At 70.7% G+C, this 56898-nt stretch carries 52 protein-coding genes and 1 riboswitch (2 of these 53 running past the window's edge); of the genes, 22 read left to right on the plus strand and 30 right to left on the minus strand.

The annotated features are described in order from the left end of the window. The 3 genes from ABD329_RS05715 to ABD329_RS05725 form a co-directional block, all read right to left on the minus strand. On the minus strand, positions 1 to 781 hold the beginning of the coding sequence (locus ABD329_RS05715; protein ID WP_246619006.1) for a glycine/sarcosine N-methyltransferase. It extends 974 nt beyond the left edge of the window; the window shows 781 of its 1755 coding nt (coding positions 1-781); the start codon lies at positions 779 to 781; its stop codon lies beyond the left edge, outside the window. 128 nt (positions 782 to 909) lie between these two features. Beyond that, positions 910 to 2061: a tRNA 2-thiouridine(34) synthase MnmA gene (mnmA, locus tag ABD329_RS05720; protein WP_198280857.1), complete on the minus strand. Its 1152-nt coding sequence runs from the start codon at positions 2059 to 2061 to the stop codon at positions 910 to 912. Positions 2062 to 2131: 70 nt separating this feature from the next. After that, positions 2132 to 3043: a TIGR03619 family F420-dependent LLM class oxidoreductase gene (locus ABD329_RS05725; RefSeq protein ID WP_344316039.1), complete on the minus strand. Its 912-nt coding sequence runs from the start codon at positions 3041 to 3043 to the stop codon at positions 2132 to 2134. Positions 3044 to 3224: 181 nt separating this feature from the next. On the opposite strand from ABD329_RS05725, the gene ABD329_RS05730 reads away from it, so the two are divergent. Continuing rightward, a complete protein-coding gene (locus tag ABD329_RS05730) occupies positions 3225 to 3899 on the plus strand; it encodes an N-acetylmuramoyl-L-alanine amidase (protein WP_198281313.1) in 675 nt (224 codons plus the stop codon). A gap of 40 nt (positions 3900 to 3939) precedes the next feature. Here the strand turns inward: ABD329_RS05730 and ABD329_RS05735 are convergent, their stop codons facing one another. Then, positions 3940 to 5373 carry a hypothetical protein gene (locus tag ABD329_RS05735; RefSeq protein ID WP_246619065.1) on the minus strand — a complete coding sequence of 478 codons (1434 nt, stop codon included), beginning with the start codon at positions 5371 to 5373 and terminating at the stop codon, positions 3940 to 3942. Positions 5374 to 5579: 206 nt separating this feature from the next. Beyond that, a complete protein-coding gene (locus ABD329_RS05740; protein WP_198281312.1) occupies positions 5580 to 6749 on the minus strand; it encodes a cysteine desulfurase family protein in 1170 nt (389 codons plus the stop codon). A 132-nt stretch (positions 6750 to 6881) separates the two neighbouring features. Here ABD329_RS05740 and ABD329_RS05745 point away from each other — a divergent pair, with 132 nt between their 5' ends. Beyond that, positions 6882 to 7748: an alpha/beta fold hydrolase gene (locus tag ABD329_RS05745; RefSeq protein ID WP_344316040.1), complete on the plus strand. Its 867-nt coding sequence runs from the start codon at positions 6882 to 6884 to the stop codon at positions 7746 to 7748. Positions 7749 to 7951: 203 nt separating this feature from the next. Here ABD329_RS05745 and ABD329_RS05750 read toward each other — a convergent pair whose 3' ends face one another. The 11 genes from ABD329_RS05750 to ABD329_RS05800 form a co-directional block, all read right to left on the minus strand. After that, a complete protein-coding gene (locus ABD329_RS05750) occupies positions 7952 to 8833 on the minus strand; it encodes an SRPBCC family protein (RefSeq protein WP_198278387.1) in 882 nt (293 codons plus the stop codon). Further along, complete coding sequence (locus ABD329_RS05755; protein ID WP_198278388.1) at positions 8830 to 9195, minus strand: ArsR/SmtB family transcription factor; 366 nt, start codon at positions 9193 to 9195, stop codon at positions 8830 to 8832. The genes ABD329_RS05750 and ABD329_RS05755 overlap by 4 nt, the downstream gene beginning before the upstream one ends. Before the next feature lie 61 nt (positions 9196 to 9256). Beyond that, the gene (locus ABD329_RS05760) at positions 9257 to 9916 is read right to left on the minus strand and encodes a trimeric intracellular cation channel family protein (protein ID WP_198278389.1); all 660 of its coding nucleotides are present in this window, start codon (positions 9914 to 9916) and stop codon (positions 9257 to 9259) included. A gap of 52 nt (positions 9917 to 9968) precedes the next feature. Next, positions 9969 to 11045 carry an ABC transporter ATP-binding protein gene (locus ABD329_RS05765; protein WP_198278397.1) on the minus strand — a complete coding sequence of 359 codons (1077 nt, stop codon included), beginning with the start codon at positions 11043 to 11045 and terminating at the stop codon, positions 9969 to 9971. Positions 11046 to 11065: 20 nt separating this feature from the next. Next, on the minus strand, positions 11066 to 12208 hold the full coding sequence (locus ABD329_RS05770; RefSeq protein ID WP_246618623.1) for an ABC transporter ATP-binding protein: 1143 nt from the start codon (positions 12206 to 12208) through the stop codon (positions 11066 to 11068). Then, a complete protein-coding gene (locus ABD329_RS05775; RefSeq protein WP_198278390.1) occupies positions 12205 to 13203 on the minus strand; it encodes an ABC transporter permease in 999 nt (332 codons plus the stop codon). Before ABD329_RS05775 ends, ABD329_RS05770 begins: the two co-directional genes overlap by 4 nt. Before the next feature lie 136 nt (positions 13204 to 13339). Then, the gene (locus ABD329_RS05780; RefSeq protein ID WP_198278391.1) at positions 13340 to 15100 is read right to left on the minus strand and encodes an ABC transporter substrate-binding protein; all 1761 of its coding nucleotides are present in this window, start codon (positions 15098 to 15100) and stop codon (positions 13340 to 13342) included. A 131-nt stretch (positions 15101 to 15231) separates the two neighbouring features. Next, on the minus strand, positions 15232 to 16236 hold the full coding sequence (locus tag ABD329_RS05785; RefSeq protein ID WP_198278392.1) for an ABC transporter permease: 1005 nt from the start codon (positions 16234 to 16236) through the stop codon (positions 15232 to 15234). Positions 16237 to 16667: 431 nt separating this feature from the next. After that, positions 16668 to 17465, minus strand: a complete 798-nt coding sequence (locus ABD329_RS05790) for an enhanced serine sensitivity protein SseB C-terminal domain-containing protein (RefSeq protein ID WP_198278393.1) — start codon at positions 17463 to 17465, stop codon at positions 16668 to 16670. A 111-nt stretch (positions 17466 to 17576) separates the two neighbouring features. Next, entirely contained in the window at positions 17577 to 18383 is an 807-nt protein-coding gene (locus tag ABD329_RS05795; RefSeq protein ID WP_214665088.1) for an enhanced serine sensitivity protein SseB, read from the minus strand. Positions 18384 to 18561: 178 nt separating this feature from the next. After that, the gene (locus ABD329_RS05800) at positions 18562 to 19260 is read right to left on the minus strand and encodes an AAA family ATPase (RefSeq protein ID WP_198278394.1); all 699 of its coding nucleotides are present in this window, start codon (positions 19258 to 19260) and stop codon (positions 18562 to 18564) included. Between the two features lie 169 nt (positions 19261 to 19429). Beyond that, positions 19430 to 19540: riboswitch (glycine riboswitch) on the plus strand. A gap of 170 nt (positions 19541 to 19710) precedes the next feature. Between ABD329_RS05800 and gcvT the strand changes: the two genes are divergently transcribed. The 5 genes from gcvT to ABD329_RS05825 all read left to right on the plus strand — a co-directional run bounded on the left by gcvT (position 19711) and on the right by ABD329_RS05825 (position 26095). Beyond that, a complete protein-coding gene (gene gcvT, locus ABD329_RS05805; protein WP_198278395.1) occupies positions 19711 to 20838 on the plus strand; it encodes a glycine cleavage system aminomethyltransferase GcvT in 1128 nt (375 codons plus the stop codon). 190 nt (positions 20839 to 21028) lie between these two features. Then, positions 21029 to 21409: a glycine cleavage system protein GcvH gene (gcvH, locus tag ABD329_RS05810; RefSeq protein WP_020868267.1), complete on the plus strand. Its 381-nt coding sequence runs from the start codon at positions 21029 to 21031 to the stop codon at positions 21407 to 21409. A 26-nt stretch (positions 21410 to 21435) separates the two neighbouring features. Further along, a complete protein-coding gene (gene glyA / locus ABD329_RS05815; RefSeq protein ID WP_198278396.1) occupies positions 21436 to 22701 on the plus strand; it encodes a serine hydroxymethyltransferase in 1266 nt (421 codons plus the stop codon). A gap of 193 nt (positions 22702 to 22894) precedes the next feature. Next, complete coding sequence (locus tag ABD329_RS05820; protein WP_198279225.1) at positions 22895 to 24277, plus strand: L-serine ammonia-lyase; 1383 nt, start codon at positions 22895 to 22897, stop codon at positions 24275 to 24277. Positions 24278 to 24385: 108 nt separating this feature from the next. Next, positions 24386 to 26095: a hypothetical protein gene (locus tag ABD329_RS05825; RefSeq protein ID WP_309142816.1), complete on the plus strand. Its 1710-nt coding sequence runs from the start codon at positions 24386 to 24388 to the stop codon at positions 26093 to 26095. Here the strand turns inward: ABD329_RS05825 and ABD329_RS05830 are convergent. After that, positions 26013 to 28172 (minus strand): ATP-binding protein, encoded by a 2160-nt coding sequence (locus tag ABD329_RS05830; protein WP_214665247.1) that lies wholly within the window; start codon positions 28170 to 28172, stop codon positions 26013 to 26015. The two genes, ABD329_RS05825 and ABD329_RS05830, sit on opposite strands and share 83 nt — an antisense overlap. Before the next feature lie 118 nt (positions 28173 to 28290). On the opposite strand from ABD329_RS05830, the gene ABD329_RS05835 reads away from it, so the two are divergent. Further along, positions 28291 to 28866 (plus strand): M48 family metallopeptidase, encoded by a 576-nt coding sequence (locus tag ABD329_RS05835; RefSeq protein WP_309142817.1) that lies wholly within the window; start codon positions 28291 to 28293, stop codon positions 28864 to 28866. A gap of 172 nt (positions 28867 to 29038) precedes the next feature. Here ABD329_RS05835 and ABD329_RS05840 read toward each other — a convergent pair whose 3' ends face one another. Beyond that, entirely contained in the window at positions 29039 to 29167 is a 129-nt protein-coding gene (locus tag ABD329_RS05840) for an LPFR motif small protein (RefSeq protein WP_309142818.1), read from the minus strand. A 411-nt stretch (positions 29168 to 29578) separates the two neighbouring features. Here ABD329_RS05840 and ABD329_RS05845 point away from each other — a divergent pair, with 411 nt between their 5' ends. The 3 genes from ABD329_RS05845 to ABD329_RS05855 all read left to right on the plus strand — a co-directional run bounded on the left by ABD329_RS05845 (position 29579) and on the right by ABD329_RS05855 (position 32439). After that, positions 29579 to 30790, plus strand: a complete 1212-nt coding sequence (locus ABD329_RS05845) for an FUSC family protein (protein ID WP_309142819.1) — start codon at positions 29579 to 29581, stop codon at positions 30788 to 30790. Between the two features lie 237 nt (positions 30791 to 31027). Next, on the plus strand, positions 31028 to 31585 hold the full coding sequence (locus ABD329_RS05850) for a carboxymuconolactone decarboxylase family protein (RefSeq protein ID WP_198279228.1): 558 nt from the start codon (positions 31028 to 31030) through the stop codon (positions 31583 to 31585). Beyond that, positions 31582 to 32439 (plus strand): RNA polymerase sigma-70 factor, encoded by an 858-nt coding sequence (locus tag ABD329_RS05855; RefSeq protein ID WP_198279229.1) that lies wholly within the window; start codon positions 31582 to 31584, stop codon positions 32437 to 32439. The genes ABD329_RS05850 and ABD329_RS05855 overlap by 4 nt, the downstream gene beginning before the upstream one ends. Here ABD329_RS05855 and mca read toward each other — a convergent pair. Beyond that, a complete protein-coding gene (gene mca / locus ABD329_RS05860) occupies positions 32396 to 33310 on the minus strand; it encodes a mycothiol conjugate amidase Mca (RefSeq protein WP_214665250.1) in 915 nt (304 codons plus the stop codon). The two genes, ABD329_RS05855 and mca, sit on opposite strands and share 44 nt — an antisense overlap. Before the next feature lie 126 nt (positions 33311 to 33436). Between mca and ABD329_RS05865 the strand changes: the two genes are divergently transcribed. Further along, positions 33437 to 34063 carry a TetR/AcrR family transcriptional regulator gene (locus ABD329_RS05865; RefSeq protein ID WP_344316045.1) on the plus strand — a complete coding sequence of 209 codons (627 nt, stop codon included), beginning with the start codon at positions 33437 to 33439 and terminating at the stop codon, positions 34061 to 34063. Between the two features lie 60 nt (positions 34064 to 34123). Here ABD329_RS05865 and ABD329_RS05870 read toward each other — a convergent pair whose 3' ends face one another. Both ABD329_RS05870 and ABD329_RS05875 read right to left on the minus strand, forming a co-directional pair. Further along, positions 34124 to 34690, minus strand: coding sequence for a Uma2 family endonuclease (locus tag ABD329_RS05870; protein WP_198282048.1), 567 nt, complete (start codon positions 34688 to 34690; stop codon positions 34124 to 34126). 124 nt (positions 34691 to 34814) lie between these two features. Continuing rightward, complete coding sequence (locus ABD329_RS05875) at positions 34815 to 35387, minus strand: MarR family winged helix-turn-helix transcriptional regulator (RefSeq protein ID WP_246619174.1); 573 nt, start codon at positions 35385 to 35387, stop codon at positions 34815 to 34817. An 89-nt stretch (positions 35388 to 35476) separates the two neighbouring features. Here ABD329_RS05875 and ABD329_RS05880 point away from each other — a divergent pair, with 89 nt between their 5' ends. From ABD329_RS05880 to ABD329_RS05890, 3 genes are all read left to right on the plus strand, one after another. Beyond that, the gene (locus tag ABD329_RS05880; RefSeq protein ID WP_198282047.1) at positions 35477 to 36199 is read left to right on the plus strand and encodes a DUF4386 domain-containing protein; all 723 of its coding nucleotides are present in this window, start codon (positions 35477 to 35479) and stop codon (positions 36197 to 36199) included. A gap of 183 nt (positions 36200 to 36382) precedes the next feature. Then, positions 36383 to 41641: a DUF6531 domain-containing protein gene (locus tag ABD329_RS05885; protein WP_344316047.1), complete on the plus strand. Its 5259-nt coding sequence runs from the start codon at positions 36383 to 36385 to the stop codon at positions 41639 to 41641. Beyond that, positions 41634 to 42146, plus strand: a complete 513-nt coding sequence (locus ABD329_RS05890; RefSeq protein WP_198281057.1) for a hypothetical protein — start codon at positions 41634 to 41636, stop codon at positions 42144 to 42146. Before ABD329_RS05885 ends, ABD329_RS05890 begins: the two co-directional genes overlap by 8 nt. A gap of 28 nt (positions 42147 to 42174) precedes the next feature. On the opposite strand, the gene ABD329_RS05895 is transcribed toward ABD329_RS05890, so the two are convergent. Together ABD329_RS05895 and ABD329_RS05900 are read right to left on the minus strand one after the other, a co-directional pair. Continuing rightward, a complete protein-coding gene (locus tag ABD329_RS05895) occupies positions 42175 to 42399 on the minus strand; it encodes a DUF397 domain-containing protein (RefSeq protein ID WP_198281058.1) in 225 nt (74 codons plus the stop codon). Next, positions 42396 to 43220: a Scr1 family TA system antitoxin-like transcriptional regulator gene (locus ABD329_RS05900; RefSeq protein ID WP_198281059.1), complete on the minus strand. Its 825-nt coding sequence runs from the start codon at positions 43218 to 43220 to the stop codon at positions 42396 to 42398. Before ABD329_RS05900 ends, ABD329_RS05895 begins: the two co-directional genes overlap by 4 nt. Positions 43221 to 43580: 360 nt before the next feature. On the opposite strand from ABD329_RS05900, the gene ABD329_RS05905 reads away from it, so the two are divergent. After that, on the plus strand, positions 43581 to 43742 hold the full coding sequence (locus ABD329_RS05905; protein ID WP_191065516.1) for a hypothetical protein: 162 nt from the start codon (positions 43581 to 43583) through the stop codon (positions 43740 to 43742). Beyond that, entirely contained in the window at positions 43739 to 43963 is a 225-nt protein-coding gene (locus ABD329_RS05910; RefSeq protein ID WP_198281060.1) for a hypothetical protein, read from the plus strand. The genes ABD329_RS05905 and ABD329_RS05910 overlap by 4 nt, the downstream gene beginning before the upstream one ends. Before the next feature lie 46 nt (positions 43964 to 44009). Here ABD329_RS05910 and ABD329_RS05915 read toward each other — a convergent pair whose 3' ends face one another. Continuing rightward, entirely contained in the window at positions 44010 to 44522 is a 513-nt protein-coding gene (locus ABD329_RS05915) for a hypothetical protein (RefSeq protein ID WP_198281061.1), read from the minus strand. 237 nt (positions 44523 to 44759) lie between these two features. Here ABD329_RS05915 and ABD329_RS05920 point away from each other — a divergent pair, with 237 nt between their 5' ends. Beyond that, positions 44760 to 45410, plus strand: a complete 651-nt coding sequence (locus ABD329_RS05920; RefSeq protein WP_198281062.1) for a glycoside hydrolase family 25 protein — start codon at positions 44760 to 44762, stop codon at positions 45408 to 45410. Between the two features lie 63 nt (positions 45411 to 45473). Beyond that, positions 45474 to 45782, plus strand: a complete 309-nt coding sequence (locus ABD329_RS05925) for a hypothetical protein (RefSeq protein WP_020868286.1) — start codon at positions 45474 to 45476, stop codon at positions 45780 to 45782. A gap of 79 nt (positions 45783 to 45861) precedes the next feature. On the opposite strand, the gene ABD329_RS05930 is transcribed toward ABD329_RS05925, so the two are convergent. The 5 genes from ABD329_RS05930 to ABD329_RS05950 all read right to left on the minus strand — a co-directional run bounded on the left by ABD329_RS05930 (position 45862) and on the right by ABD329_RS05950 (position 50201). Further along, positions 45862 to 46092, minus strand: a complete 231-nt coding sequence (locus ABD329_RS05930) for an EF-hand domain-containing protein (protein ID WP_037960901.1) — start codon at positions 46090 to 46092, stop codon at positions 45862 to 45864. Positions 46093 to 46198: 106 nt separating this feature from the next. Then, entirely contained in the window at positions 46199 to 46849 is a 651-nt protein-coding gene (locus ABD329_RS05935; protein ID WP_344316048.1) for an N-acetylmuramoyl-L-alanine amidase, read from the minus strand. Between the two features lie 471 nt (positions 46850 to 47320). After that, complete coding sequence (locus tag ABD329_RS05940) at positions 47321 to 47824, minus strand: ATP-binding protein (RefSeq protein WP_138917413.1); 504 nt, start codon at positions 47822 to 47824, stop codon at positions 47321 to 47323. 301 nt (positions 47825 to 48125) lie between these two features. Beyond that, on the minus strand, positions 48126 to 48893 hold the full coding sequence (locus ABD329_RS05945) for an enoyl-CoA hydratase/isomerase family protein (RefSeq protein WP_198281909.1): 768 nt from the start codon (positions 48891 to 48893) through the stop codon (positions 48126 to 48128). Between the two features lie 90 nt (positions 48894 to 48983). Further along, positions 48984 to 50201, minus strand: a complete 1218-nt coding sequence (locus ABD329_RS05950) for a L,D-transpeptidase (RefSeq protein ID WP_425574287.1) — start codon at positions 50199 to 50201, stop codon at positions 48984 to 48986. Positions 50202 to 50528: 327 nt separating this feature from the next. On the opposite strand from ABD329_RS05950, the gene glgX reads away from it, so the two are divergent. The 3 genes from glgX to ABD329_RS05965 are packed head-to-tail and all read left to right on the plus strand — an operon-like array spanning position 50529 to position 56660. Next, positions 50529 to 52877 (plus strand): glycogen debranching protein GlgX, encoded by a 2349-nt coding sequence (gene glgX / locus ABD329_RS05955; RefSeq protein WP_344316049.1) that lies wholly within the window; start codon positions 50529 to 50531, stop codon positions 52875 to 52877. Positions 52878 to 52911: 34 nt separating this feature from the next. Continuing rightward, on the plus strand, positions 52912 to 54786 hold the full coding sequence (locus ABD329_RS05960) for an ABC transporter ATP-binding protein (protein ID WP_198280747.1): 1875 nt from the start codon (positions 52912 to 52914) through the stop codon (positions 54784 to 54786). Further along, on the plus strand, positions 54783 to 56660 hold the full coding sequence (locus ABD329_RS05965) for an ABC transporter ATP-binding protein (RefSeq protein ID WP_198280748.1): 1878 nt from the start codon (positions 54783 to 54785) through the stop codon (positions 56658 to 56660). The genes ABD329_RS05960 and ABD329_RS05965 overlap by 4 nt, the downstream gene beginning before the upstream one ends. A 142-nt stretch (positions 56661 to 56802) precedes the next feature. On the opposite strand, the gene ABD329_RS05970 is transcribed toward ABD329_RS05965, so the two are convergent. Beyond that, on the minus strand, positions 56803 to 56898 hold the 3' portion of the coding sequence (locus ABD329_RS05970) for an aspartate/glutamate racemase family protein (protein ID WP_344316050.1). 573 nt of this gene lie beyond the right edge of the window; the window shows 96 of its 669 coding nt (coding positions 574-669); its start codon lies beyond the right edge, outside the window; the stop codon is at positions 56803 to 56805.

A 56898-nucleotide genomic window follows, 5' to 3' on the forward strand; every position in this document is an offset into this window, starting at 1 on the left:
CGACCTCCTCCATCAGCCGGCGCGTGTAGTCCTTGCGCAGCGGAAACATGTTGAGGTGGTAGACGGATTCGTCGGGGAAGCTGTAGCGCATGCGCACCAGCCCCTCGTCCACGTACTCCGGTTCGACGGCGACGTCTTCTCCGCAGTAGTAGTACACATGCTTGCTGCTGTAGCCGCGATCGAGGATCGCGTCGTAGTTGCGGTGATCCAGGATCAGGATTCCGTCGTGCTTGAGCATGGCGTAGAACTCCGCCAGCGCCTTGCGCCGGTCACGCTCGGAGAACAGATGCGTGAAGGAGTTCCCGAGACAGACGATGGCGTCGTACTCGCCGTGGGCGTCGCGGTTGAGCCAGCGCCAGTCGGCCTGGACGACGCGGAGGATGTGGTCACCGTGCTTGAGCCCGTTGGAGAATGCCTGGGCGAGCATCTCGGCGCTGCCGTCGGCGCTCACGGCCTCGAATCCGGCCTCGAGCAGCCGGACCGAATGGAAGCCGGTCCCGGTGGCCACGTCCAGGACCTTCTTGACGCCGCGCTCGCGCAGCAGGTCGATGAAGAACGTGCCCTCGCTCTCCGCCCTCCGATCCCAGTCGATCAGCGAGTCCCACTTTTCGACGAAGCTGGGTACGTACTCCTCTGTGTAGTGATCAGTGTCCCTGACATCAACTGGATTGTCGCCAAATTTCTGTACAGGTTGCGCAGAAATAACGGAACCTCCGGTGCTGAGACAGCGGACCACGGCACCCGTGTCCGCGGGGCGCATTCCCAGATTCACGTGACGCATGCCACCGGAATGGCCGGACGCACGTTAATTTCAGAGAAACTGATCGCGCCAAACGGAGATCAACCACCCAATCCTGACTTTCGGCTTCTTTCTCACCAAAAGCGGATATCCGCCAGGGAACCCGGGGTCTACGAGGCGACCGCCCGGGCCCGCTCGGTCGCGGCGATGGTCGCGGAGCCGACCACCCGGGTGTCGTCGTAGAGCACGATCGCCTGCCCGGGTGCCACACCCCGCACCGGCTCGGCGAAGGTCACCCGAAGCTCGGTTTCCCCGATCCGCTCGGCCATCACCTCGGTTTCGCCACCATGTGCGCGCAACTGGGCGGTGTACGTGCCCGGGCCCACCGGAGGGGCCCCGCACCAGCGCGGCTTGATGGCGGTGAGGGCGGCCACGTCCAGGGCCTCGGCGGGGCCGACCGTGACCGTGTTGTTCACCGGGGAGATGTCCAGGACGTAGCGCGGCTTGCCGTCGGGCGCCGGATGGCCGATGCGCAGCCCCTTGCGCTGGCCGATGGTGAAGCCGTACGCGCCCTCGTGGGTGCCCAGCCTGCGCCCGTCCTCGTCGACGATGTCGCCCTCGGCCGTGCCGAGGTGCCGGGCCAGGAAGCCCTGGGTGTCGCCGTCGGCGATGAAGCAGATGTCATGGCTGTCGGGCTTCTTCGCCACGGCCAGGCCCCGCCGCTCCGCCTCCGCGCGGATCTCGTCCTTGGTGGTCAGGGTGTCGCCGAGGGGGAACATCGCGTGGGCGAGCTGGCGCTCGTCGAGCACGCCGAGGACATAGGACTGGTCCTTGGCCATGTCGCTGGCGCGGTGCAGCTCGCGCGAGCCGTCCGCGCGCTCCACGATCGTGGCGTAGTGCCCGGTGCAGACGGCGTCGAAGCCGAGGGCGATGGCCTTGTCCAGCAGCGCGGCGAACTTGATCTTCTCGTTGCAGCGCAGACACGGATTGGGGGTGCGGCCCGCCTCGTACTCGGCGATGAAGTCCTCGACCACGTCCTCGCGGAAGCGCTCGGCGAGGTCCCACACGTAGAAGGGGATCCCGATCACATCGGCGGCCCGCCGGGCGTCCCGCGAGTCCTCGATGGTGCAACAGCCACGGGCGCCGGTGCGGAACGACTGCGGGTTGGCGGAGAGCGCGAGATGGACGCCGGTCACGTCGTGGCCCGCCTCGGCCGCCCGCGCGGCGGCGACCGCGGAGTCCACACCGCCGGACATGGCGGCGAGGACGCGCAGTCGACGGCCGTCGCGGGGACCTGTGGGCGCACCGGGGAAGTCAGTCATAACCCGGCCAGCATAAGTCGGTACGTACGCAACGACTAAATGGGTATGGAGCGGCCGGCCACCGCCCGGCTCAGCTCGCCCGCGCCCGCTCCAGCACCCGCTGGACGAGGTCCAGGGCCTGGTCGGCGTCCTTGCCGAGGTAGATCAGGTCGACGAAGGCGTGCTGGATGCCCGCCTCCCGCTCGGCCCGGACCAGGGTCGTCGCGATGTCGTCCACGGAGGCGTCGGCGCTCGGGTTGACCCGCAGGATCGCGTCGAACGCCGCCGGGTCCCGGCCCTCCCGCTCGACCGCTTCCCGCACCCCGGGCAGCCGCTCGGCGAGGGCGGCGACGGGGTCGGGCGCTCCGGACGCGGCGGGGACGACCGCGATGGGCAGCCAGCCGTCGGCGCGCCGGGCCACCCGGCGCATGGCCGCGGGCGCGAAGGCGGCGAGGTAGACGGGCGGGCGGGGGCGCGAGGCCGGTTTGAGGTCCACGTGGGAGGCGGGCACGGTCCAGTGGTCCCCGCGGTACTCCACCGGGTTCCGGGTCCACCAGGCGTCCAGGGCGTCGAGGCATTCGTCCAGGCGCCGGCCGCGCTCGGCCATGGGGACGTCCACCGCCTCGTACTCCTCGGGCGACCAGCCGGTGCCGAGCCCGACCAGGAGTCGGCCCGCGCTCAGCAGATCGATGGTGGTGAGGGTGCGGGCGAGCAGCGCGGGCGGGTACCAGGGGGCGTTGATGACATCGGTGCCGAGCTCGGCCCGCTCGGTGGCCGCGGCGGCGGTGGCCAGCACGGCGAAGGGGTCGAGCGCGGCACGGAATTCGGACGGGATCACATCGGTGCCCGCGTAGCCGACGATCGGGTCGACCGGGGCCAGCAGGCGGTCCCCGACCCACAGGCTGTCCGCGCCGAGCTCCTCGGCCTGGCGCGCGAACCGCGCGATGTCCTCGGGGTGGTGGGCGAGCGGGCCGAACTGGGGAAGGGCGAATCCGATGCGCATACCGTCAGCTCCTCGTCGAGCGGATGGACACATTCCAAGGTACGGAAGCCTGGAATCGACTCAGAGCAGTTCAACGTTCATCTACCCGGGACGGCCAGAGGGCCATCGCCCGGAACGAAGGGTTCCCGCCATGATCCCGGCGGCCGGAACCCGACGCCCTCCCCCGCGCGTTGAGCGTTCCGTGAGCGAGACCACGACCGGCGGTGGACGCCGCGTCAGCAGGCGCACCCTCCTGATCGGCGGCTCGGCGGCCGGTCTCGGCGCGGGTGTCGCGGCCTATGCCGCGCGGGACGAGCTGGCCCGGATGTGGTGGCGGCTGCCCGGCATCGACAAGCCCCGCAAGGCGGGGGCGGTCGATCAGCCGGGCGTGGAGTGGATCGCCGCCTCGGGCGCGAACTGGCGGTGGGCGGACCGCCCGGACGACTACGCCATCGACCGGGTGGTGATCCATGTGGTCCAGGGCAGCTTCGACGACGCGGTGCGGGTCTTCAAGGACCCCGGGCACCGCGCCGCGGCGCACTATGTGGTGCGCCGCGACGGGCATATCGCACAGATGGTCCGGGAGCTGGACGTGGCGTTCCACGCGGGCAACCGCTCGTACAACGAGCGCAGCATCGGCATCGAGCACGAGGGGTTCGTGAGCGAGCCGAGCTCCTTCACGGACGCGATGTACCGCGCCTCGGCGCGGCTCACCGCCTCGATCTGCGAGCGGTACGACATCCCCCGGGACCGTGAGCACATCGTCGGCCACGTGGAGGTGCCGGGCACCGATCACACCGACCCCGGCCGCCACTGGGACTGGGACCGCTATATACCGCTGGTGCGAGCGGTGCGCGTGGCACGGACGGCGAAGTGACCGACCTGGCTCAGGCGGACCCGGCTCAGGCGGACCTGGCTCAGGCCCCGAAGACGACGGCGAGCGGACGGGCCTTGCTGTCGGCGGTGGGCCTCTCGGCCTTGCTGTCGCCGATGTAGAGCTTCTTGCCGGTGTAGATCATGACGCAGTCCCCGTAGGTGTCCATGTCGGACTCCACGTCCTTCATGTCGTCCGGGTGGGTCTGGAGCGTGTCCATCGCGAAGGACTTGGGATCGACGCGCACGACCCCGCCGGCCTCGCTGTACATGGAGCCCAGATAGGCGATCAGCGAGCCGTCGTCATCGGTCTGGATGGGGATCAGCGACCGACTCTCGGCCATCTTCGTCTTCCCGGTCTCCTTGCCGGTCTTCAGATCCAGGCCGCTGATCCGCTCCCCCGGGCCGCCGTGGTCCACGTCCACCTCGGAGGAGAGGTAGAGGGTGCTGCTCGCCTTGTCGAGAGCGAGTTGGGTGCAGCCCTCCACGTTCGTGGCCCGGCAGTCGGGCTGGTACCCCTTGGCCAGGACGTCGATCGTGCTGAGCAGCTTGCCCTGCTTGCCGCTGTCGTCGATGGTCAGGATGTCCGTGACGCCCGACCCGCCGTCCGAGTCGCCGGTGTCGACGGCCACGACGAGCGGCGCGGTGGAGATCACATGCGCGTACTCCACCTTCTCGTCCAGCTTGTAGGACGACTTCACATCGCGGGTCCTGGGGTCGACCGTCTGGACCTCCAGCCGCTCGGTGCTGGAGTCCTCGCTGTCACAGCCCCGGATCGCGACGAGCTTGTCATCGCCGCCCGCGTAGCCGTTGTCGTCGCAGTCCGCGAGGTACGCGGGCTTCCACAGCGGCTTGCCGTCGAGCGACCAGGCTCCCCCGCCGTCGGTGCCGCCCGCGGCCACGGTGCCACCGCCGATGGTGACCTCGTCGAACTCCACCCCGGCGTTGCCCTCGCTGTCCGACCCCTCCTTCTGCCAGACCAGCTTGCCCTTCTTCAGGTCGACAAGTCCGACCTTGGTGCAGGACGCGTCCTCGCCGGCGCCGTCCCGGAACACGATCGCGGTCAGCCCGTCCTTGGTCATATGCGGCGAGGCCCAGCAGAGCTGTCCGCCGAGCGGAATCCGCCACTTGGACTTGGCGCCGTCGAGCGAGTAGCCGACGAGCTTGTTGACGTCGCCCTTCACAAAGGTCGAGTCCGTCACCCAGGTGCCCATGGTGTTGGCCTCCTTGCCGACCTTCGGCATGGCGACCTTGCCCAGCGTCTTCGCCTGGGCGCCCTTGGACGAGCCCCCGTTCTCGCCGCCGTCGTCATCCCCGGACCCGCAGCCGCTCACCAGGGCGGCCGCGAGGACCCCGCCCGCGATCAGCTTCAGGGCGGGCTTGGAGCGCCGCCCCCGCGACGGCGGCCGCCGCACCCCCTGCGGCTGCGGGGGCTGGTGCGACGGCTGGTGGTGCGGCGGCAGCGAAGGCTGCGACATCGATGAACTCCTGAATTTCCCCGTGAAGAAAACCTGTGCGCTTATCCCGCATGACAGGTCTCGTTGACGGGTAAATCCTTTCCCACGGCTCTCCGCCATTTCAAGCGGAGAGTAATGTTCCGTAGGTTATGTGAAATGACCGCCGGAACAATTCGAATTCCGTGGTTATAATGTGGCGGTCCGGACGGGGGCCACCGGCGGGGCCGTCAGCTGAGCCCCGCCCCGCGCGCGCGTTCCACCGCCGGGCCGATCGCCTCCGCGACGGCCTCCACATCGGCCTTGGTCGAGGTGTGGCCGAACGAGAAGCGCAGGGTCCCCCGGGCCAGCTCGGGGTCGCTGCCGGTGGCCAGGACCACATGGCTGGGCTGCGCGACACCGGCCGTGCAGGCCGAACCCGTCGAGCATTCGATGCCCTGCGCGTCCAGCAGCAGAAGCAGCGAATCGCCCTCGCAGCCGGGAAAGGAGAAGTGGACATTGGCCGGGAGCCGGCCCGCCGGGTCGGGGTCGCCGCCGAGGACCGCGTCGGGCACGGCCGTACGGACGGCGGTGATCAGCGCGTCGCGCAGGGCGCCGATCTCGCGGGCGAACTCCTCGCGGTGCCCGGCGGCGTGCGCACCGGCCACGGCGAAGGCGGCGATGGCCGGGGTGTCGAGCGTCCCGGAGCGCACCTGGCGCTCCTGGCCGCCGCCGTGCAGTACGGGCACGGGGGTGTGCTCACGGCCGAGCAGCAGCGCGCCGATGCCGTAGGGGCCGCCTATCTTGTGGCCGCTCACGGTCATCGCGGCCAGTCCCGAGGCGGCGAAGTCGACCTCGACCTGGCCGAACGCCTGTACCGCGTCGGCATGCAGCGGAACGCCGAATTCGGCGGCGGTGGCGGCGAGTTCACGGACCGGCTGGATGGTGCCGATCTCGTTGTTGGCCCACATGACGGTGGCGAGGGCGACGTCCGAGGGGTCGCGGGCGATCGCCTCGCGCAGCGCCTCGGGGTGGACCCGGCCGAGGGAGTCGACCGGCAGCCATTCGACCCGCGCGCCCTCGTGCTCGGCGAGCCAGTCGACCGCGTCGAGCACGGCGTGGTGCTCCACGGGGCTGGCGAGCAGCCGGACGCGGGCCGGGTCGGCGTCCCTGCGGGACCAGTAGAGCCCCTTGACCGCGAGATTGTCGGCCTCGGTCCCCCCGGCGGTGAAGACGACCTCGCTCGGGCGGGCGCCCAGCGAGGCGGCCAGGGATTCGCGCGACTCCTCGACGGTACGGCGGGCACGCCGGCCGGCGGCGTGCAGCGAGGAGGCGTTGCCCGTGACGGCGAGCTGGGCGGTCATCGCCTGCACCGCCTCCGGGAGCATCGGGGTGGTGGCGGCGTGGTCGAGGTAAACCATGGTGGCCTCGATTCTACGAGGCGTTGCGGGGGCGCGTACCGGGTGCGTACCGGGCACGCGGGGGCGCGGCCTTCTCATGGGTTCGCGAGGCCCCCTCGACAGGAGCGGTAAGGAGTGTCTACGGTTTTACTCATGACAGGCACTGAGTGGAAGACCGAGAAGACCGAATGGAACCTGGACCGCACCTACCCCAGCTCCTCCGGCGAGGTCCGCTGGGCCGAGTTCGGCGCGCCGGACGCGCCGCCGGTGGTGCTGCTGCACGGCACGCCGTTCTCGTCGTACGTGTGGCGGGGTGTCGCCCCTGCGCTGGCCGACCGGCACCGGGTGTTCGTTTGGGACATGCCGGGCTATGGAGCCTCCGAGAAGCGGGCCGACCAGGACGTCTCGCTGGCCGCCCAGGGCCAGGTCTTCGGTGAGCTGCTCGAGGAGTGGGGGCTGACCGGGGAGGGGACGGAACCGGCCGTCGTCGCGCATGACTTCGGCGGCTGCGTCGCCCTGCGCGCGCATCTGCTGCACGGTGCGAGGTATCGCCGGCTGGCCCTGGTCAACGCTCTCGCGATATCCCCGTGGGGCTCCCCCACGTACCGCCTGATCGGCGCCCATCACGACGTCTTCGGGCAGCTGTCGCCCGAGGTGCATCGGGGTCTGGTGCGCGAGTACGTCCGCTCGGGGAGTGCCTCAGGGCTGCATCCGCGGGTGCTGGAGCGGATCGTGGACGGGTGGTGCGGCGATGCCGAGGACCAGGCCGCGTTCTACCGGCAGATCGCGCAGAACGATCGGCGCTTCACGGATGAGATCGAGGGGCGGTACGGGGAGATCTCGCTGCCGGTGCTGGTCTGCTGGGGTGCGGACGATGCGTGGATTCCGGTGGAGCGGGGGCGGGAGCTTGCGTCTCGGATTCCGGGGGCGGGGTTTCGGTTGATCGAGGGGGCGGGGCATCTGGTGCAGGAGGATGCGCCTGCGGAGCTCACGGCTGTGCTCGGTGGGTTCCTTGGGTGAGGTTTCGTCGGCGGGGTGCGGGCCGGTGGCCGGTTGTTCCCCACCCCGCCCCTTCCCGTAACTGGGGCTCCGCCCCAGACCCCGCCGGGGCTCCGCCCCGGACCCCGGTCCTCAAACGCCGGACGGGCTGGAAGTCAGCCCTGGACAGGTTGGAAGTTCGCGCCCTGGACGGGCTGGAAGTCAGCCCCGGACGGGCTTGAGGGTCAGGCGGTCATCCGGAGGAGTTCTGCGGCCAGTAGGCCGATGTGGTGGCGCCAGGATTTTTGGGCCTCGGCGCGTTCCGCGTCGGTGTCCGACGGGCCCGTTTGGGTGAGGAGGAGGCGGGCGCCGTGGCCGGTGCCCCGGGTCAGCTCCCAGCGGACCGTACCCGCCGGGCGGCCGTCGCGCTCCCATTCGTACGCCAGCACCCGGGGCGGGCGCGCCTCGGTGATCGGGCCCGCCGGGACCGCGTCCGTGCGGAAGCCCGGGGGGACCGGCGCCCCGGCCGCCGGTTCGGCGGCGGTCTCGGCGGCCGGGCCGGCCAGCGCCCGCCAGGCCGTCTCGGCGGGGCGGACCAGCTGGCGCTCGAAGCGCAGCCGCCAGCCGCCGTCCTCGGTGGTCTCCACCGTGCCCTCGGCGAGCCCGAACGCCTCGACGTACTGTTCGTGCAGCTCGGCCATATCGCCGTGGGCCGCCTCCTCGCCGCCGAGCAGGGCCGCGAGACCCGTGATGCAGGCGTGCCAGCCGGAGGCGAAGCTGGCCGCGCCGAAGCGGTCGCCGAAGGTGTGGGTGAGGATCAGCACGGAGCCGTCGCCCTCGGGGCGCAGCTCCCAGCGGAGCTCGTCCTCGCCCCAGGTGAAGGCGAAGACATGGGGCGGGTCGAGCTCGGTGACGACGCCGTCCATGTCCGGGCCCTCGCGCCCGGGGAAGACGAAGCCCATCCGGCCCCCGACCTCGAGCTCGACCTGGACCTCGGAGGGGAACCAGTGGGCGAGCTGGCCGGGCTCGGTGAGCGCCCGCCAGACCTTCTCCGGGGGGTGGGCGAGCCGGCGCTCGAGGCGCAGGGCCGAGCGGCCGCCGTCGGACTGGGCGAGGGTGTCTTTCATGGCGCTTCTCCGTCGGATGCGTCGGGTGGCTCGGGTTCGCCGGGCGTCTCGGGGAGCTCCGGCATCGTGTCCAGGTGTCGTTCGAGCGCGTCGAGACGGTCGGTCCACAGCCGACGGTACGGCGCCAGCCAGGCGTCCACCTCGGCGAGCGGCTCCGGGCAGAGCTCGTACCAGCGGCGCTGGGCGTCCCGGCGGACCCGCACCAGACCGGCCTCGCGCAGCACCCGCAGATGCTTGGAGGTGCCCGGCTGGGTGAGCCCCAGGTGCTCGGTCAGCTCGCCGACCAGGCGGGGCCGCTCCAGCAGGAGGTCCAGGATCTGCCGTCGGCTCGGCTCCGCGAGCACATCGAACGGTATGGCCATGGCCTCAACATAACCCATCGGCTATATAGCCGCAAGGGAATGAACTGCGGCAAGAGCCCGCTCAGGGCTCCTCCGTCGCCGTACTGCGCCGGTTCCACGCCCTCGGCGCCCGCCAGCCGAACCGCATCGCCGCCAGCCGCACCGCGAACGCGACGGCGGCCGCGAGCGCACTCGTGGCCGCCGTAAGGGCGTCGAAATGGAGCAGCAGGGCCGCTGTCGAGGAGCCGACGATGGCCGGGACGGCGTACAGGTCCCGGTCCCAGCGCAGCAGTGAGGGCACCTCATGGGCGAGCAGGTCGCGCAGCACACCGCCGCCGACCGCCGTGGCCATGCCGAGGGTGACGGACGAGGTGAGGCCCAGCCCGAAGTCATGCGCCTTCATCGTGCCCTCGACGCAGAACAGCCCCAGCCCGGCCGCGTCGAAGACCCCCACCGCCGCCGTGATCCGCTCGACCTCGGGGTGGAGGAAGAAGACGAGGGCGGTGGCGACGAGCGGGGTGAGGAAGTAGCCGAGGTCGGTGAAGGCGATGGGCGGCACCGCGCCGATCACCAGGTCACGGAAGACACCGCCGCCCAGCGCGGTGACCTCGGCGAGCACCGCCATGCCGAAGACATCGAAGTTCTTCCGCACGGCGAGCAGCGCGCCGGATATCGCGAAGACGAAGATCCCGGCGACTTCCAGGGCGTGCTGGACGGACGGGGTGAACAGTTCGATGGGCACGCGACATTGTTATCCGCGAAGGCCCACGGTCCCGCCCGGACCCCGTCCCGTCTCAGCTGTCGGTCTTCTTCGTCACCTTCTGTGCCGACGCAGGCCCGGGCTTCTCCTCCGGTGCCTGGTCAGCCGCGTTCTCGGGGTGGTGGCAGGCCACCTGGTGGCCGGTGGCCAGCGACACCAGCGGCGGCTCCTGCCGCTTGCACACCTCGGTCGCCTTCCAGCACCGGGTGTGGAAGCGGCAGCCGGACGGCGGGGCGATCGGCGAGGGCACATCGCCCTTGAGCAGGATCCGCTCCCGCTTGGCGCGCCGCCTGGGGTCCGGCACCGGCACCGCGGACAGCAGCGCCTTGGTGTACGGGTGCATGGGGCGCTCGTAGAGGTCCTTGCGGTCCGCCAGCTCGACGATCTTCCCCAGGTACATCACCGCGATCCGGTCCGAGACATGGCGGATGACCGACAGGTCGTGCGCGATGATCACGTACGTCAGGCCCAGCTCGTCCTGGAGGTCGTCCAGCAGGTTGACCACCTGCGCCTGGATCGACACATCCAGCGCCGAGACCGGTTCGTCGGCCACGACCAGCTTGGGCTTGAGCGCCAGCGCCCGGGCGATGCCGATGCGCTGCCGCTGACCGCCGGAGAACTCGTGCGGATAGCGGTTGTAGTGCTCGGGGTTGAGCCCGACCAGCGCCAGCAGCCGCTGGACCTCCGCCTTGACGCCACCCTCGGGGGTGACGCCCTGGAGCCGGAAGGGCGCGCTGACGATCGCGCCGACGGTGTGCCGGGGGTTCAGCGAGGAGTACGGGTCCTGGAAGATCATCTGGACGTCGCGCCGCATCGGCCGCATCTGAGCGGTGTTCAGATGCGTGATGTCCTTGCCCTCGAACTCGATCTTGCCCGAGGTGGGTTCGAGCAGCCGGGTGACCAGCCGCCCCATGGTGGACTTGCCGCAGCCCGACTCGCCCACCACGCCCAGGGTCTCCCCCGGCCGGACGTCGAAGTCGAGCCCGTCGACCGCCTGGACCGCACCGGACTGCCGCTGGAGCAGCCCCTTCTTGATGGGGAAGTGCTTGACCAGACCCGACACCTTGAGCAGGGGCTCGGGCGACGTCGTCGCCTTCTCCGGGACCGTCATCTTCGGATCCTTCGTGTCGGTCACAGCTTCGGCGCAATCTCTTCGGTCCAGATGCGGGTGCGCTCCTCCTGCGTCATATGGCACGCGGAGAAGTGCCCGCCGCCCCCGGCCTCACTGAGCTCCGGCCGCTCGGTGCGGGTGATGTTGTCCTTCGGCACATCGGCGTACGGGCAGCGCGGGTGGAAGGCGCAGCCGGACGGCACGTTGATGAGGCTGGGCGGGGAGCCCTTGACCGGGATGAGCCGCTCGGTCTGGTCGCGGTCGATACGGGGCATCGAGCCCAGCAGCCCCCAGGTGTACGGATGCTGGGGCTCGTAGAAGACCTTCTCGGCCGGGCCGCGCTCGACACAGCGGCCGCCGTACATCACCAGCAGATCGTCGGCGAGCTCGGCGACCACGCCCAGGTCATGGGTGATGATGATGACCGCGGAGCCGAACTCCTTCTGGAGGTCCCGGATGAGGTCGAGGATCTGCGCCTGGACGGTGACGTCCAGGGCGGTGGTCGGCTCGTCGGCGATCAGCAGCTCGGGGTTGTTGACCAGCGCCATCGCGATCATGGCGCGCTGGCGCATCCCGCCGGAGAACTCGTGCGGATAGCTGTCCACCCGCTTGTCGGGCTGCGGGATGCCGACGCGGTCCAGCAGCTCGATCGCGCGCTTGCGGGCCACCTCCTTGGTGACCTCGTGGTGCACCCGGTACGCCTCGATGATCTGGCGGCCGATGGTGTAGTACGGGTGCAGCGCGGACAGCGGATCCTGGAAGATCATCGACATCTCGCGGCCGCGCAGCTTGCGCACCTCGTCGGGGTCGGCGCCCAGCAGCTCCTGGCCGTTGAGCCAGATCTCACCGGAGATCCGCGCCTTGCGGCGGCCGTACTGGCCCGCGGTGTGCAGCCCCATGATGCCGAGCGAGGTGACGGACTTGCCGGAGCCGGACTCGCCGACGATGCCGAGCGTCTTGCCCTTCTCCAGCCGGAAGCTGAGCCCGTCCACGGACTTCACCAGACCGTCGTCGGTCGGGAAGTGGACGTGCAGATCGCGCACCTCGAGGAAGGCGGTGGGGGCGGGCGAGCCCGCCGCCGCCACCTCGCCCACGGCGGCGGTGCCGGTGGCCGGCAGATCGCCGTTCCCGGGCTGTCCGGAGGACTTGGTCAGGTCGGTCATCCGAGCCTCACTCGCGGGTCGATGACGGCGTACAGGAGGTCCACGACGAGGTTGGCGAGCACGATGAAGACGGCCGCGATCAGGGTGACGCCGAGGATGACCGGCAGGTCCTTCTCGGTGATCGCGTTCACCGCGAGCCGTCCGAGGCCGGGCAGGTTGTAGGTGGTCTCGGTGAGGACCGCGCCGCCCAGCAGCGCGCCCAGGTCGAGGCCGAGCAGGGTGAGGACCGGGGTCCAGGTCGAGCGCATCGCGTGCCGGCCGATGACCACCCGCTCCCGCAGACCCTTGGCGCGGGCGGTGCGGATGTAGTCCTCGCCCATGATCTCCAGCATGGTGGCCCGGGTGAGCCGGGCGTACATCGCCGCGTAGAGGAAGGCGAGCGTGATCCACGGGAGGATCAGGCTCTCGAACCACATCGCCGGATCGTCACCGAGTCCCTTGTAGTCCACGTTGACCCACTTCAGCGAGTAGCTGAAGATCGCCAGCGAGAGCAGACCGGTGAAGTAGATCGGCAGCGAGACACCGGCCAGCGCGACCGTCATCGCCGAGCGGTCCCACAGGGTGCCCCGGCGCAGCGCGGAGACGACACCGGTGGTGATGCCGCCGACCAGCCACAGCAGACAGGCGCCCGCGGCGAGCGAGAGGGTCACCGGCATGGCGTCGGTGAGCTGCGGCCACACCGCCTGCTCGGTGCGGAAGGAGTAGCCGAAGCAGGGCGCCGGGCAGTGGGTGACGTCCGTGCCGCTGGCGTAGTCCCGGCCGACGAAGAGGCCCTGGACGAAGTGCCAGAACTGCACCAGGACCGGATCACCGAGGCTGAGCTTCTGCCGGATGCCCTCGATGGCCGCGGGGTCGGCCTGCTTGCCGACGAACAGCAGCGCGGGATCGGCACCGGCCCACTTCGGGATCACGAAGAAGATGGCGAAGGTCGTGAGGGTGACGACCAACAGCATCACGACGACGGCGAACAAGCGCCGGATGAGATAAGCAAGCACTGTGCGCGGCCCGGGGGTGGCCCGCGATACCCCGGTCGAGGGGTATCACGGGCCACCGCCCGCGGCCATCACCTGCCCTTCGGGCCTATCGGGTGCGGCGATGGTTAACGTGTGCGGCGGATCGGGTGACCGGCCGTCACTTGACGACGCCCAGCTGGGAGTAGTCGTAGCGGCCGTTGTAGGCCGCCGACGAGAAGGCGTTCGTCAGCCGCGAGCTGCGCCAGGTGATGTTCTTCTCGTAGATGAACGGCATCTGCACGGCCAGGTCGCTGACCTTGTGGTTCATCTTCTGGTAGATCGCCCCGGCCTTGTTGGGGTCGGTCTCCTTGAGCGCGTCGTCGAAGTACTTGTTGATCTCCGCGTCGTTGGTCTCGGAGACGTTGTAGTTACCGGTCTGCTCGATGAAGCGGCCGTCGATCAGCGGCTGGGAGAAGCCCTGGCCGGTGGGGAAGTCCGGGCCCCAGCCGGTCATGGACAGGCCGTAGCCGCGCTTCTTCATCACCGACGGCGAGCCGGTGATGCTGGCCGAGGTGGAGCCCTGGATCGGCTCCACGTTGAGGCTGATGCCGACCTTCTTCAGCGACGCCTGGAGCGCCTCGGCGGCGTCGACCTCGGCGGGCTGGTCGTTGCGGGCCACGATGCTGGTGGAGAAGCCACCCGGCTTGCCGCACTGCTTGAGCTCGTCCTTGGCCTTGGCCACGTCGGCCTTGCCACCGCGCTTCAGGACACCGTACGGGTCGTAGTCGTCCGAGCCCTTGACGCTCTTGGGGAGCATGTTGGTGGCGATGTCACCACCGGCCTGCGGGCCACCGCGGGTGGTCTGGAGCGACTTGTAGTCGGTGCCGTAGATGACCGCCTTGCGGCAGTGGATGTTGTCGAGCGGCTTGACCTTGGTGGTGAAGTCGACGTATCGGACGAAGCTGGTGGTGATGTTGTCGACGTTGCCCTTGTGCTGCTTGAGGGCGTCGTTGCGGCCCGAGGGGGTCATACCCGTGGCGCTGAGGAAGACGTCGTAGTCGCCCTTGATCAGCAGCCGGTCGATCGCCTCGAGGTTGGAGTTGAAGGTGACCGTGACCTTGTCCGGCAGCGCCGGGCGGATCGGGTCGGACGCCTTCTTCCAGTTGGTGTTGCGGACCAGCGACAGGCTCTTGCCCGGGGTGTACGACTGGACCTTGTACGGACCCGAGGAGAACGGCCGGTTGGTGTACTTGGCGCCGGTGTCCTTGTCCGCCTTCACCGGGGAGCCGGTCGGCATCGCGAGCATCTGCTCGAAGTCACCGTTGGGCTTGGCGAGGTTGAAGACGATGGTCTTGTCGTTCGGCGTCTCGATCGCCTTCAGACCCAGCTTGTCCTTGGACTTGTCCTTGTACGGGCCCTTGTACTCGCTCTTGGGGTCCAGGACCTGGCGCAGGTAGCCGGGGCCGCCGGAGACGACGTCCTTGGCCCAGATGCGCTCGATGCCGTACTTGACGTCCTTGGACGTGATCGGGGAGCCGTCCTCCCAGGTGATCCCGTCGCGCAGGGTGTAGGTGTAGGTCTTGCCGCCGTTGGTGATCTTGCCAGTGGAGGTGGCGAGGTCCGGGGTCAGCTCGTTCGCGGCGTTGCCCGGCTTCGGCGTGTAGGAGATCAGTTGGCGCGCGTAGAAGCGGGAGAAGTCCCAGGCGAACCCGTAGTACTGGCGCTGCGGGTCGAGGGAGTCGAACTCCTGCTTGTTGATGAACTTGAGGGTGCCGCCCTTCTTGGCCGACTTGGCCGCGACACCCTTCACCGCGGCGTTGAACCCGGCACCCGAGCCCTCGTCGTCGGAATCGCCACCACCGCAGGCGGCGGTGGCCAGCAGAGCGCCGACGACAGCCGCCGCTCCGGCGATCCGCCTGCTTCTCGAGAGCCGTTTCATAGTTGCTGCAACCTCCGGGTTAGAGCGGTCCTGAGCATGGCGCCGCGGAATACCTTGGGGAGCCGTCTGCCGGATGTGGCAGGGGCCGCTGATTGCGTTCGAGTACGACCGGGCGGCCGTGTGCCGCGCCGTCATCGGGTGCCCTTCGGATCCAGTGCGTCGCGGACGCCGTCGCCGAAGAGGTTGAAGGCCAATACCGTGACGAAGATCGCCAGACCCGGGATGATCATGAACATCGGGTCGTCCTCGTAGGTGCCGACCGCCTTGGAGAGCATCTGCCCCCAGGAGGCGGTGGGCGGCTTCACGCCCGCGCCGAGGAAGCTGAGCGCGGCCTCGGTGAGGATGTTGGTGGGGATCATCAGCGTCGTGTAGACGGTGATCGGCGCCACCAGGTTGGGCAGCAGCTCACGGAAGAGGATGTAGCGCCGGCCGGCGCCCAGGCTCCGCGCGGCCTCGATGTACTCCTTCTCGCGCAGCGACAGCGTCTGGCCGCGCACGATGCGGCCGACGTACGGCCAGCCGAAGAAGCCGATGACCGAGACCAGGATCGCGATCCGCACCCCGCTGCCGGTCAGTCCCAGCAGGTCGTTGGGGAGCACCGAGACCAGGGAGATGATGAAGAGCAGCTGCGGGAAGGCCAGCAGCATGTCCATCACCCGGCTGATCAGCGAGTCCACCCAGCCGCCGAAGTACCCGGCGATGATGCCGAAAATGGTGCCGAGGACCACCGCGACCACCGCCGCGAGGAAGGCCACCAGCAGCGAGATCCGGGCGCCGTAGATGACCCGGCTGAACACGTCGCGGCCGTTGGACGGCTCCACGCCGAAGAGGAAGTCCGAGCTGATACCGCCCAGGGATCCCTTCGGGGTGCCGAACAGCGGGTCGATCTCCTCCTGGTGGAACTCATTGGGCGGATGCCCGAGCAGGCTCACGATGAGCGGAGCGAAGATCGCCACCAGTACGAGGAAGACGACAACGATGCCACCCGCCAGTGCGAGCTTGTCCCGCTTCAGGCGTGACCAGGCGATCTGCCGCAGCGATCTGCCTTCGACGGACGCTTTGACCACATCCGCCGCTACATCGGCAGTCGCCACCGGATCGCTGTCCGTGCTCGTGCCGTGCAATGGTGCCGTCATCGTGGTGGAGACCCCTCTCGACCGGTGGTGACCGGCCCACGACTCGCCGCTGTGGCGGCTTTGTTCACAACCTGGGTGAAAGTCGCGTTCTGGTACGGAACCTTTCTGGAAGGGGTCGTACGCAGGAACCGCACCCCTTGGAGCGGGAGTCTTCAACGCGTTTGTGATCACCCGCCAGTACTCCCGGGCAATGGATGCCTAACCGTGATGTGAGGAGTACCGCTCCGCTATACGGACGGTCGCGACACGAGAACGCAGCAGTAACCTCGCGCCCGTAATGGGGTGTTCGGCCCGATAGGGGCGGAAGGCCGGGCGGGCAATCCCGTCAATCGGTGCGCGGCTCAGTGCGCGGCGGGGCCCGGTGGCCCAGCACGTGGGACGCGGTGGCCCAGCGCGCGGGCCGGGGTGCCCAGCGCGCGGGCCGGGGTGGCTCAGTACGCGGGACGCGGCGGCGGATAGCCGTAGCCGTACGACGGCGGCGCGGCGGGCGCGGCGCCATAGGCGTCACGGTCGAAGAAGGGCCGGGCGTTGGCCCGCATCCACATGGCGACGGGGTCGTACTCGTCCGAGAGCGCGACCGTGGAGACCGGCAGCCCGTCCGGCACGGCGGTGATCGACTGCTCCATCATCACCCGCACCGACTGCACCGACGCGGCGCCGGTGTCGTACAGATCCAGGCCGATCGCCAGGTACGGGGCGCCCAGCGAGGGCTGCACCCAGGCGCGCCGCAGCGAGCGCACCGCGGCGGTGCGATGCGCGTTCTGCCCCAACAGGGCGTAGAACTGGGGGATGTCGATGGCGGGGTCGGACAGCCGCAGCGGTCCGGCGGGCAGCCGGTCCAGACCGCCCGCGATCCGGCGCAAGTCCGGCCATGGGATGCCCACTCCGCCGCCGCGGGCGTGGGGGTTGAGCCAGAGGCCGTAGCGGTCGCGGTAGAGCGAGTCGGCGATGAGGCGGCCGTCGACCACTTCGTGCGCGCGGTTCCAGCCACTGGCGGCCAGTTCCTGCGCCGAGGTCACACACGGGGCGTAACCGAGGCCGTCCACGTCCATGTTCCCGTACTGGGCGTCGGGCGAGCCGGGCGCGCCGTGCCACAGCAGCATCCAGACCTGGCCCTCGCCGATGGCGTGCAGCAGCGCCTCGTAGGCGTCGTACCGGCCGGGAGCGACCTGCTGCAACGCTCGCTCAACCTGGCCGGCCGCCGCCCCCCAATCCGCGCCCGCGCTCACCTGGGTCCGCCCCTTCTCATCGCCTTGCCCACACCTCACCGGGGAGCGTGCTCGCACCCCTCCTGGTCATCAAACCAGCTTACGGGCCGCGGCAGCGGACCCAGGGGTGAGTCAGAGGTCACGGTCGTAGAACGGCCGCACCCGTCCCAGCATCCAGTCGGCCACCGGGTCGCCCTGCGCCACGTCCAGCAGCACCAGCTGAACCTTCCACGGCACCGGCACCGAACCGAGGGCGCGGCCCAGCGCCTCCACCGCGCGCGCCTGCCCCTCGGGGCCGGGCTCGTCGAGTTGCACACCGACGAAGAGCGCGGGCTCGTCGCCCTCGACGCTGGCCAGGGCGCGCCGGGCGGTCCGCACCCCGGCGCCCTTGGCGAACTCGATCCCGGCGGCGGCCAGGAAGTCCACCGGCTCGTCCTGCCAGTCCGGTTCGAAGAGCCGCACCCGGCCACCGGCGGCCGGGCCGTCGAGCTCGGTACGCCCGGCGCGGCACAACTCCCGGACGGCGGGCGGAGGCAGCGGTACGACCACCGCGCCACCGGGGTTCACCGCGATGCCGAGCTGGGGCGGCAGCCCGCGGGCGAACTCCACGGCCGGGGCGATGGTGAAGGACATATGGGAGCCGACGAGCTGGAGGAACTGCTGCTCGGAGCTGAACACCGGGACATACGCGCCGCCGTCGATCTCCATCGTGGGCAGATCGAGGCTCGGGCTGCCCGGCCCCCCGCCGTTGGGCAGCGGAATCCAGAGGTGGCTGCGGGAGAGCGTCTCGACGATGCGCGCCCCGGCCCCGGGGACGTCGACGGAGGCGGCCATCACCTCTTCGAGCTCATTGCCGGGAAACGCCGGATGCGCGGCGTACCCGCCGTCCGGGAATCCTCCGTGCGCCGGGGCCACTCCGTACTGCTCCGGGAAGCTCATCTTCGTCCAACCGCCATCTCGTCCGACCTGCCCGAAGCACCCTAACCGCTGGGTGGCCCGCGGCCGGAGGGGGCGACGGCGATCTCCACAGCACTTCCCCACCTCCCCCGGGCGCGCCCGCGTCACGCTGTGTGATGCCGATGGTCGATTTCCGGCCACCCACGAGGGAGCGGCGTGATCACTCGAAGGAGATGCAGCGCAGCGCGCTCGCACCTCGCCGGTCCAGCAGCACCGCCGACGCGCACCCCCGCGGCGGCCGCCCCTCCTCCATCCCGGTGATCAGCCGCCGCATCGCGCGCAGATGCCGCCCGAAGGCGTAGGCGGAGACCCCGCGGCCACGGACGGCCTGGCCCTCCAGCGCCTCCGTGGCGCCCACGTCCAGCAGCACCATATGGAGGCTGCGGCCCCGGCGCCGCACGTCCCGGGCCAGCCAGCGGCGGACCCACGGCAGCGCGCCGCAGTCGTGCACCACGACGCTCGCGCCCGAGCGCAGCGCCCGGCGCAGCCCCGCGTAGTGGGCGCAGCGGACCAGCGGGCGGTAGACCGCGTACGGCAGCCAGCCGGGCAGCCGGCGCTCCCATGCCTCGCGGGTGTTCTGCGAGTCGACCCTGATGACGACCGCGCCCGTCTCGTCCAGAAGCGGCACCGTCCGGTTGATCAGCGTGCTCTTGCCGCTGCCCGGCAGCCCGGAGGCGACCAGCACGTCCCCCGCCGGGAAGCGCAGCTCACGCGGGTCCGCGCCGCCACCCTCCGCCCCGGCGCGCAGATCGTGCACCGCGCTTCTTCGACCGGGGCGGGCCGTCGACCCGGAGGGGATGCGGCCACGCCGCGCCGGCAGGAGCCTCTGTGTCGTCGCGTGCGTTTCCTGCCCATGCACCGTGATCGTCCTCCCAGGTCGGTCAACGCTGCTCGTACCCGCAGAGTGTCAAGAAAAGGTAATGTCGGGCAAGGCTGCCCCGGGCCGGACGGCCGGAGCCCGGTCGGATCGGGGCTTCCCTTCTCGGCCATACATGCGATGATGTCGGCGCAACTCCATACCGGCCGCTTGAATCCGCGCGGGAGAGTCCTTGGGCCTTGGCATCCGTGCCGGGTGTCCAGGGCGCCGAAGGAGCAAGTCCTCCCTTGAATCTCTCAGGCCCCGATACCGCACGGACGAGGCAGATCTGAAAAGCGGGCCGCGCGGGCGCGGCTCCACCCAAGGTGCAAGCCGGGCCCCTTACGGGCGTCACGGCGAACCTCTCAGGTTCCGATGACAGATGGGGAGGACGCACGCGTCCTTGCCGTCCGTCCTCGCCGTCGCGCGACCCCGACCCCTGGAGCCTGAATCGTGACCGACGCCCCGCCCACCCCACGCCGTACCGCGCTGGACGCGCGGCACCGCGCGCTCGGCGCCACCATGACCGACTTCGCCGGCTGGGACATGCCGCTGCGCTACGGCAGCGAGCGCGACGAGCACATCGCGGTGCGCACCCGCGCCGGACTCTTCGACCTCTCCCACATGGGTGAGATCTCTCTCATCGGTCCCCAGGCCGGGGAGGCCCTGGACCACGCGCTGGTCGGCCGGCTGTCCGCGCTCGCCGTGGGCCGCGCCCGCTACACCATGATCTGCGACGACGAGGGCGGCATCCTCGACGACCTGATCGTCTACCGCCTCGGCGACGAGGAGTTCCTGGTCGTGGCCAACGCCGCCAACGCCCAGGTGGTGCTGGACGCGCTGACCGGGCGGGCGGGCGGTTTCGAGGCGACCGTGCGGGACGACCGCGACGCCTACGCGCTGCTCGCCGTCCAGGGGCCCGAGTCCCCGGGGATCCTGAAGCGCCTGACCGACGCCGACCTGGACGGGCTGAAGTACTACGCCGGGCTGCCGGGCACCGTCGCGGGCGTCCCCGCCATGATCGCCCGGACCGGCTACACGGGCGAGGACGGCTTCGAGCTGTTCCTGGCACCGGACGACGCCGAGCGGGTCTGGGAGGCGCTGACCGAGGCCGGGGCTCCGGTGGGCCTGGTCCCCTGCGGTCTCTCCTGCCGGGACACCCTGCGCCTCGAGGCGGGCATGCCGCTGTACGGGCATGAGCTGACCACCGACACCACCCCCTTCGACGCGGGGCTGGGCCGGGTGGTGAAGTTCGACAAGCCGGGCGGCTTCGTCGGCCGCGAGGCCCTGGAGGCCGCGTCCCACCAGGCCGACACCGTCACCCCGCGCACCCTGGTCGGCCTGATCGCTTCAGGCCGCCGGGTGCCGCGCGCCGGATACGCCGTGGTGGCCGCCGACGGCTCGGCGATCGGCCAGGTCACCTCGGGCGCGCCGTCCCCGACGCTGGGCAGGCCGATCGCGATGGCGTATGTGGACCCGGAGTACGCGAAGCCCGGCACCGAGGGGGTCTTCGTGGACATCCGCGGTACCCGGGAGCCGTACGAGGTCGTGGCGCTCCCCTTCTACAAGCGCGAGCGCTGAGCTCCTCCGGGCGCGAGCGGTGCCCCGGCCCGTCGCCGAGCTCCCCCAGACGCGAGCGGGGCGCCGGTCCACCACGGTCCCTCGGCGTCGTACCCATCGCGTCCCCTCGGCGTCGTACCCCCTCGGCGTCGCATCCCACCAGCTAAGACCCGTTTCCCAAGCACTCCCCCGTATCCAGGAGAATCGGACCATGAGCAACCCCCAGCAGCTGCGGTACAGCAAGGAGCACGAGTGGCTGTCGGCCGCCGGCGAGGACGGCGTGTCGACGATCGGCATCACCGAATTCGCGGCCAACGCGCTCGGCGATGTCGTCTATGTCCAGCTCCCGGACGTCGGCTCCACGGTCTCCGCCGGTGACACCTGCGGTGAGCTGGAGTCCACCAAGTCGGTCAGCGATCTGTACACGCCGGTCTCCGGTGAGGTCACCGAGATCAACGAGGACGTGGTGAACGATCCGGCGCTGGTGAATTCCGCCCCCTTCGAGGGCGGCTGGCTGTTCAAGGTGCGGGTGACGAGCGAGCCGGAGGACCTGCTCTCCGCCGACGAGTACACCGCCTTCGCCGAAAACTGACCCTCTTTATTCGATCGGGACCCTCGATGTCGCTTCTGAACAGCTCCCTGCACGAGCTCGACCCGGACGTCGCCGCCGCTGTCGACGCCGAACTCCACCGCCAGCAGTCCACCCTCGAGATGATCGCCTCGGAGAACTTCGCTCCGTCGGCGGTCATGGAGGCCCAGGGCTCGGTCCTGACCAACAAGTACGCCGAGGGCTACCCCGGCCGCCGCTACTACGGCGGCTGTGAGCACGTCGACGTGGTCGAGCAGATCGCCATCGACCGGGTCAAGGAGCTCTTCGGCGCCGAGGCGGCCAACGTCCAGCCGCACTCGGGCGCCCAGGCCAACGCGGCCGCGATGTTCGCCCTGCTCTCCCCCGGCGACACCATCCTGGGTCTGAACCTGGCGCACGGCGGCCATCTGACCCATGGCATGAAGATCAACTTCTCCGGCAAGCTCTACAACGTGGTGCCCTACCACGTGGACGCAGAGACCGGTCTGGTCGACATGGACGAGGTCGAGCGGCTGGCCAAGGAGCACCGCCCCAAGCTGGTGATCGCGGGCTGGTCGGCGTACCCGCGCCAGCTGGACTTCGCCGCCTTCCGCCGGATCGCGGACGAGGTCGGCGCGTACCTGATGGTCGACATGGCCCACTTCGCGGGTCTGGTGGCGGCCGGGCTGCACCCCTCGCCCGTACCGCACGCCCATGTGGTGACCACCACCACCCACAAGACCCTGGGCGGTCCGCGCGGTGGCGTGATCCTCTCCACCGCCGACCTGGCCAAGAAGATCAACTCGGCGGTCTTCCCCGGTCAGCAGGGCGGTCCGCTGGAGCATGTGATCGCGGCGAAGGCGGTGTCCTTCAAGGTGGCGGCGAGCTCGGCGTTCAAGGAGCGCCAGGAGCGCACGCTGGAGGGCGCCAGGATCCTCGCCGAGCGGCTGACCCAGGACGATGTCCGGGAGGTGGGCGTCGCCGTGCTGTCCGGCGGCACCGATGTCCATCTGGTCCTGGTCGATCTGCGCGACTCCGAGCTGGACGGGCGGCAGGCCGAGGACCGGCTGCACGAGGTCGGCATCACGGTCAACCGCAACGCGATCCCGAACGACCCGCGGCCCCCGATGGTCACCTCGGGTCTGCGGATCGGCACCCCGGCGCTGGCCACCCGCGGCTTCACCACGGAGGACTTCCGCGAGGTCGCCGACGTGATCGCGGAGACGCTCAAGCCGTCCTACGACGCGGAGGCGCTGAAGGCCCGGGTCACCGCCCTGGCCGACAAGCACCCGCTGTACGCGCACCTGTCCAAGTAGCCGGATCCGGGGGCGCGCCCGCCCTGGCGCGCCCCCGCCGCACCACCCGCACCACCCGCACCACCCGCACCACCCGCACCAACCCTCGCAACTCCCGCACCAACCCGCACCACCCGCACCAACCCACGCACGGCCCGCGCGCTTTCCCGGCGGGCACACGCTTCCCCCGGCGTGCAGACGAAGGAGTCCCCCGGTGGCCATTTCCGTATTCGACCTCTTCTCGATCGGCATCGGCCCGTCCAGTTCGCACACCGTCGGCCCGATGCGGGCCGCGCGGATGTTCGTCCGCCGGCTGAAGAACGAGGGCCTGCTGGCCCACACCGCGTCCGTCCGGGCCGAGCTCTTCGGCTCGCTGGGCGCCACCGGCCATGGCCACGGCACCCCGAAGGCCGTGCTGCTGGGCCTGGAGGGCAACTCCCCGCGCACCGTGGACGTCGACACGGCCGACGGCGAGGTGGAGCGCATCCGCACCACCAAGCGGCTACGGCTGCTCGGCGCCGAGATCGGCCCCGGCCACGAGATCGACTTCGACGACTCCTCCCAGCTGATCCTGCACCGCCGCCGCTCCCTGCCGTACCACGCCAACGGCATGACGCTGTGCGCGTACGACGCCGAGGGCCATCCGCTGCTGGAGAAGACGTACTACTCGGTCGGCGGCGGCTTCGTGGTGGACGAGGACGCGGTCGGCGAGGACCGCATCAAGCTCGACGACACCGTCCTCACCCACCCCTTCCGCACCGGCGACGAGCTGCTGCGGCTCTCCCAAGAGACGGGCCTTTCCATCTCGGCCCTGATGCTGGAGAACGAGAAGGCGTGGCGCACGGAGCAGGAGATCCGGGCCGGGCTGCTGGAGATCTGGCAGGTCATGGAGGCGTGCGTGGCCCGCGGCATGTCCCAGGAGGGCATCCTGCCCGGCGGCCTCAAGGTCCGCCGCCGCGCCGCCACCGCCGCCCGCGCCCTGCGCTCCGAGGGCGACCCGGGCGCCCGCGCCATGGAGTGGATCACCCTCTACGCGATGGCGGTCAACGAGGAGAACGCGGCGGGCGGCCGCGTGGTCACCGCCCCCACCAATGGCGCGGCGGGCATCATCCCGGCCGTTCTGCACTACTACACCCGGTTCGTCCCGGGCGCCGACGAGGAGGGCGTCATCCGCTTCCTCCTCGCCGCGGGCGCCATCGGCATGCTCTTCAAGGAGAACGCCTCGATCTCCGGCGCCGAGGTCGGCTGCCAGGGCGAGGTCGGCTCCGCCTGCTCGATGGCCGCGGGCGGCCTCGCCGAGGTGCTCGGCGGCTCCACGGAGCAGGTGGAGAACGCCGCCGAGATCGGCATGGAGCACAACCTCGGCCTCACCTGCGACCCCGTCGGCGGCCTGGTCCAGATCCCCTGCATCGAGCGCAACGGCATGGCCTCGGTGAAGGCGGTCACCGCCGCGAGGATGGCCCTGCGCGGCGACGGCCGCCACCATGTCTCGCTCGACAAGGTCATCAAGACGATGAAGCAGACGGGCGCGGACATGAAGGTCAAGTACAAGGAGACGGCGCGGGGCGGGCTCGCGGTGAACGTCATCGAGTGCTGACGAAGGGAACGGCGAGTGGGATCGGCTGATGCCCCGGCGATAAGGGTGCCGGTCGGAGAGGACTCGGATCTCTGGGCCAGCCGGGCGACGAGCCGACGGGTACTCCTGGTGGTGCACAACGTCACCTCCGCCGGCCGTCTGCTGGATGTGCTGCCGCTGTTCCACGACGACTTCCGGGTACAACTCCTGGTCACCTCGACGGAGTCATCCGCGTTTCAGGCCGGAATCGGCGAGTTGTTCGCGGAGTTGGGTCTGCCCGTACTGCCCTGGGAGCAGGCATCGGCGACACCGGTGGCGCTGGCGATCGCCGCGAGCTTCGGCGGCCAACTCCAGGACATCAAAGGCAAATTGGCCATCTTGTCGCATGGAGTGGGATACACTAAGAAATTGGGCGATCCGCGATCCGCGATCCGCGATCCGCGATCCGCGAACCACGAACCGACATTCGGCCTGTCGCCGGAGTGGCTGCTGGCGAACGGCGAGCCGTTCGTGGACGGCCTCGTCCTCTCGCACCCTGAGCAGCTGGAGCGGTTGCGGCGGGTGTGCCCGGAAGCCGAAAGAGCATCCGTACTCGCCGGCGACCCCTGCTTCGACCGCATGCTGGCCGGGCGTCCCCACCGGGAGCGGTTCCGCCGCGCCCTGGGCGTGCGTCCGGGCCAGCGGCTCGTCGTACTGAACTCCACCTGGAATCCCGAGGGTTTCTTCGGAAGCGGTGGCGACCAGGACATCCTGCCGAGCCTGCTCCCCCGGCTCGCCTCCGAGCTGCCGGCTGATGACTATCGGCTGGCGGCCGTACTGCATCCGAACATCTGGTACGGGCACGGGCCGGGGCAGATACGCGTCTGGCTGGATCGGGCCCGCCGCAGCGGACTGGCCTTGATCGACCCCGTGCACGCGTGGCGACAGGCCCTGCTGGCGGCGGATGTCGTCCTGGGGGATTTCGGAGCGGTGTCCTACTACGCCGCGGCGTTGGACGTCCCCGTGCTGCTCGCGTCCGCCAGGCAGGACCGGCTGGCCCCGGAGGCACCCCTCGCGGCGTTCGTCCGGCAGGCCCCTCGGCTCGACCCGTACGGACCGCTGCGAGACCAACTGGAGGGCCTGCTCGCCCGGCACCGCCCATCGGCCACCGCCAGTCCGGCGGAGTACATCAGCTCGGCTCCGGGCGCGTCGGCGGCACTGCTGCGGAGACTCTTCTACACGCTGATGGATCTGCCCGAGCCCGCGGCTCCCGCCCTGCTGGAGCCACTGCCGCTGCCGCCGTACGAGCCCCCAGCGCGTACGGCTCCGCTGGATGTCCGTACGCGCATACGAGGAGCGGACGTCAGGATCGAACGCTCCACGGGGCACCCGTACGACACGGTCGGCCAGAGGCACCTCGCCGTACATGAGGACACCCGGGACCCCGGCGACCTGACACTGGCTGATGTGATTTTCCGTGCGGGGCAGCCGGACGACCCCCGCCTGGGCGGCCCGGAGGAGTGGACTGCCGAGGTGCTGCACCGGTACCCGCACTGCTCACTCGCCGTGTATGTGACAGGCCCGCACAACTGCGCCGTGCGTAGCCGGGACCACGGCCTGCTGCGGCTGTCGGCGGACCCAGGAGCGGATGCCGATCCGACGGCCTACGCCTCCGCGCTGTACGCGTGGCTGACGGGCGGCGGTGCGGTGGCGCCGGGCGGGACGACGCTCCGGGTGCGCGCGGCCGGCCGCGTGCACCCGGTGACGGTGACTCCCGCTACTCCGCCCGCTCGGCCGCCTCGCAGCGCAGCCGCAGACGGGCAAGGTAGCCCAGATGCGGAGTCGCCTTTTCCGGCCTGAGCAGGCGCTCAGCCTCAGCGATCTTCGTCAGTGCTTCGGAGTTCTCACCGGCGTCGTGCAGCGTCTCGGCGAGGTCTGTGAGGGCACGGGCCTGGTTGTACGCCTCTCCCCGCTCCGCGAAGAAGTCCCGCGCGGCCTCCAGGCGAAGGCGGGACTCCGCCAGCCGCCCCAGGCCGCGCAGGGCACGTCCCTGGTGACGCCCGATCAAGGCGAGGGCGCGCGGCAGGTCCTGCGCGCCCTCCTGGCCGGGGGTGATCCGCCGGTAGACGCCCTCCGCCTCGACGAACCGCTCGTACGCCGCCTCGTACCGCCATCGGTTCAAGCACAGCAGGCCCAGGAACTCCACGGACGACGCCTCGCCCCGTAAGTGGCCCGCGGCGCGCTCGCAGGCGACGGCGGCGCGCACCGCGTGCTCGGCATCTTCCCACCGTCCCATCTCGCCCAGGCAGTGGCCCAGTTGGAAGTGCAGCGCGCCCGCCATGCGGGAACGCGGCTGATGCTCGTCGGCGCACCGGGCCGCGATCCGCAGGGCGGGCAGCACCTCGTCCCAGTGTCCGGCCTTCAGCTGAAGTGGCCACAGCGCGCGGGCGACTCGCAGCGCCGTGTCGATGTGCTGGTACTCATCCGCCACGGAGACCGCCCGTACCAGGTTCCCGGCCTCGGCCAGCAGGGCCGCCATGCCCTCGGCCTCGTCACCGTACGGAGTGCCCTGCGCGGGTGCGGGCTCGGTCCGCCAGCTCTGGGGCAGGGCCGCGTGCGCGGCGTGCAGCGCTCGGTCGAGCAGACCGTCGAGCACCCGGGACACCGCCGCGAAGCACTCCGGGATCCCGTGCTCCAGGCCGGCGGCGTCGGCCAGATGGCGGCACACCTCGGGCCGGAAGCGGTAACGTCCGTCCCCCGCCGGCTCCAGCAACTGCGCGTCCGCCGCCGCGGCGAGCATCCGGGCGGCTTCCTCCTCGGCGACGGCGGCGGCGTCCGAGGCCAGCCGGGCGTCGACCGCGGGCCAGCCGCCCAGCGCTGTCAGTCGGCACAGCCGCGCCGTCTCGGGCCCGAGACGGCGACACACGTCCTGCGTCATGGCGTGCACCGGATGGTGCCTCGCGGGCTCGTCGGGCGGATCCGGGAAGGGCGGTTCATCGGTTAGCAGGCGCATCGCCGCCGCTTTCAGGGCGAAGGCATTGCCCGCGCAGGTGTCCAGCAGGACGGGCATCCGCGGCTTGGCTCGCGCGACCCGCTCAGGCCCGGCCACCTTCCTCAGCATCTTCAGCGCGTCCCGCTCGCTCAGCGGTGGGACATCGATGCGCTCCGCTTCCAGCGCGAACGGCGGGCCGGACGCGACCACCAGCAAGAACACCTCTGGCGTGGCCGGAATGAGGTTGCGGACCTGCGCGACCGAAGACGCGTGGTCGATCACCACCAGCGTCCTGCGGCCTGCCGTCAACCGCCGATAAAGCTGTTCACGTCCCGTCTCGGTCGGCGGAATCCGCTCGGGCTCGACGCCCATCTGCCGCAGCAGGCGCAGCAGGACGGCGGCCGGTTCCGGTCCGTGGTCTCCGGCGGCGTCGGAGAGGTCGACGTAGAACTGCCCGTCGGGGTACCGAGCGATCTGGGCGGCGCCCCAGTGCAGGGCCACCGCGCTGGTGCCGATGCCGGGCGGACCGTGCAGCAGCGCGACCCGTGGCCGCCCGTCGGCGGCGCGGGTCGCCTCCCGCCTCAGCCGCTTGAGAACGGACTCGCGGTCGGTGAAGTCCCGCGTGGCGGGCGGCAGTCCCGCCGCGGTGCGCAGGCCGACCGCCGCGTCCGGCAGGCTCCGCAGCAGAAGGGCCCATTCGGCGGACCGTCGGCCGTCTTCACCCAGGCGCGGATGCATCTGGCGCGCCAGCGCCTCCCACCCCTCCGCGGTGACCGGCAGCGGCGTCTCCCGCCCCAGGGTCCGTCTCACCAGCGCACCCGTCGACAGGAGCACCTGCTTGCCGACTTCTCCGGCCGCGCCGTTCCCCGCCGCCGCGAGGAATGCGGTGAGCGCGCTCACCGTGACGATCTCGATCACACCGGCCCCTCCCCTGGTCCCGGTCATGTCCCTGGCCGGACTGTATCCCCGCGCCACTCGCCCCGGAAAACCATTCGGCCTCGGCGCCCTCGTCCACGGCTGCCTTGGTACGCACGCGGCACCAGCCCTGTCGGTGGACGGCCGCGTGCTGGAGGTACACGTCAGCGCGCGCCGTACCCGCCTTGGGCTGACCGTCGAGCGGGACGGGGCGCTGATCGTGCGGGTCCCACCGGCATGCCCGCCCGAGCGGGCGGAGGCGTTCGCCCGCGCCAACGACCGCTGGGTCGACGACAAATTGCGCCTGCGTGAGGAGCGGCAGCCGCTGCACCCCACCCGGAAGCTGGCCGACGGGGAGATCCACCGCTATCTCGGCCGGGATTACCGGCTGCTGTACGTGGACGATCCGGGAGCGCCCGTACGGCTCGTCGCGGGCCGTCTGCGCGTGGACCTGGCCACCGCGGCCGACCCCGCACGGGCCCTGCGGGCGCTGGCGGACTGGTACACCCGCGCCGGTCTGCGCTGGGCACAAGGACGGCTCCAGCTCCCCTTTCACCTGATCGATTACGTGATCGCCCACGAACTGGCGCATGTTCGGATCTCCGGGCACGGCCCGGACTACTGGCGGCTGCTGGGTCGGGCGATGCCGGAGTACGCCCGGTGGAAGGCGGAGCTGGACGAGATGGGCCGCAGGGTATGGATGGGTGACGTGGCCGGGCGATGACCTCAGCGTCGTCGTACACCCCGGTACCAGCGGTCCACCGGGTACGGGAAGGGCGCGCCCTCAATCCGCGATCAGCCGGGACAGACGAAGGGCGACCGGCCGCGATGGCGCCGCCGACCGCCCGTAAGGGGGGAGCGCCGGGCGGGAAGGAGGCCGGCGCTCGTGCCCGGCATCAGTGGTGTCCGCGCGCACTGGCGGACGCCCCGCCGAACAGGCGCGCGACGGCGCGGAAGGGCAAGGTGACGACAGTGGCGACAGCGCCTCCGATGGCGCGCAGTACATCAGCGATGGCCTTGAACACGATGGGACCTTTCTCGATCCGGGACGGCGTGACTGAGTGGTTCCGTCCTGTTGGAGCGGACAGGTGACCCGATCCCTCCCGTCGAAACCTTCGGGCCTCGTCCCGCCCCCGTCCGGGCCCGCCCTCCTGGGGCCGGGGGCGTGCCGGACCTGCCGAGGCCGGGCATGAGAATCCGGTCCGCGGGTAGACGTGGCACCGCCTCGCCCGCACGGGCACCCGGGCCTTCGGACCGTGCGGGAACACCGTGGGGCAGTGGAGGCGGCACACCGCCGCCACCGGGCCCGGGACGGCCGGAGGACCCCATGACGTCCGGCTCCTGGGAACATCACCCCCAGGGCGACCGGAGGCGCCTTCCGGGAGAGATCGTCGACGGCCCGGAGTCACACAGGACTGATCAGAAGGGCAGTTGCAGTGGGCGGCGATCAGCGGGAGCCGGCCGGGACGGGCCGGGGGGCTCGGATCCAGCAGTGGTGGGCGCGGGCGAAGGGCTCCCCGGGGCACGAGCGGCACATCCTGGACATGATCGGCAAGAGCACGCTGGCCGCCGCCCTCTCCTGGTACGTGGCACACGACCTGATGGCGGCCGCGTCACCGGCGTTCGCTCCGTTCTCGGCCGTCCTGATGATCCAGGTCACCGTGTACCAGTCGTTGTTGCAGTCCCTGCGCTACGTCGGCGCGGTCTGCGCGGGGGTGCTGGTGCAGGCGGCGCTCGGCTTCCTGGCCGGACCGGATCTGGTGACCTTCGTTCTGGTGGTGCTCATCGCGATGGTGATCGGCCGCTGGCGGCGGCTCGGGGAACAGGGCCACCAGGTGGTGACCGCCGCATTGTTCGCCTTTTCCACCTACGTCGCTTCTTCCGGCGATTCGCAGCGGCTCGAACAGCTCGGTCAGATCATCCTGCTGGTGGCCATCGGCTGCGCGATCGGCGTACTGGTGAACCTGACGCTCTTCCCGCCGATGCGGTACCGGGGCGCCGAAGAGGGCATCCGTAACCTCGCCCACGCCCTGTGCGATCTGATCGGCGACGTCTATCCCGCCTTGCGCGAGGGCGAGCTGGAGGAGGAGCGCACGCGGCGGTGGCGTGCGCGGGCGGCACAAACGACCTCGATCGTCGGACAGGCCCGTTCGGCGCTCGACACGGCGGTCGAAGCCAAGTACTACAATCCCTGGCGGCTGTTGCCCAGCCACCGCAACCGGGACTTCTCCGGCTACCGGCAGGTCTTGGAGGCACTGGAGCGGGTGACCTATCAGGTCGCCTCGATGACCCGCACCCTGGACCAGTGGCCGGGCGACGAAACGGGGGCGGACCGCGACAGCTTCCTGCACGATTACGCGGACCTGCTGGAGGCACTCGGCGAGATCACCCGGCAGCTGAGCCGGATCGACGAGCGGCACCTCACCGAGCAGTCGGCGGAGCTGTGCCGGGCGGCGGAGGCCGCGCAGCACAAGCGCACCAGCCTCGTCGAGAACGCCCAGCGGACGGACCTCGCCTTGAGCGACCCGTCCCGCCCCTACGGCATCCTCCTCGCCGAGGCCCTGCGGCTCATGGAGGAGGCCCAGCACACCTGCGACGTCGTCCAGCACACGGTGGACCACGCCGGGGACACGCACCGGACCGGGTAGGGCGGCGGGCTCCACGATCCGACGGCAGCGGACTGAGGGGGCCGGGTGAGCACGCTTCGGCACGAGTGCCCTGGAACCGTCACCGCTGTTCGGGCCGTGGAGGCGCCTTCACCGGTACCCACCGGGCGGCAACGGCTCGCGGACCCGTGCCCGCCGGATGTCACACTCCGGCGGGCTGTTCTGTCGTACCTGCGCAAGCCATTGCCACCACAGGTACGACACGATGGGGAGCCCGCCATGGCCCGTATCCCGCTCACCCCGCCCAGCACCCTGCTCAACCGCATCGGCGCCTGGTACTCCCGGCGCACCTACGGCAAGGTGCTCCACCCCGGTCTGGCCGCCGGCCACAATCCGCGGGTGCTGCTCACCTACGTCCGGGCCGAGCGCGGCGCCGCCAAGTGGAACCGCCTCGACCCGGGCCTCAAGCACCTCGCGGTCATGGCCGCGACGGCCAGGATCAACTGCTCGTGGTGCATGGACTTCGGCCACTGGGAGGCCGACAACCTCGGGCTCCCGATGGACAAGATCTCCAAGGTGCCGCGGTGGCGCGACCATCGGGACGCCTTCACCGATCTCGAGTTGCTCGTCCTGGACTACGCCGAGGCGATGACCGAGACCGAGCCGCGCGTGACCGACGAGCTCGCGGCCGCCCTGGTCGAGCGGCTCGGTGAGGCGGCGTTCGTCGAACTCACCGCCATGGTCGGTCTGGAGAACTACCGCTCGCGCGTCAACAGCGCCTTCGGCCTGACCAGCCAGGGCTTCTCGGACGCCTGCGAGGTACCGTCGCAGGCGTGATCGACACGACCACCTTCGAAGAGCACCGGCGGATGCTGTTCGGCATCGCCTACCGCATGCTCGGCTCCGTCGCCGACGCCGAGGACGTGGTGCAGGACGCCTGGCTGCGGTGCAGCCAGGTGTCCACGCCGGTGGAGAACCCGGCGGGCTATCTGACCCGTACGGTCACCAACCTCGCGCTCAGCCGGCTCACCTCGGCCGCCGCCACCCGCGAGCAGTACGTCGGGCCCTGGCTGCCCGAGCCGCTGGTCACCCGGCCGGACATCGGCGAGGAGGTGGAGCTGGCCGAGTCGGTCTCGCTCGCCATGCTCGTCGTCCTGGAGAGTCTGTCGCCGCTGGAGCGGGCGGTCTTCGTGCTCAAGGAGGTCTTCGGCTTCTCCTTCCGGGAGATCGCCGGAATGCTGGACCGCGGCGAGGCGGCCGTACGGCAGGTGGGCAGCCGGGCCAGGGCCCATGTGCAGGCCCGCCGGCCGCGTTACGACGCCCCGGCGGAGGTGCGGCGGCAGGTCACCGAGGAGTTCCTGGCCGCGTGTCTCGGCGGCGACCTGAACCGCATGATGGAGCTGCTGGCCCCCGATGTGACGGCGTGGAGCGACGGCGGCGGCAAGGTGAAGGCCGCCCTCCGGCCGCAGCGGGGCGCGGACAAGGTCGCCCGCTTCCTCGCCGCCGTCATCGCCCAGCCGATGGACGACCCCCAGGTGCACGCGGTGGACGTCAACGGCCGGCCGGGACTGCTGCTCACGGTCGCGGGCCGCCCGGACACGGTCGCCTGTGCGGAGGTCGAGGACGGGCGCATCACGGAGATCCGCATCATCCGCAACCCGGAGAAGCTGCGGCACCTGCCGCCGCCGTAGGCCGCTGAGGGCGCCGGGGGCGCCGCACCCCGGCGAACAGATCGTCCTCGGGAGTCGCGCCGTCCACGTCGACGTCGACATCGACATCCACGTGGGACCGGACCAGCTGATAGTCCTCAGTGGGCCAGACCTCGCGCTCCACGTCACGATCATGAACCATGAACCCGGCGTTCGGGTCGATCTGCGTGGCATGCGCGAGCAGCGCCCGGTCCCTGGTCGCGAAGTACTCCGCGCACGGCACCCGCGTGGTGATCTCCAGCCCGGTCTCGGGCAGTTCGGCCAGCACCTCCCGCATGCCCGAGTCCATGCCCCGTGCGGTCATGGCGTCGTGCAGGGCCTGGAACCACGGCCGTGACAAGCCGCCCTGGTAGTACAGCTTCAGCGGCCGCCAGGGCGCGCCCGCCTCGGGGTGGCGGCCCGCCTCCCCCGCCGCGTCGAAGGCGGCGACCGTCACCTGATGGGTCCTGATGTGGTCCGGGTGCGGATAACCGCCGGTCTCGTCGTACGTGACGACCACATGCGGGCGGAAGCTCCGGATCAGCCCCACCAGCCGCCCGGCCGCCTCCTCCAGCGGCGCGAGCGCGAAGCAGCCCTCGGGCAGCGGCTCCCCCGGCCCCGGGAGCCCCGAGTCGACGAACCCCAGGAAGTGCTGCCGCACCCCCAGGATCCTGCGGGCCTCGGCCATCTCGTCCCGCCGGATCGCGGCGAGGTTCTCCCGCACACCGGGCCGGTCCATGGCGGGGTTGAGCACATCGCCCCGCTCCCCTCCGGTGCAGGTGACCACCAGCACCTCCACCCCCTCGGCGGCGTACTTGGCCAGGGTGGCCGCGCCCTTGCTGGACTCGTCGTCGGGGTGGGCGTGCACGCTCATCAGACGCAGGTTCAAACGCACTCCTCAGATGATTCGTGGTGACTGACTGACGAACAGCAAAATTAGCCCGAACACAAATTTAGGTCAAGCATAAAAAATAGACCCGCCCATGCGAGGATGGGGGTCATGACAGCAGGACTGCGCGAGCTGAAGAAGCGGCAGACGCGCCAGATGATCTCCGACACCGCGACCCGGCTCTTCATGGAGCGCGGCTTCGAGGCGGTGACCATCGCCGAGATCGCGACGGCCGCCCAGGTGGCCAAGATGACGGTCACGAACTACTTCCCGCGCAAGGAAGACCTGGCCCTCGACTACCACGAGACCATCACCACCGCCCTGGCCCGGACGGTCGAGGGCCGCCCGACCGGCGAATCGGCCCTGCATGCGCTGCGCCGCGCACACCTGGCCGCCGTCGAGCGTCACGACCCTGTCGCGGGCTTCTCCAGCCCGGAGTTCGCCCGCATGCTCGCCGACAGCCCCACCCTGACCGCGAGACTCCGCGAACTCCACGACCAACGCGAAGAGGCCCTGGCGGACACACTCACCACCGCCACCGCGGCCACACCCGACGACCCCACCCCCCGAGCCGCCGCCGCCCTCCTCACCGCCGCCCACCGCACCCTGTTCCACCACGTCCAGACCCTCACCCGCGCAGGCCACCCCACCGAGGAGGTCGCCACCGCGGCAACCCACTCAGCCGAGAAGGTCTTCGCCCTGCTGGAGCCGTCCTTGGGCGACTACGCGGTGCGCTGACCCGTCAGGCGACTACGCGGTGCGCTGACCCGTGAGGCGACTACGCGGTGCGCCGACCCGTCAGAGCTGACCGAGATCGACCCGCACCGGAAACGGAGCCGCGACCTTCACCACACCGGTGAAGACGTCTCCCTCCCGGTAGGTCTTCGTCGCGGGGTCGAGGACGTAGGTGTAGACGAGCGGGACGCCGGTGGCCGCCTGCTCGATCCGCCAGTAGAAGGCGATGCCGGCCTTGGCGTACTGGTCCACCTTCACCACGCGGTCGGTGGTCTCCGAACCGGGCGACACCACCTCGGCGACCAGCAGCACATGCTCGGGGCGGGTGGGCGTGACGTCGATCGTTTCCGCGCGATACACGACCACGTCCGGACGACGATTGGTGAGCGGCACGTCCTGTAGCCGGACATCGAAGTCCGTATCGGCATTCCAGTCAGGGCCTGCGGCGTCTTCCAGGGCGTTGGCCAGGATCCGAGCCAGGCGGTTGTGCCGCTTCGACGCACTGGGGCTCACCACGACCATCCCGTCCACGATCTCAATGCCCGCGCACTGCTCCTCGGACCAGGAGTCGTACTGCTCAGCCGTGATCTGCTCATGCATCCACGCCGGAGCGACCATCTCAGCGGTCATGACTCACCTCCCCGATCCCGCGCGACGGGTGTGCCGCTGGGCTCAGCGTACCGGGGCCGTGCGCCCCCTGCCCCGGACGCACGGCCCCAGCGCAGGGGCCCGCCGACCCGCGTCCGCTGTCCCGTCACGATTCACGGGTCTCCACGTCTTCGAGCGCGTCGGCGGACATCCCCTTCTGGCGGCCTCCCCGGCGGCCGGCACGGTCGGCGCGCATCGAGCGGAAGCCGGGGTGGACGCCGGGGCTGAGGCCCTGGCGGGCCGCCAGGCGCCGCAGGAGACCGGTCAGTTGATTCCGCTCCTGCTCCGAGAGGCCATCGGTCATCAGGCGCTCGTGCTCCGCGCCCACCTTCCGCAGCCCTTCCAGCAACTTCCCGCCCTCATCGGTCAGATGAACCGCGTACAGGCGCCGGTCGGCGGGGTTTCTGCGGCGCTCGATCAGCCCGCGCTCCTCCAGCTCGTCGGCGAACGCGACGAACCGGCTCGGTGGCATGCCCAGGTCGTCGGCGAGCTCTCGCTGGCTGCGGCCCGGCGAGTCGGCCAGCAGCCGGAGCAGGCCGCTCTGCGGCGGGGTCAGGTCCAGCTCGGCGAGGCGTTCGGCGAACAGCCCGGCGGCGTGGGCGCCGAGCTGGGCGAGCAGGAAGGCGGCACCGGTCGGGGCCGGGCCCGGTGGCCGTTCACCTTCATTGGTCATTCCCATGCGGGCATCATAGCCGCTTGACAATCGTTTCGACTTGTAATCATTATCTTCCGTGTCGGTCGCCTGACCGACCAACGGAGGAGAAAGCCATGTCCAGCACGACCCCCCAGACGTCCGCCGCCCCTTCCACCCGGACCGCCCCCGGCGAGCACACCCCGGGCCGTCGCCCGCAGGGCGGGCCTCCGCTGCTGGCGCCCGTGCTCGCGTTCACCGCCCTGACCATCGGCTACGTCGTCGTCAACAGCTCGACCCCACGCCCCGACGCCTCCGGCAAGGAGGTCCTGCGGTACGCGCGGGACAACGGCACCGCCATCGAGCTGGGTTCGCTCCTGCTCCTCGCCTCGGCCACGCCGCTGGCGCTGCTGGCGGCGGTGCTCTACCGGCGGCTGCGGGCGCTGGGCATCACCGCACCGGGCTCGGCGATCACGCTGGTGGGCGGGGTGCTGGCGGCCGCGGCGCTGAGCGGCAGCGCGCTGTTCGGCTGGGCCGGCGGGCGGCTGCCCATGGACGCCGATCCGGCCCTGGCCCGCGCACTGGCCGACCTGTCGTTCCTGTCCGGCGGTGTCACCTACTCGGTGACGTTCGCGATGCTCGTCTCCGGCGTCTCGGTGACCGGCCTGATGACCCGCCTGCTGCCCCGCCCGCTGACCTGGACCGGGCTGGCGCTGGCCGCCGCGGGCATGGTCTCCCTGCTCTCGCTGATCGCCGACCCGTTCGGCTACCTGCTGCCGGTCGTCCGCTTCGGCGGGCTCATCTGGCTGGTCGTCACCGCGTTCCTGCTGCCCCGCACCCGTCCGTCCCGGCACCAGTGAGCGTGGACACGCGGACACGCCGAGGACCCGCGCAGAGCGCGGGTCCTCGGCGTGTCCATAGGCCATCCTGACCATGAACTCCCTTGTACGTGACCGCTGTTCGACTTAGCGTGACGGATCACCGGCGACGTTGAGGGGGCACGGGGCGTGGCGTTCTGGATGGCTGCGGCATCGATATGGGCTGTGGTGCAGCTGTTGCTGCTGTCCTGGCCCGTGCGGACGGTGCGGTGGCCGACGGTGCTGCTCGCCTTCGGGGTGGGTGCGTACGGCTGCGGTGTGCTCTCGATGGTGCTGGAGCTCGTGGTGGCGCGGCAGTTGGCCACCGCGAGGGGCACCTCGCTGTCGGCCGTCATGGATGAGGTGTCGTGGACGACGGCTCCGGTGGTGGAGGAGCTGATCAAGATCTCCCCGCTCCTGGTCGCGGGGTGGGCGCTGCGTAGGCGGATGCAGTGGGGTCTGGCGGACTTCGTGGTGCTGGGCGGGGCCGCCGGGGCGGGGTTCAGCCTGCTGGAGAACCTTCTGATGTACGCCGAGTCCGCGGGCAAGGCCGTTCCTTCGGACGAGGGAGGCTGGCAGATCGCCAAGGGGCTGATCGACCAGCCGTATGTTCCCGGCCCCGGGCAGATCGTGGGCAGCTGGTTTCCCGCACCGACCGGCACCGTCGAAGTCGTCGAAGGGGCGGTACTCCCCTATGACGTACACATCTTCGCCAGCGCGCTGGCCGGGCTGGCGGTGGGCCTGCTGTGGTGCGGTGCCCGCGCGCTGACCCGGATCGCGGCACTGGTGCCGCTGGCCGGGGCGGTGGCGATCCACTGGGTGACCAACTACGCCGCGGCCTTCCAGGGCGACCACACCGCGATGGAGTGGCGGGAGCGGCTGGCCGGGGAGTGGGGCCTGTGGATCGTCCTGGGGTGCCTCGCCGCCGCGTGGATCTGGGATCTGCGCCGGTCCGGACTGGGTCGGCGCCGCGCGCCCGACGCCGTACTGGCGGCCGAGCGCCAGGGCCGGACCGCCCTCGAGGCTCTCTCCGGGTACGCCCTGCTGCGCCCTCCGGCCACGTGGATCATCGCCCTGGGCTACGCCCGGCGGCGCCGGGCACTGCTGTACGCCATGGCCCACCCCCGTACCCGCGCGGAGAAGCTGGCGCCGCTGCGCGGGTCGGTCGTCCAGCAGACCCGCCACATGGACGCCACCCACAGCCAGGAGGCATGGCGCGGCGTGACCTTGCGGCAGCTGTGGCGCCGGGCCCGGGAGCAGCGACCCCGCTGGCCGCGGCAGGAGAAAGTCCTCCTGGTGCTCAGCCTGCTACTGGCCGTCCCCTCCCTGCTGTATCTGGCGGTGGGCTCCTTCCCGTCCACGAGGGATCTACAGGAGTACTTCACCGGGGGCACCGGGCTGCGGATTCTGGTCGGCGTCGCCCTGGCCGGGCTGGTCCTGACCCTGTGGCGCCTGATCTCCGCCGTACGCGGCTACCGGGCGGCAAGCGCGTCTCCGCTGGGTGAGGCCGTCGCCCTGGTCCAGTTCCGGATCGCCGTCTGCGCGGGCTCGCTCGTCGTCGGCGTCCTGTTGCTGTCCCGCTGGTCGGCGATCGCCGACGGCGAGGCCCCACTGGCGGGCTACCGCATCCTGGGCACCGACCGCTTCCTGCTGGAGAAGCTCCTCGAGGTCGGCCTTCCCCTCCTCCTCACCCTCGCCATGTTCGCCATGCCCTACGCGCTGCCGCTGGAGCTCGCCATGGGCGGAGGGCTGGCGGAGACCCTGCTCATGGGCCTCGCCCCGCGCGCCCTGGCGCCGATCGCCTCACGCGTGGGAGCCAGGCTGGCGGCGCGTGAGGCGACGCAATGGGCGCGCGGTGCGCTCCGGAGCCGTGGCCGGGGGTTCTTCTCCCGTACCTGGGACCGGGTGCGGCACGGCCGCACCGATCCGGTGGATCTGGCGACCGGGCGGATGTTCCTGCCGCAGACGGATGTGGAACTGCCGGGTGTGCTGCCGCTGGTGTTCTCCCGCCGGGTGGACTCCGGCTACCGCGCCGGCCGGTGGTTCGGCCCGACCTGGGCCTCGACGGCCGACCAGCGACTGGAGTCCGACGAGGAGGGCGTGGTCTTCTTCACCGAGGACGGTCTGCTGCTGGCCTATCCGCATCCGGTGCCGGGCGGCGCCGCGGTCCTGCCCGCGGAGGGTCCGCGGTGGCCGCTGGCACGGACGGCGGACGGGGTTGCGTACACCGTCACCGATCCGGACGCCGGACTCGTCCGCACCTTCACCCCGTACGGCGACGGAACGGTGGCACTCCCGCGGGAGATCGCCGACCGCAACGGCAACCGCGTCACCTTCACCTACGACCCGTCCGGCACACCCCTGGAGATCCTCCACAGCGGTGGCTACCGGCTGCGGCTGACATCGGAGCACGAGCGGATCACCGGCCTGTGGGTGGGGGACGTACGGGTGATGGGCTACGGCTACACCGACGGCCACCTCACCGAGGTCACGGGCTCCTCGGGCCTGCCGCTGCGCTTCGCCTACGACGAGGCCGGGCGGGTCACATCCTGGACCGACACCAACAACCGCTGGTACTCCTACGCCTACGACGAGCGGGACCGGGTCATCGCCGAGGGTGGCGAGGGCGGCCACCACACCCTCCGGATCGGCTACGACGGAGTCGACCCGGACTTCCCGGGCCTGAAAATCACGACCCTGACCTCACCGGACGGTGCGGTCACCCGCTATCTGATCGACGAGGCGCACCAGGTCGTCGGGGAGATCGACGCGGCCGGCGCGGTCAGCCGCACGGCGTACGACCAGGCGGGCCGTACGATCGCCGAAACCGACCCGCTGGGCCGCACCACCGGCTTCCGCTACGACGAGCACGGGCATCTGACGGCCGTGCTCCGGCCGGACGGCAGCGAGATCAGCGCGGCGCTGGACGCACAGGGCAACCCTGTACAGGTCACCGACCCGGGCGGCGCGGTATGGCGGCAGACCTTCGACCCGGCGGGCAACCGCACCGCCCTCACCGACCCGCTCGCCGCCACCACCCGCTACCTCTACGACCCGCGCGGAGGTCTGCTCGCCGTCACCGATCCGCTGGGCGCGACGACCCGGGTGCGCTGCGACGGGGCCGGGCTCCCCGTCGAGATCACCGACCCGCTGGGGGCCACGACCCGCTACCAGCGGGACCCGTTCGGCCGCGTCGTGGCCGAGACGGACCCACTGGGCGCGGTGACCCGCTACGACTGGAGCCCGGAGGGCGAACTCCTGCGCCGCACCGGGCCGGACGGTTCGGCGGAGTCCTGGACGTACGACGGCGAGGGCAACTGCCTCTCTCATACCGACCCCGTCGGCGGCACGACGGTGTACGAGTACACCCACTTCGACCTGCTGGCCGCCCGTACGGGTCCGGACGGGGTCCGCTACGAGTTCGAGCACGATGCGTCGCTGCGGCTGACGAAGGTCACCAATCCGCAGGGGCTGACGTGGAGTTACGGGTACGACCTGGCGGGCCGCCTGGTGACGGAGACGGACTTCGACGGCCGTAGGGTGACCTACGAGCATGACGCGGCTGGTCAACTCGTCTCGCGTACCGACCCGCTGGGCCAGCGCACCGGCTACGTCCACGACGCGCTGGGCCGCGTAGTGTCCCAGGACGCCGCCGGGCGGGTATCGACCTTCCGTTGGGGCCCCGCCGGAGAATTGCTCGAGGCCACCGGCCCGGACACCGAGCTGACCAGGGCCTACGACAGCGTCGGCCGCATGGTGTCGGAGACAGTGAACGGCCGCACCCTGCACCTGGCCTACGACGCGGCAGGGCAGCTCGTCTCCCGCCGTACCCCGGCAGGGGCGGAGACTACGTACGCCTACGACGCGGCGGGCAACCGCACCTCCTTGACCGCCGGGGGCCACGTCCTCGCCTCCGCACACGACGCGGCGGGCCGCGAGACCACGCGCCGCATCGGCGAAGCCCTCACCCTCACCAACGCCTGGGATCCGCTCGGCCGCCTGACCACGCAGTCGCTGACCGGCACATCCGGCACCGTCCACCGGGCGTACAGCTATCGAGCCGACGGCCACCTCACCTCGGTCGACGACCACTTGTCGGGCCGACGCACCTTCGACCTGGACACGGCGGGCCGGGTGACGGCCGTCCACGCCCACGGCTGGACCGAGACCTACGCCTACGACGAGGCGGGCAACCAAACACACGCGACCTGGCCGAGCACGCGGCCCGCCGAGGAGGCGACGGGCCCTCGCACCTACACCGGCACCCGCATCACCGGCGCGGGCTCGGTCCGCTACGAACACGACGAGGCGGGCCGCCTCACCCTCCGCCAGAAGACCCGCCCGTCCCGCAAGCCGGATACCTGGCGCTACACCTGGGACGCCGAGGACCGCCTGGTATCGGTCACCACCCCCGACGGCACGGTCTGGCGCTACCGCTACGACCCCTTCGGCCGCCGCACCTCCAAACAACGCCTCGCGGCCGACGGCGAAAGCGTCCTGGAGCAAACGGATTTCACCTGGGACGGCCCCACCCTCGTGGAACAGACCACCACCACCCCGGACGTCCCCCACCCGGTCACCCTCACCTGGGACCACGACGGCCTGCGCCCGGTGGCCCAAACCGAGCGCATCACGGAAGCCACCACCCAACGCGAGATCGACGCCCGCTTCTTCGCGATCATCACCGACCTGGTCGGCACCCCCACCGAACTCATCGACGATTCGGGCACCATCGCGTGGCACACCCGCTCCACCCTCTGGGGCACCACGACCTGGGCCGCCGACAGCACGGCGTACACCCCGCTCCGCTTCCCCGGCCAATACTTCGACCCCGAAACCGGCCTCCACTACAACCTCCACCGCTACTACGACCCTGATTCCGCCCGCTACCTAACCCCCGACCCCCTGGGCCTCGCCCCAGCCCCCAACCCGGCGACCTACGTCCACAATCCCCTGACGGCGGTCGACCCTGAAGGACTAGGGCCATGCCGTCAGGAGGTCGCAAACGATTTCGGGGTCAGGCGAAGGGCTGTGATTCAGCCGCGCCGGGTCTTCCGGGGAGATACGCGGCACCCCGACGACATATTCAAAAACGGGTTCTCACCGAAAGGAACTAACGAAGATATCGGCCAGTACGCGCTCCACGACACCCCGTCCAACTGGGTCGGAACAAGCAAAAGCGCCAGCCAGGCCGCCAATTTTCCTCAATCGGCTCGAGGACGCGGCACCTGGGTGTATGAGATCCGCGGGAACGGGTACGGTGTGGACGTGAACCGAGCATTGGGCGGAGCGGTTCGTTCCTTCATTCGAGGAACGGGATTCCCGTCCGAACGAGAAGTGATTTTCAGGAGCGTCGGCCATGGCAATATTGTCCGCGCAGAGCGATGGCGCTACGGCATGCCCACAAGAGAAATCATAGAAAACCCAGGGTTCAGACATGGATGAAGAAATTCCACTCTATGTGCGACGCGACGGCCAGGAGTTGCAGTGGAAGATGACCGTCGAGGGAGACGGGCCTTGGCACTTGCGCCTGGAATCACCTCATGGCGTTGAAGCCACAGCCATGGGCGACAACGTGTTCGAAGCACTGCGCTCCATGCGACCCGGTCTTGCGTCAAGAGGGGTAGAAGTCTGCTGCCACGGCGCACGAACCGATGTAAGACCTTCCGGGCTGTCGGCATCGCATGGCGCTTGGATGGTCTACGTTCTCCACCTGTGGCGGCCACCCACCGTACGGGACCTTGTTCCGACTTTTGGCTACTGCCCGGCCGAACTCACCGGCTCGACCGAAGAGCAAGATACCTACTGGGAAAAGCACCTGAAGAGCAGGAAGAACTGGTTCAATTTCATCAACCCGGTGTGGTGGATCTACTTCCTTACGGCTTCGTGGGGCAGACCTAAGAGGCTGGATCTTCGATATGCCCCACGTCGACAACACGACAACCCTTAACGTACGACGAGGCCGCCGGTGCAGCGCCTCAGTTGGCCGGGAACTCTCCGCTGCGCACGGCGCTCGTGAACGAAGTCCACGCCTCCACGGGGAAGACGAGGGCGGGGCCTGCCGGGTGTTTGCTGTCGCGGACGGGGACGACACCGGCAGTGGTGGCTATGGAGGGAGCGAATTCCACGCACTGGCCTTCGTCGCCGCTGCTGTAGCTGGACTTGACCCATTCAGCACCGGACAGGTCGAGGGCGGTGTTCATCGTGTGTAGTCCTCCATCAGTCTGCGGATCACGACCAGCGAACCGTCCGGCGACAAAGCCGAAGCCCTGATTCGGTCGTACCTGGCAGTCGCGAGCTGCACTTCTGCCGGTGAATCGATCGTCTGGCCCGCCATGGCTGTATCTGCGTACACAATGTTCGGTCCATCGTCGAACGTCAGAAGGGTAAAGCTTCCCGGCACCGGAGGTGCTCCGGCCGAGAACGGCAGCACCTGAAGTGTGACGTGCGGAGACTCCGCTTCGGCTACAAGGTGGCCGAGCTGGGTGCGCATCACTTCCCTTCCTCCCACCTCATTGCGTAGGCACGCCTCACTGAGGACGCACCACAGCAACGGCGGCGCATCCCGCTCCATCACCTCTCGTCGCTGCAATCGTCTGGCCACCCTTGCATCGATCTGGTCGGCGGCGTCCCGAGGATGTGCGGACCGGAACACCGCTCGCCCGTACTCGGCCGTCTGCAACATGCCCATGATGAGCGTCGCCGAGTAGTCCAGGATGCTCACCGCCTGCCGCTCCAACTGCACGTACGGCACGAACCAGTCCGGATAGCCATGCTGGCTGGCGCGCTCCCGAAGCCGCCCGAACGTGCCCGGCGCACCGAAGACCCGATCGCACGCGTCGGCGAACTCGGGGCTGGCCAAGCGCTCCCCCGCCTCCACCTTGGCCACATATTGCTGTCCGTAGTTGGCCTTCAAGCCCAACTCCCGCTGGCTCAGCTCCGCCCGCATCCGCCAGGTCCGCACCTCGGCTCCTAAGAACGCCGCTCCGCTGGGCGGTTCCTGGCCTTCCTTGGCCTCACTCACCTGTGGTTCTCCCCTCACCCCAAGCCTCTTGGTGTGCCCCGATCCCTGTTGCGCGCGGCCCCGCAGGGCAACGCTGGGAGTACACAGAGTGATTAAAGCTCGCAAGGCACATCCAGGTCAGGAAGAACCCCCCATGGTGTTTCCCTCCGAACACATCACCGAATCCACCCGACATCGCGTCGCGGAACGGGTCACCCGCGAGATGCGGGACGTGGCGCGGCGACGTGGCTGGAGTTCGGCGGGCCCGGCCGAGCCGTCGGCGGGAGGGACTCCGGGTGTCCTTTTCTGCGGGGCGCTCCCCGAAGACCTCGCACGGCGCCAACAGCCGCCCACACCCGCATCCACACCGGAGAGTGACCGTTGAACGACACCTGCCCCACCTGCCGCCACTACGCGGCACTGCGCGAACAGGCCAGACGAGCCGGGGACCACAGCAAGGCCACCGACTACGAGGTACTACGCCGACGCCACCCCGCCCACACCGTCCACATCCCCCGGCAGCCCGAAGGACGAGCCGTATGAACCACAACCATCAAGTGCCCGCTCCCGGCCAGGTGGCGTACGACCCGGTCAGTGGGCGTACCGGCGTGGTGCAGGCGGTGCACGGCGTCGCCGAATTGCTCTTCGAACACCGCATGACCGGCGACCGCGTCGCGTTCCTCCGGCCGGAGCGAGGCGGGGTCGAGTGGACGGCCGATGTCGCGGCCCTGCGTTTCCCGGCGGATGGGCAAGGGGCCTTCTGAAGCCGTCGAGTCCGCCGAGGCGCTCGCGGAGCGCCTCGGCGGTTCCTCAGGAGCAGTAGCCCTCGCGCAGCAGCGCGTTGATGCGTTTGCCGTTGGACACGGTCACCTTGTGGTGGGCGCTGCTGAAGCGACGGGCCGCTTTCTCGTCGGGGTTCGCGGCCTTTCGGCGGAGGTCGTAGCACTGGTCGCCGGCCTTGTTGATGTCCTCGGCGGACCCGAGCGCGGGGTCGATATCGCGTAGGGCGCTTTGGAGTTCAAGAGCGCGGAGGCCCAGCATGTCCTCCTTGGCCTGGTCACTCGCGTCGGAGGGGACCTGCACCGGAAGCCTGTGGTCGGTGGGCGGAACCGACGAAGTGGCCGGGCTCGTAGGAGCGGTTGGAGCCGTAGGGGCCTTGGGGCTCGGGGTCGCCGACGTCGTGGCCGGGCTCGGCTTGTCCGAGGACGCCTCGGGGCGCTCGTCATCGGTACCGCATCCCGTGAGCAGCAGCACGGCGGCCGCACCGAGGGCGGCGGAGGCGGCGAGTGTGTCGCGTCGTCGGGTGGAGGGTGTCCCGCGCATGGCTCGGCTCCCGTAGGTCGACCTGAGGGCCTTCCTCAGCGGGATCACGCTGGCACGGCCCGTGCGGGACCGGTCCCGGGGGATGGCCAAACCCTCGGGTCCGCTCCTCCTCCCGCCCGGTCCCCCCAGTGTGGCGCCGAACGGCTGCGGATCGAGATCCCGTCCCAGTAGGGTCCTGCGTACGAGAGGGGGAATAACACCCGTGTATTCACCCGTTCTTGACCCGAGGTAGGCGCCATGCTGCACGGCATCGACGTGAGTTCGCACCAGTCCACGTTCGACGCGGACGGACTGGCCTTCGTCTTCATCAAGGCCACCGAAGGCCGGTCGTACATCAACCCGAAGCAGACCTCGCAGGCGTCCCGGGCGCGCAAGGCGGGATGCGTCGTCGGCTTCTACCACTTCCTGTGGCCGGGCAACATCGCGGCACAGGCGCGTTACTTCGTCGAGAAGTGCGCGTCCCAGAAGCACGATCTGCTCGCCGTGGACTGGGAGACCACCGGTTCCGGCACCCGCGCCAGCAACGCCGAGAAGGACCGGTTCATCCGCGAGGTCAAGAAGCTGCGGCCCACGCACCGGGTGATGCTCTACTGCAACCGGAACTTCTGGCTCAACCACGACACCACGTCGTACGCCGGCGACGGCCTGTGGATAGCGGACTACGTGACGGCGGGCAAGCCGCGGATCAAGGCGAAGTGGCGGATCCACCAGTACACCGACCGCCCGCTGGACAAGGACGTGGCGAACTTCTCCAGCAAGTCCGCGCTCCAGGCATGGGCCGACCCCAGCCGGGCGGCGCTCACCGCCGATGAGGAGACGGAGGACGTGGCGGACGCACACGCGGCGGAGGATGTGAAGAACGCCGAGAACGCCGAGGACGGGGTCTGACCGGGCCCCGGAGGCCCCGGGCCCCTCGGGGCGTTGTCGGTGGGGGCGCCTACGCTGCCCGGTATGAGTTACGCAGACCTGCGCGAACTCCGCAGCGCGCTCACCACCGCGTCGGACATCGCCTTCTCGCTGGACGCCGCACCCTCCGGGCCGGAGACCGAGCTGCTCACCGACGCCCTGCGGCGGGCGCTCGCCGCGGCCGGATCGCTGACCGCCGAGCACGGTTCCACGGGCTGTCCGGAGCATCCGCGCGGGGCCGTCGATCCGCTGTACGGGGATCCGGACGACCCGCTGCCGCCCGGCTACGGCCGCTGTCTGCTGTGCAACGACCGCAGACGGCGGGCCGGCGCACAGCGGCGCGGCTGGCGCTGAGCGCGCCGGCCGCGCCGTCGTCCGTCCGGCCCGTGTCGCCGGTCTTCGACCTGCTCAGCGGGTCCGCTCGCGGCCTGTTTCAGGCGGTCTTCTCACCGCTCTTGTTCTGGGCCGCCCAGAACTCGTCGAAGGTGAGCAGACCGTCACCGTTGGAGTCGTGGGCGTTGATGACGGCCTGGGCGACGGGCTCCGTGACATACGGGTCCCCCAGCTGCGCCATCACGCTCTTGTACTCGGCCGCGGTGATCTGGCCGTCACCGTTGAGGTCATACCGCTCGAACGCCTTGCGCGCCGCCTCGATGTCCGCCACCTGTTCCGCCCCTTCCGTGCGTTTCCTGACCCGCACAGATTAGCGGTCCGGGGTGGCCGGTTCGTCTCGGCCGTGTCACGGCGCGCTCGGCGTCCGGTTCGCGGCCTCAGGCCCGGCGGTGTACCCGGCTCCCTCCGTTGACCAGCCTCATATAGCGGTCCCAGTCCCACAGCGGGCCGGGGTCGGTGTGGTCGGTGCCGGGGACCTCCACATGGCCGATGATGTGGTCGCGGTTCTTGGGGATGCCGTAGCGGTCGCAGACGGCCGCGGTCAGGGCGGCGGACGAGGCGTACATCTCGTCCGTGAACCACTTGGGGTCATCCACCCAGCCCTCGTGCTCGATGCCGATGCTGCGGTTGTTGTAGTCCTTGTTGCCCGCGTGCCAGGCGACGTCCTTCTCCCGGACGAACTGCCCGATATAGCCGTCGGCCGAGGCGACCATGTAGTGGATGGAGACCTGCTTGGCCGGGTCCTGGAAGATCTTCATCGCGTCCGGGAAGGTCTCCTGCGTCACATGGATGACGACGAAGTCGATCGGATACGAGGTCGGGCGGCTGGAGACGCGGTAGTTGGCGGTGGAGGCCGGGATCCAGTGGGTGGGGGGATAGGCGGCCGCGCGGCGGCGGCGTCTGTCGTCGGCGTGGGCGGTGGTGGCCGTCGCGGCGGTGGCGGCGGCGAGTCCGGTGGCGGCGGTGGCGAGATAGGCGCCCGAGCGGAGCAGGGCGCGCCGGGTGGGGGTGCGGCCGTGCGCTTCCATGGGGGGTCTCCCGAATGTCGTAGCGGGGACAAAGGGGGTGACGCGGTGGGGGTGTGACGCGCGTAGCGCGCTTCCATGGTGAGTCCTCGGCAGGGCCATGCCAAGAACCGCCGCGCAAAGAAAGATTTCGCGTCACGGTCTGGACCACTGGAGTTTCGAAAGTATCGGGTCGACAACAAAGGAAATTTGCCGCCCTACCCGCCATTAACAAGGCAAGTGTTACACCTCACCTTGGATTGGCTTGGAAGTGCTCTACCGTCTCTGCGATAGTCGGGGCCGCGACCCCCATTGACCCGGGCGAGGTCGCTTCCCCCGAATGCCACGGCGAACACCCCTTTCGCGCCATGGCCGGGGACGGAAGGGGCCCCCGTGCCGTCGGCGCGCGACGACACGGGGGCCCCTTTCACGCTCCTCCGCGGCCCTTCGCGCGCTCTCGCGCCCCGCGCGTGGTCCACCCCGGCGTACGGACGATCAGTTTTCGGCCACTCGCATCTCGAACCAGGTCGTCTTGCCGCACGGCAGCAGATCGACCCCCCACCGCTGGGAGAGCTGGTCGACCAGCATCAGCCCGCGCCCACTGGTGTCGAGTTCCCCCACCGGCATCAGGCACGGCAGCCCCCGGGACGGGTCGCGGACCTCGACCCGGATCCAGCCGCGCCGCCGCAGCATCCGCAGCCCGAAGGTGCGGGCGCCGGTGTGCCGTACGGCGTTGCCGACGAGCTCGGAGACCAGCAGCACCGTGTGCTCGGCGAGCTGATGGCCCAGCCCCCAGTCCCGCGCCACCACGAATTCGGCCATCCGGCGGGCGGTCCCCGCGGACTCGGGACGGGAGGGCAGCCGCACCTCCTCGCACGCGGGGTTCCCGAAGAGGTCAAGCGCCCTGAGGGCCAGATCGTCCTCGACGGACGGCGCCCCCCGCACCGCAGCCGTACCAGTGCGCTGCTGCGGCTGCTCCATTCCCTCCAAGCCCGCCATGCCCCCCATCATGGCCGCCCAAAAGGCCATCCGGGGCGGAACCATGGGATTCCGAACACCGGAGCCCCAGGCTCCATACATCCGATCCGACATATGCCAAGGGCAGTTGGGGAACCGCAACACCCCGCCTGACCAGCGATGTCACCGCGCATACGCGCGATCACCCAGCGTACCGGACCGGATCGGTCGAGGGCCGACCGTTGGCGAAGAAAATTCGCTCGCACGGGGCATACGCACCGCCGCGACCTCGGCCGGGATGACGTCTCTGGCCCCGGCCGAGGCGATCGGAACCGGTCGGATGTCAGCGGAACGTGGCCTTGCCCGGCCCGTCCTCGACAAAGCTGCGCATCCCGATCTCCCGGTCCTCGGTGGCGAACAGCCCGGCGAACCAGTTCCGTTCGATGGCGAGACCGCTGTCGAGGTCCGTCTCCAGCCCCCGGTCCACCGACTCCTTGGCCGCGCGCAGCGCGATCGCCGGGCCCTTGGCCAGCTTCGCCGCCCAGGCGTGGGCCTGCGCATAGACCTCCTCGGCCGGTACCACCCGGTCCACCAGGCCGATGGCGAGCGCCTCGTCGGCCTTGACCTGACGGCCCGTGAAGATGAGGTCCTTGGCCTTGGCCGGGCCGACCAGCCGGGCCAGCCGCTGGGTGCCGCCCGCGCCCGGGATCAGACCGAGCAGGATCTCGGGCTGGCCGAGCTTGGCGTTCTCCGCGGCGATCCGGAAGTCGGCGCACAGCGCCAGCTCGCAGCCGCCGCCGAGCGCGTAGCCGGTGACGGCGGCGACCACGGGCTTGGGGATCCGGGCCACGGCGGTGAAGGACTCCTGGAGGTCACCGGAGCGGACCACCATCGCGGCGTGGTCCATCTCCCGCATCTCCTTGATGTCCGCGCCGGCCGCGAACACCTTCTCACCACCCCAGATGACCACCGCGCGCACATCGTCGCGGCGGGTCACCTCGGCCGCGAGCTCCCGCAGCCGGTCCTGGGTGGCGATGTCGAGCGCGTTCATCGGGGGGCGGTCAAGGCGGAAGGTGGCAACGCCGTCGGCAACCTCGAGGTTCACAGTCATGAGCGCAGGTTAGCGCCCGCTAACACCGGAGCGGAGGGGCGGGGGCGGCGCCGGGACGCCCTCGACGGGGCGCCCGGACACCGGCCGGGGTCATGCCTTCCACTTCTCCCAGGACATGTTCCAGCCGTTGAGCCCGTTGTCCGGCTGGACGGTCTCGTCATGGGAGTTCTTCACGATCACCACATCGCCGAGGATCGACTTGCGGAAGAACCAGGCCGCCGGGGTGGAGGAGTCCCCTCCGCCGCGCTGGTCGAACAGGCCCACACAGCCGTGGCTGACGTTGGAAGAACCGAACGTGGGCCGCCCCGCCCAGTAGTTGCCGTGGATGAAGGTGCCCGACGTCGACAGCCGCATGGCGTGCGGCACGTCCTTGATGTCGTACTCCCCGTCGAAGCCGACCGTGGCACCGTCCATCCGGGTCACCGGATGCTTCTCGCTGATCACCATCTTGCCGTTGTAGGTCTCGTGGCCGGGCGCGCCCGAGGTGATGGGGATGGTCTTGATGGTCTTGCCGTCCCGCTTGACCGTCATCTTCTTGGACTTGGCGTCGACGACGGAGATCTGGCTGCGGCCGATGGTGAACGTCACGGACTTCCGCTGCTCGCCGTACACCCCCGGCCTGCCCTCGACCCCGTCGAGGTCCATGCGGAGCGTCACCTTGGTGCCGGGCTTCCAGTACTCCTCGGGCCGGAAGTCCAGCCGGTCGTTGCCGAACCAGTGGCCCTCGATCGGCACCGACGGCGAGGCACTGACCTTTATCCCCTTCTCCACGTCCGCGGGGTGGGTGATGCCGCGGGTGAAGTGGAGCGAGACCGGCATGCCGACGCCGACCGTCGTGCCGTCCTCCGGGGTGTAGATGCCCACGAAGGTGTTCTTGGGACGGAGGGTGGTGAAGGTCGCGTGCTTGGCCGTGGTCAGACCGTGGGCGTCCTTGGCGACCGCGTCCACGGTGTAGGTGGTGTCCGAGCGGAGATGGGCGTCGGGCCGCCAGCTCTTCCCACCCTGGGCGATCTTCCCCTCGACCGCGGCGCCCTTCGCGTCCTTGACCTTGACCGAGGACAGGGTGCCCTTCGCCGAGGTGACCTTCAGGGCGCCGCTGGTGTCCACGCCCTTGGCGCCGTCCTTGGGCGCGATGGTCACCACGGCGCGGGAGGTCCTGGGCCGGTCGCCCTTGCCGTCCTTCTTACCGTCGTCGTCGGAGCCACCGCCGCCGCACGCGGCCACGGCCATCAGCAACCCCGCGAGCAGCAGCGCGAGAAGCCCCTTGCGGCCGCCCCGCACCGCCCCCGGTATCCGCCGCACCGTCACAACACTTCTCCCCTCCCCAGGGCCGCGCCCCCGCGGCAACCCCGACCACGCGCAAGGCGTGCCTGGCGATAGGTAATCACACGCCGCCGACAGTGGGCTCCCCTCGATGGTCACGTTTCAGTCCCAGGCCAGCGGGGTCCCAGGATGATCGTCCGGTGGCGGCGGGGGAAAACGTGCGAGTCGGCGGGATTACGGGCAGAACAGGTGGGAGGGCGCAGGGCGGGCCGTGCGGGACGGGACACCGCGGGCCCACCGGCCCGCCATGAGGTGCTGCCCGCCTCCCTCCCACCGGGCGGAGGCGGTTGGCCGCGAGCCGCGGAGGCCGATGTGTCCAGCGCAGCCGAGCAGGAGACGCGTACAGCCCAGCGGGAGACCCGCGACGGAACGCCCGCACGCCCCTCGGCGACGGCGGTGGGGCACCCCGTCGGCCACCGCCCCACGGCCGTCGCGCCGCGCCGCGACCGGTCCCCCGCCCCCGCGGCGGGCCCCGCCGTCCTGCCGGGGAGCCCGGAGCCGCTCGGCGCCCGGCCCTGCCGGGGCCCCGACGGGGCGTGGGGGACCAACTTCGCGCTGTGGGCGGGCGGTGCCGAGGCCGTCGACCTGTGCCTGTTCGACGACGACGGCCAGGAGCTCCGCTGTCCGCTCACCGAGCTCACCCATGAGGTCTGGCACGGCTTCGTCCCCGGAGTGCTGCCCGGCCGCCGCTACGGCTACCGCGTGCACGGCCGCTGGGACCCCTGGACCGGCGCCCGCTGGAATCCGGCGAAGCTGCTGCTGGATCCGTACGCCCGCGCCGTGGACGGGGACTTCGCGCTGCCCGCGGAGGTCTACGGACATGTGCGGGACTGGCCGCAGCAGCATGTGGCGGACACCGTACGGGACGATCGCGACTCCGCCCCGTACGTCCCCAAGGGCGTGGTCATCGGCGACGACGCGGCGGCCGGGGCGCCCGACGAGTGGACCGGGGACCGGCGGCCCAAGACCCCCTGGGCCGAATCGGTGATCTACGAACTCCATGTGCGCGGCTTCACCATGCGCCACCCCGGGGTGCCGCCCGAACTCCGCGGCACCTACGCGGGGCTGGCGCATCCGGCGGCGATCGACCATCTGACCCGGCTCGGGGTCACGGCGGTGGAGCTGCTGCCGGTGCATCAGTTCGCCCACGAGGACCATCTGCTGCGCCGGGGATTGCGCAACTACTGGGGCTACAACTCCATCGGCTACTTCGCGCCGCACGCCGGATACGCGGCCGGCGGCACCCGGGGCGAGCAGGTCGGGGAGTTCCGGCGGATGGTGCGCGCCCTGCACGCCGCCGGGATCGAGGTGATCCTCGACGTGGTCTACAACCACACCGCCGAGGCCAATGAGCTGGGGCCCACCCTCTCGCTGCGCGGTGTCGACAACCGCGGCTACTACCGGCTCCAGCAGGACCCCCGCCGCTACGCCGACTTCACCGGCTGCGGCAACACCCTCAACGTCCTCCAGCCGCAGGTTCTCCGCCTGATCACCGACTCGCTGCGCTACTGGGTCACCGAGATGGGCGTGGACGGCTTCCGCTTCGACCTGGCCAGCGCGCTGGCCCGCGCCGCGCACGGCGTGGACATGCTCTCGCCCTTCCTGGCCGTGATCGCGCAGGATCCGGTGCTGCGCCGGGTCAAGCTGATCGCGGAGCCGTGGGACGTGGGCTCCGGCGGCTATCAGGTGGGCGCCTTCCCGCCGCTGTGGGCGGAGTGGAACGACCGCTACCGCGACGCGGTGCGGGACTTCTGGCGCGGGGCGCTGCCCGACGCCCGCGAGCTGGGCTACCGGCTCTCCGGCTCCAGCGATCTGTACGAGCGCCGTGGCCGCCGCCCGTACGCCTCGGTCAACTTCATCACCGCGCACGACGGTTTCACCCTGCGCGACCTGGTCTCGTACGAGCGCAAGCACAACGAGGCCAACGGGGAGGGCAACCGCGACGGCTCCCCCGACAACCGCGCCTGGAACTGCGGCGCCGAGGGCGAGACCGACGACCCCGGCATCCGCGCGCTGCGCCGCCGCCAGCTGCGCAACCTGCTGGCCACCCTGCTGCTCTCCACCGGGGTGCCGATGCTGGTCGCGGGCGATGAGCTGGGCCGCACCCAGGGCGGCAACAACAACGCGTACTGCCAGGACAACGAGACCGGCTGGCTGGACTGGTCGCTGCTGGAGGACCCGGGCTGGCGCGCCCTCACCGAGCTCACCGCCCGGCTGATACGGCTGCGCCGGGCCCATCCGGTGTTGCGCCGCCCGGCCTTCTTCTCCGGGGTGGCCCGGCCCCCGGAGGGGCTGCGCGACCTGGCGTGGTTCACCCCGCACGGCACCGAGATGACCGAATCCGACTGGTACGCGCCGACGACCGCCCTCGGGGCCTATCTGTCGGGCCGCGAACTGCCCCAGCGCGATCCGCACGGCGCCCCGGTCACCGACGACAGCTTCCTGGCGCTGCTGCACGCGGGCCCCCGGCCGGTCCCCTTCACCCTCCCCGGGCCGCCCTGGGCCCGGGGGTACGAGCTCCTGCTGGACACCACCCGCGAGGAGCAGGACGCGCCCCCGGGCACACTCCTCGCGGCGGGCGCGCCCATCGAGCTTCCGGAACGCTCGGTCCTGCTGCTGCGCGCCCTCACCTCCGTGGACCTACGCCAAAAAACCGAGTGAGCACTGTCAGTGGCGGACCGTAGTCTCCCCACTGATGGCTGTGACGAGTGAACCCCGCGCCCAGGAAGGCGGTGCCGCCACCCGGCACCGCTCCGCCACGCGTTCGCTTCTGCGGCTGTGGCCATATGTGCGCCCGGTGCGGGCGCGGCTGTTCGGCGCGGCCGGGGTGGCGGTCGTCGCCTCCTGCATGGGGCTGGTCATCCCGCTGGTGCTCAAGTGGATGGTGGACGGGCCGGTGGCCCACCGGGACCCGGGCGGGGTCTGGCTGGGCGGTGCGCTGCTGCTCGCCCTCGGCACGGCCGAGGCCGCGCTCTTCGGGCTGCGGCGCTGGCTGGTGGGTCGGCCGCTGGCGTCCGTCGAGGCCGCGATGCGCGCCGATCTCTACCGCCATCTCCAGCGGCTGCCGGTCTCCTTCCACGACCGCTGGGCCTCGGGCCAGCTGCTGTCGCGGGCCACGACCGATCTGATGCTGCTGCGGATGTTCCTGGCCTTCCCGCTCACCTTCCTGGTGGTCAACGGGGTCACCATCCTGGCCGGGTTCGGCATTCTGCTGTCCCAGGAGTGGACGCTGGGCCTGGTCCTGATGGTCCCGGCGGTGCCGCTGATGATCCTCTGCTCGCTGTTCGAGACGCGGTACTCGACGGTGGCCCGCACCGTGCAGGACCAGACCGGCGACCTGACGACGGTCGTGGAGGAGGGCGTGCTGGGCGTCCGGATCGTCAAGGGCTTCGGCCGCCACCGCAGCCAGGCCCGCGCCTTCCGCGCCCTGTCCGAGCGGGTCCGCGCCACCGAGCTGCACAAGGCGCGGCTGCTGGCCGCGATCTGGGCGCTGATCATGACCCTGCCGGAGCTGGCGATCGGCGCGGCGCTGGTGCTGGGCACGGTGCGGGTGGCCGACGGGGATCTGTCGGCGGGCACGCTGGTCGCCTTCCTCTCCACCGCCCTGACGCTGCGCTGGCCGGTGGAGTCCCTGGGCTTCCTCCTCGCCATGAGCCAGGACGCGGCCACGGCCACCGACCGCTATTTCGACGTCATGGACGCGGAACCGGCCACGGCCGCCGACCGGCTTCGGGCCGCGTCCTCGCGGGAGCGCGACCAGGAGCGGCCTGCGCAGGAGCGCGGCCAGGAGCACTCCGCGCAGGAGCGGGAGGGCGAGGGCGGGCTGCGGTTCGAGGGGGTGGAGTTCGGCTACGCGGACGCGCCGCCGGAGGAGCCGCCCGTGCTGCGCGGGGTCGATCTCCACATCAGGCCCGGCGAGACCATGGCGCTGGTCGGGGCGACCGGTTCCGGGAAGACCACCCTCACCGCCCTCGTCCCCCGGCTCCACGAGGTCACGCGCGGCCGGATCACCCTCGACGGCCGGGACATCACCGCCCTCTCCCGGGAGGAGCTGCGCGGCCTGGTGGCCGTCGCGTTCGAGGAGCCCACGCTGTTCTCCGCCACCGCCGGGGAGAACGTCCTCATGGGCGCCGCCGACGCGGGGACGGAGGAGCTGCTGCGGGCCCTGAAGGTGGCGCAGGCCGACTTCGTGCACGCCCTGCCGGAGGGCACCGACACCGAGGTCGGCGAGCAGGGGCTGAGCCTGTCCGGCGGTCAGCGGCAGCGGCTCGCGCTGGCGCGGGCCGTCGTGGGCCGCCCCCGGTTCCTGGTGCTCGACGATCCGCTGTCCGCGCTCGACGTACACACCGAAGCGCTGGTGGAGGCGGCGCTGCGGCGGGTGCTGGCGTCCACGACCGCGCTGGTCGTCGCCCACCGGCCGTCCACCGTGCTGCTCGCCGACCGGGTCGCGCTGCTGTCGGAGGGCCGGATCGCCGCCGTCGGCACCCATCAGCGGCTGCTGCGGGAGAGCGCGGAGTACCGCTCGCTGATGTCCGGGCAGGAAGCCGAGGAGGGGGAGAGAAGCCCATGACCACGGTCGAGGAGGAGCGGGAGAGCACCGACGACTGGGACGGCCGGGACGGGGAGGACGGAGGCGGGGGCCGGGCGTCGTCGGACGACCCGTTCGACCGGGACGTCCTGCCGGTGCCCAAGGGCGCGTCGTTCGCCCTGCTGCGCTCGCTGCTCTCCCCGCGCCGGGGGCGGGTGTGGCTGGCGGCCGTGTCGCTGCTGCTCCAGCAGGCCGCCGTCCAGGCGGGTCCGCTGCTCGTGGCGTACGCCATCGACCGCGCCGTGCCCGCCTTCCGGGACGGCGGCCACGGCCCGCTGATCGCCGTCGGCGCGGGCTATCTGGGCTGTGCGCTCGCCTCCGGGGCGCTCCAGTACGCGTTCATCCGGGCCTCCGCGCGGATCAGCCAGGACGTGCTGCTGGATCTGCGCGGCCGGATCTTCCGTCACGCCCAGGCGCTGAGCGTGGATTTCCATGAGCGGTACACCTCCGGCCGGCTGATCTCCCGCGCCACGACGGACGTCGAGTCGCTGCGCGAGCTGCTCATCGAGGGCCTGGAGGAGCTGCTCGGGGTCGCGCTCTCGGTGGTCTACATCTCCATCACGCTGCTGTATCTGGACTGGGGTCTCGGCGGGGCGGCCGTGCTCTCCTTCTGGCCGCTGTATCTGCTGATCCGCTCCTTCCAGCGGCGCTCGATGCGGGTGTACCGCAAGCGGTCGACGGCCATCGCGGCGGTGATCGTGACGTTCACCGAGACCATGAACGGCATCCGCCCCGTGCAGGCGTTCCGCCGCGAGCGCGCCAACGACGCGCGCTTCGGCGAGCAGAACCACCGTCATGAGCGCGCCAACGGGGACGCGATCCTGGAGATGGCCCGCTATGTGGTCAGCTCCCGGCTGGTGGCCAACGCGGCGGTGGCCGCCATCGTGCTCTGGGGCGCCTACCGGGTGGCCTCCGGTTCACTCGCGCTCGGGGTGCTCGCCGCGGCCGCGCTGTATCTGCGCAGACTGTACGACCCGATCGACCGGCTGGGGATGTTCCTCAACTCCTACCAGTCGGCGGCCGCCTCACTGGAGAAGATCGCCGGTCTGCTGGCCCAGCGCCCCTCGGTGCCCGAGCCCGCCGACCCCGAGCCGCTGCCGCCGCGCCCGGCGAAGGCCCCCGGCCGGGAGGTGGTCTTCGACGGGGTGCGCTTCGCCTATCGCACCGGCGGCGAGGTGCTGCCCCGCTTCGACCTCACGCTGCCCGCCGGGCAGACGGTCGCGGTGGTCGGGGCCACCGGCGCGGGCAAGTCCACCCTGGCCAAGCTGCTGGCCCGCTTCTACGACCCCAGCGACGGCCGGGTGCTGCTCGACGGGGTGGATCTGCGCGATCTGGCCATGCCCGAACTGCGGCGCGGTGTGGTCATGGTGACGCAGGAGGCGTTCCTCTTCTCCGGCACGGTCGCCGACAACATCGCCATCGGCCGCCCCGACGCCACCCGCGCCGAGATCGAGCAGGCGGCCAAGGCGATCGGCGCACATGACTTCATCGCCTCGCTGCCCGACGGCTACGACACGGATGTGCGCAAGCGCGGCGGCCGGATCTCCGCCGGTCAGCGCCAACTGGTGGCGTTCGCCCGCGCGTTGCTCGCCGATCCGTCCGTCCTCATCCTCGACGAGGCCACCTCCTCGCTCGACATCCCGGGCGAGCGGGCGGTGCAGCGCGCCATGGACACGGTGCTGCGCGACCGTACGGCGGTCGTCATCGCCCACCGGCTGTCGACGGTCGAGACGGCCGACCGGGTGCTGGTCATGGCCGACGGCCGGATCGTCGAGGACGGCCCGCCGGACCGGCTGATCGCGGGCGAGGGCCGGTTCGCGGAACTGCACCAGGCGTGGCGGGACAGCTTGGTGTGAGGCGGGGCTGTTTCGGCGTGAGGCGGGGCCGCTTGGCGTGAGGCGGGACTGCTTGGCGTGAAGCGGGACTGCTTGGCGTGAGGCGGGGCCGCTTGGTGTGAGGCGGGCGCCGGGTGCGGCGCGGCGATCCGTCGCCGTCCGCTCAGGCCCGGTGCGCGTACGAGGCCAGCAGCCCGGCGGCGAGCACCGGGTCCACGACCGGGACGGCCAGCCGCCGCTCCAGCAGGGGCCGGACGCC

Origin of the sequence: Streptomyces javensis, from assembly GCF_039525925.1 — a bacterium.
GTDB classification, from domain to species: Bacteria; Actinomycetota; Actinomycetes; order Streptomycetales; family Streptomycetaceae; genus Streptomyces; species Streptomyces asiaticus.

What these genes read in the sequence shown, in the direction of transcription:
- ABD329_RS05915 (WP_198281061.1), bottom strand. Translation starts at nt 44,522, where the DNA reads ATGCGCGGGACACCCTCCACCCGACGACGCGACACACTCGCCGCCTCC.
- ABD329_RS05945 (WP_198281909.1), bottom strand. Translation starts at nt 48,893, where the DNA reads ATGACTGTGAACCTCGAGGTTGCCGACGGCGTTGCCACCTTCCGCCTT.
- ABD329_RS05755 (WP_198278388.1), bottom strand. Translation starts at nt 9,195, where the DNA reads ATGGCCATACCGTTCGATGTGCTCGCGGAGCCGAGCCGACGGCAGATC.
- ABD329_RS05850 (WP_198279228.1), top strand. Translation starts at nt 31,028, where the DNA reads ATGGCCCGTATCCCGCTCACCCCGCCCAGCACCCTGCTCAACCGCATC.
- ABD329_RS05745 (WP_344316040.1), top strand. Translation starts at nt 6,882, where the DNA reads ATGACAGGCACTGAGTGGAAGACCGAGAAGACCGAATGGAACCTGGAC.
- ABD329_RS05880 (WP_198282047.1), top strand. Translation starts at nt 35,477, where the DNA reads ATGTCCAGCACGACCCCCCAGACGTCCGCCGCCCCTTCCACCCGGACC.
- ABD329_RS05785 (WP_198278392.1), bottom strand. Translation starts at nt 16,236, where the DNA reads ATGACGGCACCATTGCACGGCACGAGCACGGACAGCGATCCGGTGGCG.
- ABD329_RS05965 (WP_198280748.1), top strand. Translation starts at nt 54,783, where the DNA reads ATGACCACGGTCGAGGAGGAGCGGGAGAGCACCGACGACTGGGACGGC.
- ABD329_RS05780 (WP_198278391.1), bottom strand. Translation starts at nt 15,100, where the DNA reads ATGAAACGGCTCTCGAGAAGCAGGCGGATCGCCGGAGCGGCGGCTGTC.
- ABD329_RS05725 (WP_344316039.1), bottom strand. Translation starts at nt 3,043, where the DNA reads ATGCGCATCGGATTCGCCCTTCCCCAGTTCGGCCCGCTCGCCCACCAC.
- ABD329_RS05940 (WP_138917413.1), bottom strand. Translation starts at nt 47,824, where the DNA reads ATGGCGGGCTTGGAGGGAATGGAGCAGCCGCAGCAGCGCACTGGTACG.
- gcvH (WP_020868267.1), top strand. Translation starts at nt 21,029, where the DNA reads ATGAGCAACCCCCAGCAGCTGCGGTACAGCAAGGAGCACGAGTGGCTG.
- ABD329_RS05865 (WP_344316045.1), top strand. Translation starts at nt 33,437, where the DNA reads ATGACAGCAGGACTGCGCGAGCTGAAGAAGCGGCAGACGCGCCAGATG.
- mca (WP_214665250.1), bottom strand. Translation starts at nt 33,310, where the DNA reads ATGAGCGTGCACGCCCACCCCGACGACGAGTCCAGCAAGGGCGCGGCC.
- ABD329_RS05770 (WP_246618623.1), bottom strand. Translation starts at nt 12,208, where the DNA reads ATGACCGACCTGACCAAGTCCTCCGGACAGCCCGGGAACGGCGATCTG.
- ABD329_RS05935 (WP_344316048.1), bottom strand. Translation starts at nt 46,849, where the DNA reads ATGGAAGCGCACGGCCGCACCCCCACCCGGCGCGCCCTGCTCCGCTCG.
- ABD329_RS05895 (WP_198281058.1), bottom strand. Translation starts at nt 42,399, where the DNA reads ATGAACACCGCCCTCGACCTGTCCGGTGCTGAATGGGTCAAGTCCAGC.
- ABD329_RS05795 (WP_214665088.1), bottom strand. Translation starts at nt 18,383, where the DNA reads ATGAGCTTCCCGGAGCAGTACGGAGTGGCCCCGGCGCACGGAGGATTC.
- ABD329_RS05870 (WP_198282048.1), bottom strand. Translation starts at nt 34,690, where the DNA reads ATGACCGCTGAGATGGTCGCTCCGGCGTGGATGCATGAGCAGATCACG.
- ABD329_RS05925 (WP_020868286.1), top strand. Translation starts at nt 45,474, where the DNA reads ATGAGTTACGCAGACCTGCGCGAACTCCGCAGCGCGCTCACCACCGCG.
- ABD329_RS05735 (WP_246619065.1), bottom strand. Translation starts at nt 5,373, where the DNA reads ATGTCGCAGCCTTCGCTGCCGCCGCACCACCAGCCGTCGCACCAGCCC.
- glyA (WP_198278396.1), top strand. Translation starts at nt 21,436, where the DNA reads ATGTCGCTTCTGAACAGCTCCCTGCACGAGCTCGACCCGGACGTCGCC.
- ABD329_RS05890 (WP_198281057.1), top strand. Translation starts at nt 41,634, where the DNA reads ATGGATGAAGAAATTCCACTCTATGTGCGACGCGACGGCCAGGAGTTG.
- ABD329_RS05750 (WP_198278387.1), bottom strand. Translation starts at nt 8,833, where the DNA reads ATGAAAGACACCCTCGCCCAGTCCGACGGCGGCCGCTCGGCCCTGCGC.
- mnmA (WP_198280857.1), bottom strand. Translation starts at nt 2,061, where the DNA reads ATGACTGACTTCCCCGGTGCGCCCACAGGTCCCCGCGACGGCCGTCGA.
- ABD329_RS05875 (WP_246619174.1), bottom strand. Translation starts at nt 35,387, where the DNA reads ATGGGAATGACCAATGAAGGTGAACGGCCACCGGGCCCGGCCCCGACC.
- ABD329_RS05765 (WP_198278397.1), bottom strand. Translation starts at nt 11,045, where the DNA reads ATGACGGTCCCGGAGAAGGCGACGACGTCGCCCGAGCCCCTGCTCAAG.
- ABD329_RS05920 (WP_198281062.1), top strand. Translation starts at nt 44,760, where the DNA reads ATGCTGCACGGCATCGACGTGAGTTCGCACCAGTCCACGTTCGACGCG.
- ABD329_RS05830 (WP_214665247.1), bottom strand. Translation starts at nt 28,172, where the DNA reads ATGACCGGGACCAGGGGAGGGGCCGGTGTGATCGAGATCGTCACGGTG.
- ABD329_RS05960 (WP_198280747.1), top strand. Translation starts at nt 52,912, where the DNA reads ATGGCTGTGACGAGTGAACCCCGCGCCCAGGAAGGCGGTGCCGCCACC.
- ABD329_RS05910 (WP_198281060.1), top strand. Translation starts at nt 43,739, where the DNA reads ATGAACCACAACCATCAAGTGCCCGCTCCCGGCCAGGTGGCGTACGAC.
- ABD329_RS05740 (WP_198281312.1), bottom strand. Translation starts at nt 6,749, where the DNA reads ATGGTTTACCTCGACCACGCCGCCACCACCCCGATGCTCCCGGAGGCG.